At 58.3% G+C, this 57,024-nt stretch carries 54 protein-coding genes (2 of these 54 running past the window's edge); 28 read left to right on the top strand and 26 right to left on the bottom strand.

Going from position 1 to position 57,024, the window contains the following annotated elements:
- A protein-coding gene (locus P4L78_RS08500) for a GGDEF domain-containing protein (RefSeq protein WP_309327613.1) crosses the window boundary here: on the top strand, window positions 1-850 show its 3' portion. Its footprint begins 452 nt before the window's first position; only the last 850 of its 1,302 coding nucleotides appear in the window; the start codon falls outside the window, past its left edge; its stop codon occupies window positions 848-850.
- 15 nt (window positions 851-865) lie between these two features.
- Here the strand turns inward: P4L78_RS08500 and P4L78_RS08495 are convergent, their stop codons facing one another.
- Window positions 866-1,585: an HAD-IA family hydrolase gene (locus tag P4L78_RS08495; protein WP_283147895.1), complete on the bottom strand. Its 720-nt coding sequence runs from the start codon at window positions 1,583-1,585 to the stop codon at window positions 866-868.
- A 170-nt stretch (window positions 1,586-1,755) separates the two neighbouring features.
- Between P4L78_RS08495 and P4L78_RS08490 the strand changes: the two genes are divergently transcribed.
- Window positions 1,756-2,205, top strand: a complete 450-nt coding sequence (locus P4L78_RS08490; RefSeq protein WP_283147896.1) for an SRPBCC family protein — start codon at window positions 1,756-1,758, stop codon at window positions 2,203-2,205.
- A 78-nt stretch (window positions 2,206-2,283) separates the two neighbouring features.
- On the opposite strand, the gene P4L78_RS08485 is transcribed toward P4L78_RS08490, so the two are convergent.
- The 3 genes from P4L78_RS08485 to P4L78_RS08475 all read right to left on the bottom strand — a co-directional run bounded on the left by P4L78_RS08485 (window position 2,284) and on the right by P4L78_RS08475 (window position 4,465).
- A complete protein-coding gene (locus P4L78_RS08485; protein ID WP_309327610.1) occupies window positions 2,284-2,826 on the bottom strand; it encodes an isochorismatase family protein in 543 nt (180 codons plus the stop codon).
- 215 nt (window positions 2,827-3,041) lie between these two features.
- Complete coding sequence (locus P4L78_RS08480; protein ID WP_309327608.1) at window positions 3,042-3,494, bottom strand: hypothetical protein; 453 nt, start codon at window positions 3,492-3,494, stop codon at window positions 3,042-3,044.
- Window positions 3,495-3,571: 77 nt separating this feature from the next.
- Window positions 3,572-4,465, bottom strand: a complete 894-nt coding sequence (locus P4L78_RS08475; protein WP_309327606.1) for a LysR family transcriptional regulator — start codon at window positions 4,463-4,465, stop codon at window positions 3,572-3,574.
- 83 nt (window positions 4,466-4,548) lie between these two features.
- On the opposite strand from P4L78_RS08475, the gene P4L78_RS08470 reads away from it, so the two are divergent.
- Window positions 4,549-5,532, top strand: coding sequence for a quinone oxidoreductase (locus tag P4L78_RS08470; RefSeq protein ID WP_309327605.1), 984 nt, complete (start codon window positions 4,549-4,551; stop codon window positions 5,530-5,532).
- Between the two features lie 218 nt (window positions 5,533-5,750).
- Window positions 5,751-5,954, top strand: coding sequence for a cold-shock protein (locus P4L78_RS08465; protein WP_309327603.1), 204 nt, complete (start codon window positions 5,751-5,753; stop codon window positions 5,952-5,954).
- Between the two features lie 81 nt (window positions 5,955-6,035).
- Here the strand turns inward: P4L78_RS08465 and P4L78_RS08460 are convergent, their stop codons facing one another.
- Entirely contained in the window at window positions 6,036-7,781 is a 1,746-nt protein-coding gene (locus tag P4L78_RS08460; RefSeq protein WP_309327602.1) for an FAD-dependent oxidoreductase, read from the bottom strand.
- A gap of 334 nt (window positions 7,782-8,115) precedes the next feature.
- A complete protein-coding gene (locus P4L78_RS08455) occupies window positions 8,116-9,069 on the bottom strand; it encodes a hypothetical protein (RefSeq protein WP_309327601.1) in 954 nt (317 codons plus the stop codon).
- Window positions 9,070-9,355: 286 nt separating this feature from the next.
- Here P4L78_RS08455 and P4L78_RS08450 point away from each other — a divergent pair, with 286 nt between their 5' ends.
- The 3 genes from P4L78_RS08450 (at window position 9,356) to P4L78_RS08440 (ending at window position 11,733) form a co-directional block, all read left to right on the top strand.
- Window positions 9,356-9,874, top strand: coding sequence for a DUF2127 domain-containing protein (locus P4L78_RS08450; protein WP_309327600.1), 519 nt, complete (start codon window positions 9,356-9,358; stop codon window positions 9,872-9,874).
- 136 nt (window positions 9,875-10,010) lie between these two features.
- Window positions 10,011-11,276: an NRAMP family divalent metal transporter gene (locus P4L78_RS08445; RefSeq protein ID WP_283147905.1), complete on the top strand. Its 1,266-nt coding sequence runs from the start codon at window positions 10,011-10,013 to the stop codon at window positions 11,274-11,276.
- 139 nt (window positions 11,277-11,415) lie between these two features.
- Entirely contained in the window at window positions 11,416-11,733 is a 318-nt protein-coding gene (locus P4L78_RS08440) for a plasmid stabilization protein (RefSeq protein WP_309327599.1), read from the top strand.
- Window positions 11,734-11,761: 28 nt separating this feature from the next.
- On the opposite strand, the gene P4L78_RS08435 is transcribed toward P4L78_RS08440, so the two are convergent.
- Window positions 11,762-12,505, bottom strand: a complete 744-nt coding sequence (locus P4L78_RS08435) for an SDR family oxidoreductase (protein ID WP_309327598.1) — start codon at window positions 12,503-12,505, stop codon at window positions 11,762-11,764.
- 121 nt (window positions 12,506-12,626) lie between these two features.
- Between P4L78_RS08435 and P4L78_RS08430 the strand changes: the two genes are divergently transcribed.
- The 5 genes from P4L78_RS08430 to P4L78_RS08410 all read left to right on the top strand — a co-directional run bounded on the left by P4L78_RS08430 (window position 12,627) and on the right by P4L78_RS08410 (window position 17,293).
- Window positions 12,627-13,517, top strand: a complete 891-nt coding sequence (locus tag P4L78_RS08430; protein ID WP_309327597.1) for a LysR family transcriptional regulator — start codon at window positions 12,627-12,629, stop codon at window positions 13,515-13,517.
- Between the two features lie 283 nt (window positions 13,518-13,800).
- Window positions 13,801-14,688: a transporter substrate-binding domain-containing protein gene (locus tag P4L78_RS08425; RefSeq protein WP_309327596.1), complete on the top strand. Its 888-nt coding sequence runs from the start codon at window positions 13,801-13,803 to the stop codon at window positions 14,686-14,688.
- 246 nt (window positions 14,689-14,934) lie between these two features.
- Window positions 14,935-15,684, top strand: coding sequence for an SDR family oxidoreductase (locus tag P4L78_RS08420; RefSeq protein ID WP_309327595.1), 750 nt, complete (start codon window positions 14,935-14,937; stop codon window positions 15,682-15,684).
- 231 nt (window positions 15,685-15,915) lie between these two features.
- Complete coding sequence (locus tag P4L78_RS08415; protein WP_309327594.1) at window positions 15,916-16,353, top strand: carboxymuconolactone decarboxylase family protein; 438 nt, start codon at window positions 15,916-15,918, stop codon at window positions 16,351-16,353.
- Between the two features lie 91 nt (window positions 16,354-16,444).
- Window positions 16,445-17,293, top strand: a complete 849-nt coding sequence (locus P4L78_RS08410; RefSeq protein ID WP_309327593.1) for a GNAT family N-acetyltransferase — start codon at window positions 16,445-16,447, stop codon at window positions 17,291-17,293.
- 5 nt (window positions 17,294-17,298) lie between these two features.
- On the opposite strand, the gene P4L78_RS08405 is transcribed toward P4L78_RS08410, so the two are convergent.
- Window positions 17,299-18,051, bottom strand: coding sequence for a CDP-diacylglycerol diphosphatase (locus P4L78_RS08405; RefSeq protein WP_309327592.1), 753 nt, complete (start codon window positions 18,049-18,051; stop codon window positions 17,299-17,301).
- A 368-nt stretch (window positions 18,052-18,419) separates the two neighbouring features.
- Here P4L78_RS08405 and P4L78_RS08400 point away from each other — a divergent pair, with 368 nt between their 5' ends.
- The 3 genes from P4L78_RS08400 (at window position 18,420) to P4L78_RS08390 (ending at window position 21,343) form a co-directional block, all read left to right on the top strand.
- A complete protein-coding gene (locus P4L78_RS08400; protein ID WP_309327590.1) occupies window positions 18,420-20,333 on the top strand; it encodes a B12-binding domain-containing radical SAM protein in 1,914 nt (637 codons plus the stop codon).
- A gap of 92 nt (window positions 20,334-20,425) precedes the next feature.
- The gene (locus P4L78_RS08395) at window positions 20,426-21,052 is read left to right on the top strand and encodes a glutathione S-transferase family protein (protein ID WP_309327589.1); all 627 of its coding nucleotides are present in this window, start codon (window positions 20,426-20,428) and stop codon (window positions 21,050-21,052) included.
- 75 nt (window positions 21,053-21,127) lie between these two features.
- Window positions 21,128-21,343: a YdcH family protein gene (locus P4L78_RS08390; protein WP_309327588.1), complete on the top strand. Its 216-nt coding sequence runs from the start codon at window positions 21,128-21,130 to the stop codon at window positions 21,341-21,343.
- 87 nt (window positions 21,344-21,430) lie between these two features.
- Here P4L78_RS08390 and P4L78_RS08385 read toward each other — a convergent pair whose 3' ends face one another.
- From P4L78_RS08385 to P4L78_RS08375, 3 genes are all read right to left on the bottom strand, one after another.
- On the bottom strand, window positions 21,431-23,710 hold the full coding sequence (locus tag P4L78_RS08385; protein ID WP_309327586.1) for a DUF5916 domain-containing protein: 2,280 nt from the start codon (window positions 23,708-23,710) through the stop codon (window positions 21,431-21,433).
- 218 nt (window positions 23,711-23,928) lie between these two features.
- Window positions 23,929-25,197: an amino acid--tRNA ligase-related protein gene (locus P4L78_RS08380; RefSeq protein WP_309327584.1), complete on the bottom strand. Its 1,269-nt coding sequence runs from the start codon at window positions 25,195-25,197 to the stop codon at window positions 23,929-23,931.
- A 439-nt stretch (window positions 25,198-25,636) separates the two neighbouring features.
- On the bottom strand, window positions 25,637-27,676 hold the full coding sequence (locus tag P4L78_RS08375; RefSeq protein ID WP_309327583.1) for a M3 family metallopeptidase: 2,040 nt from the start codon (window positions 27,674-27,676) through the stop codon (window positions 25,637-25,639).
- Window positions 27,677-27,949: 273 nt separating this feature from the next.
- Between P4L78_RS08375 and P4L78_RS08370 the strand changes: the two genes are divergently transcribed.
- Window positions 27,950-28,855: a hypothetical protein gene (locus P4L78_RS08370; RefSeq protein WP_309327581.1), complete on the top strand. Its 906-nt coding sequence runs from the start codon at window positions 27,950-27,952 to the stop codon at window positions 28,853-28,855.
- A 317-nt stretch (window positions 28,856-29,172) separates the two neighbouring features.
- The gene (gene pta, locus P4L78_RS08365) at window positions 29,173-31,233 is read left to right on the top strand and encodes a phosphate acetyltransferase (protein WP_283147921.1); all 2,061 of its coding nucleotides are present in this window, start codon (window positions 29,173-29,175) and stop codon (window positions 31,231-31,233) included.
- A gap of 195 nt (window positions 31,234-31,428) precedes the next feature.
- On the opposite strand, the gene pncB is transcribed toward pta, so the two are convergent.
- The 3 genes from pncB to P4L78_RS08350 all read right to left on the bottom strand — a co-directional run bounded on the left by pncB (window position 31,429) and on the right by P4L78_RS08350 (window position 34,723).
- Window positions 31,429-32,658, bottom strand: a complete 1,230-nt coding sequence (pncB, locus tag P4L78_RS08360; RefSeq protein ID WP_309327580.1) for a nicotinate phosphoribosyltransferase — start codon at window positions 32,656-32,658, stop codon at window positions 31,429-31,431.
- A 68-nt stretch (window positions 32,659-32,726) separates the two neighbouring features.
- Window positions 32,727-33,533 carry a hypothetical protein gene (locus P4L78_RS08355; RefSeq protein WP_309327579.1) on the bottom strand — a complete coding sequence of 269 codons (807 nt, stop codon included), beginning with the start codon at window positions 33,531-33,533 and terminating at the stop codon, window positions 32,727-32,729.
- 101 nt (window positions 33,534-33,634) lie between these two features.
- On the bottom strand, window positions 33,635-34,723 hold the full coding sequence (locus P4L78_RS08350; protein WP_309327578.1) for a calcium:proton antiporter: 1,089 nt from the start codon (window positions 34,721-34,723) through the stop codon (window positions 33,635-33,637).
- A gap of 94 nt (window positions 34,724-34,817) precedes the next feature.
- On the opposite strand from P4L78_RS08350, the gene P4L78_RS08345 reads away from it, so the two are divergent.
- The 4 genes from P4L78_RS08345 to P4L78_RS08330 all read left to right on the top strand — a co-directional run bounded on the left by P4L78_RS08345 (window position 34,818) and on the right by P4L78_RS08330 (window position 37,638).
- Window positions 34,818-35,519, top strand: a complete 702-nt coding sequence (locus P4L78_RS08345; protein WP_309327577.1) for a pentapeptide repeat-containing protein — start codon at window positions 34,818-34,820, stop codon at window positions 35,517-35,519.
- 143 nt (window positions 35,520-35,662) lie between these two features.
- Window positions 35,663-36,208: a sigma-70 family RNA polymerase sigma factor gene (locus tag P4L78_RS08340; RefSeq protein WP_309327575.1), complete on the top strand. Its 546-nt coding sequence runs from the start codon at window positions 35,663-35,665 to the stop codon at window positions 36,206-36,208.
- Window positions 36,205-36,894, top strand: coding sequence for an anti-sigma factor domain-containing protein (locus P4L78_RS08335; RefSeq protein ID WP_283147927.1), 690 nt, complete (start codon window positions 36,205-36,207; stop codon window positions 36,892-36,894). Before P4L78_RS08340 ends, P4L78_RS08335 begins: the two co-directional genes overlap by 4 nt.
- A gap of 192 nt (window positions 36,895-37,086) precedes the next feature.
- Window positions 37,087-37,638, top strand: coding sequence for a fasciclin domain-containing protein (locus tag P4L78_RS08330; protein ID WP_283147928.1), 552 nt, complete (start codon window positions 37,087-37,089; stop codon window positions 37,636-37,638).
- Window positions 37,639-37,766: 128 nt separating this feature from the next.
- Here the strand turns inward: P4L78_RS08330 and P4L78_RS08325 are convergent, their stop codons facing one another.
- From P4L78_RS08325 to P4L78_RS08275, 11 genes are all read right to left on the bottom strand, one after another.
- A complete protein-coding gene (locus P4L78_RS08325) occupies window positions 37,767-38,180 on the bottom strand; it encodes a DUF1801 domain-containing protein (protein WP_309327573.1) in 414 nt (137 codons plus the stop codon).
- 260 nt (window positions 38,181-38,440) lie between these two features.
- Entirely contained in the window at window positions 38,441-38,647 is a 207-nt protein-coding gene (locus P4L78_RS08320; RefSeq protein ID WP_283147930.1) for a hypothetical protein, read from the bottom strand.
- A 111-nt stretch (window positions 38,648-38,758) separates the two neighbouring features.
- Window positions 38,759-40,045 (bottom strand): aspartate carbamoyltransferase, encoded by a 1,287-nt coding sequence (locus tag P4L78_RS08315; RefSeq protein WP_283147931.1) that lies wholly within the window; start codon window positions 40,043-40,045, stop codon window positions 38,759-38,761.
- Window positions 40,046-40,201: 156 nt separating this feature from the next.
- Window positions 40,202-42,574, bottom strand: coding sequence for a DNA translocase FtsK 4TM domain-containing protein (locus P4L78_RS08310; RefSeq protein ID WP_309327571.1), 2,373 nt, complete (start codon window positions 42,572-42,574; stop codon window positions 40,202-40,204).
- Between the two features lie 172 nt (window positions 42,575-42,746).
- The gene (locus P4L78_RS08305) at window positions 42,747-43,484 is read right to left on the bottom strand and encodes a flagellar motor protein (protein ID WP_283150395.1); all 738 of its coding nucleotides are present in this window, start codon (window positions 43,482-43,484) and stop codon (window positions 42,747-42,749) included.
- 50 nt (window positions 43,485-43,534) lie between these two features.
- Entirely contained in the window at window positions 43,535-44,281 is a 747-nt protein-coding gene (locus P4L78_RS08300) for an RNA polymerase sigma factor FliA (protein ID WP_283150394.1), read from the bottom strand.
- 156 nt (window positions 44,282-44,437) lie between these two features.
- Entirely contained in the window at window positions 44,438-45,316 is an 879-nt protein-coding gene (gene rsgA / locus P4L78_RS08295; protein ID WP_283151404.1) for a ribosome small subunit-dependent GTPase A, read from the bottom strand.
- 102 nt (window positions 45,317-45,418) lie between these two features.
- Complete coding sequence (locus P4L78_RS08290) at window positions 45,419-46,666, bottom strand: M48 family metallopeptidase (protein WP_309327570.1); 1,248 nt, start codon at window positions 46,664-46,666, stop codon at window positions 45,419-45,421.
- Between the two features lie 149 nt (window positions 46,667-46,815).
- A complete protein-coding gene (locus P4L78_RS08285; protein WP_309327568.1) occupies window positions 46,816-48,273 on the bottom strand; it encodes a cytochrome c in 1,458 nt (485 codons plus the stop codon).
- 13 nt (window positions 48,274-48,286) lie between these two features.
- Window positions 48,287-49,909: a GMC family oxidoreductase gene (locus P4L78_RS08280; RefSeq protein ID WP_309327566.1), complete on the bottom strand. Its 1,623-nt coding sequence runs from the start codon at window positions 49,907-49,909 to the stop codon at window positions 48,287-48,289.
- A 13-nt stretch (window positions 49,910-49,922) separates the two neighbouring features.
- Window positions 49,923-50,453 carry a sorbitol dehydrogenase family protein gene (locus P4L78_RS08275; RefSeq protein WP_309327565.1) on the bottom strand — a complete coding sequence of 177 codons (531 nt, stop codon included), beginning with the start codon at window positions 50,451-50,453 and terminating at the stop codon, window positions 49,923-49,925.
- A 472-nt stretch (window positions 50,454-50,925) separates the two neighbouring features.
- On the opposite strand from P4L78_RS08275, the gene orn reads away from it, so the two are divergent.
- The 7 genes from orn to P4L78_RS08240 all read left to right on the top strand — a co-directional run bounded on the left by orn (window position 50,926) and on the right by P4L78_RS08240 (window position 56,483).
- The gene (gene orn, locus P4L78_RS08270) at window positions 50,926-51,495 is read left to right on the top strand and encodes an oligoribonuclease (protein WP_309327563.1); all 570 of its coding nucleotides are present in this window, start codon (window positions 50,926-50,928) and stop codon (window positions 51,493-51,495) included.
- Between the two features lie 92 nt (window positions 51,496-51,587).
- Window positions 51,588-52,088, top strand: coding sequence for a CinA family protein (locus P4L78_RS08265; RefSeq protein ID WP_283150388.1), 501 nt, complete (start codon window positions 51,588-51,590; stop codon window positions 52,086-52,088).
- Window positions 52,085-52,660: an MFS transporter gene (locus tag P4L78_RS08260; RefSeq protein ID WP_283150387.1), complete on the top strand. Its 576-nt coding sequence runs from the start codon at window positions 52,085-52,087 to the stop codon at window positions 52,658-52,660. The genes P4L78_RS08265 and P4L78_RS08260 overlap by 4 nt, the downstream gene beginning before the upstream one ends.
- Window positions 52,661-52,712: 52 nt before the next feature.
- A complete protein-coding gene (gene hslO, locus P4L78_RS08255; RefSeq protein WP_283150386.1) occupies window positions 52,713-53,579 on the top strand; it encodes an Hsp33 family molecular chaperone HslO in 867 nt (288 codons plus the stop codon).
- 294 nt (window positions 53,580-53,873) lie between these two features.
- Window positions 53,874-54,842: an ABC transporter substrate-binding protein gene (locus P4L78_RS08250; RefSeq protein WP_283150385.1), complete on the top strand. Its 969-nt coding sequence runs from the start codon at window positions 53,874-53,876 to the stop codon at window positions 54,840-54,842.
- 9 nt (window positions 54,843-54,851) lie between these two features.
- Entirely contained in the window at window positions 54,852-55,682 is an 831-nt protein-coding gene (locus P4L78_RS08245) for an ABC transporter permease (protein ID WP_309327562.1), read from the top strand.
- A 3-nt stretch (window positions 55,683-55,685) separates the two neighbouring features.
- On the top strand, window positions 55,686-56,483 hold the full coding sequence (locus P4L78_RS08240) for an ABC transporter ATP-binding protein (RefSeq protein WP_309327561.1): 798 nt from the start codon (window positions 55,686-55,688) through the stop codon (window positions 56,481-56,483).
- A gap of 66 nt (window positions 56,484-56,549) precedes the next feature.
- Here the strand turns inward: P4L78_RS08240 and P4L78_RS08235 are convergent, their stop codons facing one another.
- On the bottom strand, window positions 56,550-57,024 hold the 3' portion of the coding sequence (locus P4L78_RS08235) for a DUF924 family protein (protein ID WP_309327560.1). It continues 170 nt past the right edge of the window; 475 of the gene's 645 nt are visible here — the last part of the coding sequence; its start codon lies beyond the right edge, outside the window; its stop codon occupies window positions 56,550-56,552.

Here is a 57,024-nt window from a genome sequence, read left to right as displayed (position 1 = left end):
GGCGCTGGCGGATGCCTTGTTGCGGCGGGTGCTGGAAGTACTGGTGGTCAACGCGCTGCTATTGATTGTGCTGTTGTTCAGTCTGCGCCTGGTGTTCGTGCCTTTGCGGGGTTTGCGCGACGGGTTGCGGGCGCTGGCCTCTAACGAAGCAGCGGATCTGCAAGAACTGCCCCGAACCCACCGCGTCGAGTTCGACGAAGTCATCAACAGTTTTAACTCCACGCTACGCAAAGTGAAGACCGTGATATCGCGTCATCGCTTTGCCGAAACCGCCGCCCAGGAAGCCACGCGCGCCGCCAACGAAGCGCTGGCGCAGGTGAAAGTGGCGCAAGCGGAGCTGGTCACTATCAATCAGCAACTGGAAAGGCTGACCGTGACCGACGCGCTGACCGGTGTGGGTAACCGCATGAAGCTGGACCAGGTGCTGGAAAACGAACTGAATCGTAGCCAGCGCTCTGGCAGCCAGTTCGCGCTAGTGCTGCTGGATGTGGATCACTTCAAGCAGGTCAACGACACTCGCGGGCATCAGGTCGGCGATCTGGTGTTGATTGGCGTGGCGCAACTGCTGGTCACCACTACGCGCAGCATGGATATCGTCGGGCGCTGGGGTGGCGAAGAATTTCTGGTGATCTGCCCGGACACCAATCTGGCCGGCGCGGTGAGCGTGGCCGACAAACTACGTGAAGCAATTGCCAGCCATCGTTTTGGTCAGGTGGGTCAGATCACCGCGAGCTTTGGCGTCGCCTGCGCCAGGGCGGGCGACTCCGTGCACAGCACGCTGGCCCGGGCGGATCGGGCGTTGTACCGCGCCAAAGCCAGCGGGCGTGATCGGGTCGAGAGCGAGGGTTAGCCCGCTTCTGCCTGGCTAGATTGCCGGGCTGACCATCGTATCGCGTGCCAACACTGTCAAGCCGCCGGCGGGCGTCATTTCAACAAACAAATGCGCGTAGCCGGGAATCTGCGGATGCGCAGTCGGTTGCGGATGACTATGCGTGGCAGTCACCACCACCACTTTGGCACCCGCCGCTTCGCCCGCGGCAATCCCCGCCGGAGCATCTTCGAACACCAGACAATCTGTCGCCGCTACGCCCAGGCGGCTGGCCGCGAGCAGGAAGCAATCCGGCGCGGGCTTGCCGCGTTCCACATCGTCGGCAGAAACCAGTAGCGGCGGCACCGGCAAACCAGCAGCGGCGATGCGGCGCAATGCCAGTTCGCGCGGGGCGGAGGTCACAATGGCCCAGCGATCTTGCGGCAAAGCAGCCAGGAACGCAGCGACACCGGTGATCGGGTCGATGCCCTCAACGTCGGCAATTTCGGCGATCGTAATGGCTCGCGCTTCGGCTTCGGCATCGACACCAGGCAAGCCCAGATTGCGGATGGTATCCACCGCGCGCGCACCGTGGATGGTCGGCACAAAGGTCGCGGCGTCCAGGCCATGCTGTTCTGCCCAGCGGGTCCACACCCGTTCGGCCGAGGCGATGGACGTAAGCACGGTGCCATCCATGTCAAACAGGAAAGCGGCAAAGTGGCGGCCAGGAAACAGCGGCTGCCCCGACACGGAATGACTTGCGGTTGGATCGCTCATGATTGAACCAGGAAGTGAAGAAGAAAGAATTGCGGTAATGCGGATGCGAGATTGTGCGAATGCCCCATTCTAAGGGGGATCAGCATGCGGCAGAAGCGGCAGATTGCCACGCGCCGGTCACGGGTACGCGCTGAATGCGCCCAGGCAATCAGCGACCGAGGGAGAAAATCATGTCAGGCACCAGCACTTTTGCATATGTCACGTTCATACGCACAACACCGGAGCAACTCTGGTCTGCGCTCACCAATCCGGAACTCACCCGGCAATACTGGTTTGGCATGTACCAGTTGTCGCACTGGACTGCCGGCGCGCCATGGCAACTGGTGTTTGCTGATGGCCGCATCGCGGATAGCGGTGAAGTGCTGGAAAGTGAGCCAGCCCGGCGGCTGGTGTTGAAATGGCGGAACGAGTTCAAGCCGGAAATGCAGGCAGAAGGCTACTCGCGGTGCGTGATCGAGATCGAACCAGTCGGGGACGTGGCTAAACTGAGCATCACCCATACGCTGAATCAACCTGATTCACGATTTGTTGCGGCGGTGTCTGCGGGCTGGCCACGCATTTTGTCCAACCTCAAGTCCTGGCTGGAAACCGGCACTGTGCTGTTTGCCGAGAAGTTTTAGCGGGCAAGCGCAAGACTGGATCGGCAGGATGAGGTGAATGCGCTCGCCTGATTGCATCCACCTTCGCTATCTGCCAGTTCAGAACTCAACCTCAACCGTATTTTGCAGCTTCACAAAAGCGCCTTTGAGCGTGGCGTTGTGGTGCGCCACGATTTGCCTGGCTGAAAGCTCAGGTGTGTCAGAGCAGGTTTGCGCGTCGGCCACCAGCACCGCGCTATAACCGGCATCCCGCGCCAGGCGGCAGTTGGCATCAATACAATATTGCGTTTTCATGCCAGCGATCACCAATTGGTTGACGTTCGCCTCCAGCAATTGATCTGCCAGCCGCGTACCGGCAAAGCAACTGGGGCGGGCTTTGTCGAAGATTGTGTCACGCGCCGGGTCTATGGCCAGATCCGGCAGTAATTGAGTCAGCGGACTGCCTTGCGCGATGGGTGTGCCGGGCGGCCCGAAGAAGCGTGCGGCAAAGATCGGCGCTCCGGCCAGCCGGGCTTTGTGGATGAGCTGGTTGATGTTGTCGAGCACGCGCTGGCCTTCCCACGCCCGTTCAGGGCCGTGAAACAGTCCAACCTGCATATCGATGATCAGCAGGGCGGCGCGCTGCGGTTCTGAGTGCTGCATGATGTTTCTCCTGGTTGTTGTGCCAGTACGGACGGAGAAACAACAAGGCCCCGTCCATCTCTGGCGGGGCCTGCAGTTGAATACGTTAACTCGCTCTCACGCACTCACTTCACGGCCCGCCGGTAGCTGTCGTGGTGGTGGTCGAGGTGAGGGTGATGCGGTTCATGCATTCAACATAATGGGCGACGACGGGCGCGTCAATCACCGTGTGTGGGCTAGTGCGCCGCCTGTGTACGCAGTGCCGCTACCCGGGCGCGATAAGTGGCTTCATCGGCGCGAAACAGATCGGCGCCGCCATTGCGACTGGTCAGATGCAAAACGCCGACCCGGAACGTGCTCGCGAGCGCCGCAACACCCATATCCAGATTGCGCTGGTTGAGCGTGGCGGTAAGCGTATTGCCATTGATGACGCCGCCCACCGGCGCACTTTGCACTGCAATCTGGCCGTCGTTTTGCAAGGCGGATTGCTCGATCCGGCCAGTCCAGCGCTGTCGCTGCGTTTCAACAACCTGCACCAGATAAACGCTGCGCCCGTCTTGCCCCACGTAAGTGCCAGCCACGTCGGCGGCCAGTGCGGGCGGGCTGCTCAGCAGTGCCCATGCGGCCAAAGCGGGCAGCAATAATCGGGGGATACGGATAGACAGGAATGACGCGGTGCTGATCTTCATTGATGATTGGTCCTCAAGCTCGGGTGGTGCTAACGACTGCTGCCCGTTAATGACAGCCTTGCGCTACCGAATGTTCCTTAAAGCTGGTCCTGGCCTGCAGCGAACAACTCGATCAGCGTATCGACCACCGCCCGCACGCGTGGCGAGCGGCGAACATCTGGATGCATAACCAGCCACACCGGCCGACTCACCGGGCATGCCTGATTAAGCTGCACCAGGGCCGGGTCTGGCCGCGCCAGGAAATGCGGCAGCACTGCAACACCCAAACCGGCGCGAGCGGCCTGATGCAAGGTGACTACATCATTGCTGCGCAAAACGAAGCGTCGATTGCCAGCAAAGCCATCCAGCCATTGTTGTTGCGGCGTTTCACGCAGGGCGTCGTCGTAGCCCAGCAATGGCCAGTGTGCGCTGGGCATGCTGGCGTAAGCGGGCGTGGCAAACAAACCATGCGCAATCTCGCCCACTGCGCGGGCCACCAAACCGGGCGCAGAGGGGCGGGACAAACGTAATGCCAGATCTGCTTCGCCACGCGCCAGATTGGCTTCACGCGTCTCGCTTACGATTTCCAGATCAATATCCGGCCAGGCCTCCCGCAATGGTGCCAGGCGCGGCATCAAAAAAAAGCTTGATAACGCAGGCGGCGCGGATAAGCGCACCGTGCCTTTCAGCGTTGCCACGCCCAACGCGGCGCGGGCAAAGCTTTGTGCTTCCTGATCCAGTGCCTTGGCGTGTTGCAGCAAGGTTTCGCCTTCGGCAGTCAGTTGCCAGCCGCGTGGCAAGCGGTCAAACAAGCGCACGTCAAGCGTGCGCTCCAGCGCCTCAACCCGTCTCGCCACGGTGGAATGTTCTACGCCCAGTTGCCGCGCAGCGCCGGACAAGCTGCCTTGCCGCGCCAGGGTAAGGAAGTGGCGAATGTCATCCCACTGCAGTTCACGGGCGGGATCGACGGGCTTATCTGGGTTTATTTGCACAATGAATGTGAAATTTTGTGGAATATCCGATCTATTTTGCGCGGTGTAGGCTGTGTCTGCAATCAACCAGAAAGGGGAACGACATGAACCCGACAACGCATTCAGCCGAATCACGCATCTATCTGACGGCTTATGGCGACGCCTCGGTGTTGCAGTTGCAGTCGTTTGAATTGCCGCCACCCGCTGCGGGCGAGGTGCGGGTACGGCACACCGCGATTGGTGTGAACTATGTGGATATCTACCATCGCAGCGGGCTGTATCCACTTCCCGGTTTACCGGCCACGCCGGGTGTAGAAGCGGCGGGGGTGATCGAGGCTATCGGTGCTGGGGTGAGCGGGTTGGCGATTGGCCAGCGCGTGGCCTACGCCGGATTGCCAGGTAGCTATGCCAGTGCCCGCAATCTGCCCGCTCAGCGGTTAATCAAGCTGCCGGATGAAGTCTCCGACCAGAGCATCGCCGCCGCTTTATTGCGGGGAGTTACCGCGCATATGTTGTTCGACCATATTCGTAAAGTGCAGCCCAGCGACACAGTGTTGATTCACGCTGCAGCAGGTGGTTTGGGATTACTACTGGTGCAATGGGCCAAGACGCTGGGCGCTCGCGTGATCGGTACCGTCAGCACGCCTGCCAAAGCCGCACTGGCTATATCGCACGGTCTGGATCATGCCATTTTGTATCGCGAGCAGCCGTTTGCCGCCGCGACATTGGCGCTCACCGACGGGCACGGCGTGAATTACGCCGTTGACGGCATTGGTGGCCAGACTTTGCAGGATACATTGAGCGTGGTGAGCGCCGGTGGCGTGGTGGCCAGCGTCGGGCAAGTAGCCGGGCCAAACGATGCGGCACAATTGGCGGTACCGCCCGCAGTAACACTCTGCCATCCGAGTGTGATCCAGTTTATGGCAGATGCCACGCAGTATCAGCAAGGCGCAGCGGCGACATTGCACCAACTGACGCACGGCCTGCGGGCCACGGTGGCAGAGGTACTACCGCTGGATCACGCCGCCCAGGCGCATCGTTTGCTGGAATCTGGTCAAAGTACCGGGGCGATCTTGTTGCAGCCCTGACGCTGGTTTGCGCTGCATCGTAATCCGGGTACGCCAAAATAAAAGAGAAACTGCTTGACCCTCCAGCGCTTAGGGCGGATAAGGGTCAGGCAGGATCCTCAAGCGCAGACCTATCGTTACATCGTCAGTCCCCCCAGCGGCACTCCTTGTTACTTTATTGATTCCTTGATTGTCGTGCTCCCGGAGCTTTGCTCCTCACTTGATTCAAGGAATACAAAATGGAAACCGGTACCGTTAAATGGTTTAACGATGCAAAAGGCTTTGGCTTCATCACCCCGGCTGACGGTGGTGCTGATCTGTTCGCTCACTTCTCCGAAGTGAAAGCAGAAGGCTTCAAAAGCCTGCAAGAAGGTCAAAAGGTGACTTACGCGACCGCCAATGGTCCTAAAGGCCTGCAAGCAACCAATATCCAGATCGTGTAAATCACGTTTGGCTGGTTGTGAAAAAGCCCCGCACTGCGGGGCTTTTTTTATGTCGATGCCCGTGCCACTGGGCTTGGTAAATCAGTTTTGAGCGAGGGCCAGAAAAGCGTGAATCTGGGCCACCACCGCGGCTCCTTCACCCACCGCCGCCGCCACGCGTTTAGTCGAACCGGAGCGCACGTCGCCAATCGCAAACACGCCTTTCACACTGGTTTCCAGTGGATGCGACGGGATAAACCCGGTGCCGGCGGCATCTTGCCCGGTCGGTACAAAGCCTTTGTTATCAATACGCACGCTGCAACTGCGCAGCCAGTCGGTATTCGGGTCGGCACCGATAAACAGAAATACATGGCGTAGCGGCATGCTATTGTTTTCCACTTGGTCATTGGCGCGCGTGGTGCGATAGCGCACGGTAGTCAGGCCATGTTCATCGCCTTCAAAACCCGTGATCTCGGAATGCGGATGCATGATGATGTTCGGCAGCGCGGCCAGTCGCTCAATCAGATAACGCGACATACTGGCCTGCAAATTGGGCGCGCGAATGATCACGTGCACTTTGGCGGCATGCGCGGCCAGATAAACAGCAGCCTGGCCCGCCGAATTGCCACCGCCAACCAGCATGACTTCTTCATCACGGCACAGTTTGGCCTCAACTGGTGATGCCCAGTAATACACGCCGCGTCCTTCATAGCGCTCAAGCTGGTCAATCGCCGGTCGCCGGTACACAGCGCCGCTGGCAATGACCAGGGTGCGCGTGGGAATGCGGCGACCATCTTTTAATTCCAGCGCCAGCGGCTGGCTGTCGCAATGCAGGGCTTTGACTTCCAGCGGGATCGCCAAATGCGCGCCAAATTTCTGCGCCTGCACCAGCGCCCGCCCGGCCAATGCCTGGCCCGAAATGCCGGTCGGGAAGCCCAGGTAGTTCTCAATGCGGGAACTGGCTCCGGCCTGGCCACCGGGCGCGCGGCAATCAAACACGGCCACTGACAAACCTTCCGATGCAGCGTAAACCGCTGCCGCCAACCCGGCAGGCCCCGCGCCGACCACGATGACGTCGTAAACAAAGTCGGGTGCAAACTCTGGCAATAGCCCCAGATGCGAGGCTAGTTCGCCTTCGTTCGGCGCCCGCAGAATGCTGCCGTCCGGGCAAATCACTAGCGGGAAATCGCTGGGCTTGGTAGCGGTGCGTTCGAGCAACTGCACGACATCGGCGTCTGAGTGGGCATCCATCACCGTATGCGGGTAGGCATTACGGCGCAAAAAGCTCTGCAAACCGTGCAGCTTGCCATCGGAATCACCGCCGACCAGCACCAATCCGCGACCTTTTTCCAGCAAGCCCACCCGGCGCAAGATCAAGGCGCGCATGATGCGTTCGCCCAGTTCTGCTTCGGCCACGATCAGCGCGCGCAAACGCTCTGGCGCGATCAGCAGTGTACGTACTGGCGTTAACGCAAGGCCATCAACCAATGCTGGTTTGCCCGAGAGCTGACCGACTTCTGCCATGAATTCGCTCGGGCCTTGTTCCACGATATTGGTGGAATTGCCCAAGCCGTCATGCGAGATGATTTGTACCCGGCCTTCCAGGATTACAAACATGCCGGGGCCGGTGTGGCCGGTTTCAAATAGCAAGGTCTGCGCGGCGTATTCGTGAACTGTGCCGAAGCTGCGCATGCGCTCGATCTCGGCGGCAGTCAGATGTGGAAAACGCTGATGATGGCGTGGCTCCAGCGCGGAAAACGGGGCTTCGGAGCTGTTGGCCAGCGGGTCCAGCCCGGCCAGTTCCGGCGGGATGGCGTTGGGCGCAAGCGCGGTGTCGGTGGTGATCATTACAAGCGGCCTCTGGGTAAAGATCGCCGCACGCCTGGTTTGCGTGTCTGACGCGAATCGTACCCGACCAGCATAGATCACTCATTCACGCCCGGAAGCGTACTGCTTGCCATGACTGCTGGCCGGTGCAGGGTGGCACTGAAAACAACCAGCCCCACCGTTGCGGATGGGGCCGACTATCTGGCCAGATGGCGCTGCCTGCGCCAAGGGCTGTCAGTGAAACATGATGGCGATCAGGATAATGATCGGAATTGGCACACCCAGAAAAAACAGTAGCAAGGAACGCATGACAGTCTCCTTAAAAATAGCTCGGCAAGAGCGGGCTCACGGCCAATCAGGCGCGGGCAACAATAACCGGGTGATCGCGACGTTTGCCGCCCAAGGTGGCAAACAGGCTGGCAAAGAAGGCTCCGCACAGCAAAGCCACAAACATCCACAAAGCGCTGTATGCGGTGGCTTTACGGGCTTTATCGGCGGCGGCTTTGGCAGTTTGCGTGGCTTGAGTCACGGTCTGATCCAGCCGCTCATAGGCCTGGCTGACCCGCGTTTCAGCGGTGGCCTGATCGACCCCGGTCTGGCGAGCAATCACACTGCCCAGATACTGCTTGTCCTGCGCGTCCAGATTGCCGGTGCGCAAGGCATTGGCAAATATCCGGGTGGCTTCAGCGCGGCTACTGGCGTCGGTAGCTTGGGCTTCGGCAGGTGCCTGGTTGGTGCGAAACAGCGTATCGACAAAGTACCCGGTAGAGTTGCTACCAGTTTCGCCACGCGATGTTGCCATCTGGCCGGCCCCTGCGGCAGCGACACCGGTTGCAGCCGTAGCCACACCGCGTAACGCACCGGCGCCCACTTCAGCGCCGCCGCTTAATACCGTGCCTATGGCGCTGGTCAAAAGGGTAGCAGTAACCAGCGTCGCCACGGCCCACGCCAGCAAGCCGTGCGCGGTGTCGCGGAAATAAACCTCATCTACATGAATATCGATCCAACGATTGCGCAAACGTCCGGCCAGGTAACCACCGAGTCCGGATGCGGCAATTTGCGTTAGCGCCAGCCACACCACCGTGGAAATACCGATAGTGGATGCCGTGGCACCCGTGTTGGTCCACGGCGAAATAGCCGATAAACCCAGGCCAAAGCCCAGAATCAGCAAAATGAATGACAACGCCGCTGCTGCCGCAGCGCCGGCAAAAACCGCGCTCCACGACAAGCCGCTGGTGAACGAGTGCGATGTGGCGGTGGTCAGTCCGGGGGAAATATGTTCTGCTGCCAGCGGTGCGGTGGGATGCATGATCCAGTCCTCCTGTAGTGTTGCTGAGCCTGGTCGTGAAGACCAGCGCCTGAGCGTGGATCAATCCCGAGTGGAATTGTCCAGGCTGATTGCAGCGTAGGCTTGGGCAGGTGGCAAAAATGTAGGCAGAGCCAAGGAACACGGGTAAGACGAATGCGCAAAATGCGGTTGTCATTGCCGGACAGCACAATGCCAATATCGAGTCCCCCTTGCCAAAAAGCCGCGTGGACGCATGTACTGGTGTGTTGAGCGCCCCTAACCCTTGCTTCACGAGAACTGGATACCGATGACCGACCCAGCGCACCCAGCTTCAAGCCAGCACCCTGGCCATCTGGCAAAGGGCCAGCGCGCCATGCGGGCAATTGCTGCCTTTGAGGCAGTCAAGGGTATTGCGGCGCTGGCGGCGGGAATCGGCTTGCTCAGCTTTGTGCATCACGATATCCGGCATCTGGCGCTGGAATTGATTGGCCACGTTGGCCTGAGCCCCTACGCCAAATATCCTGCCGTGTTGCTGCATTACGCCGACATGCTGCATGACGCCAACGTGCGGTTGCTGATTCTGGGCGCGCTGGCTTACGTGGCAATCCGTTTGGGCGAAGCCTGGGGCTTATGGTACGACCGGCCTTGGGCGCAATGGCTGGGCGCTATTTCTGGCGCAATCTATGTGCCGTTCGAATTGCGCCATTTGCTGGATCATCCAACCATCATCAGCGCTTTGGTCTTGTTCGGTAACGTCGCCATTGTGGTGTTTCTCGCGCTGCGGGTGTGGCGTCAGCGGCAGGCGCAACGGCACGCAAGAGATTGAAACCGGCGAAATGCCGGCGACCGGCAATATTTGCTGATGTCAGATAAATCCCGCAAATAAATAGCTTTGGCACGACTGGCCCCGTATACCGGCGCGGCATCACTCTAGGCCAACGGCTTAACCCTTGGCGGACAAGATGGCACAGAGCGAAAAGCAGCAACGCTGGTGGCAGCAATTGGGCCCGGGGGTTATTACCGGCGCTGCCGATGATGATCCCAGCGGCATTGCCACGTATTCCCAAGCCGGCGCTGCATATCGTTTTGATGCCCTGTGGACGCTGTTGCTGTCTTTTCCGCTGATGTATTCCATTCAGGCGATCTCCGCACGCATTGGCCGCACCACCGGCCACGGTCTGGCGACCAACCTGCGCCGCCATTATTCGCCCTGGTTGTTTTATGTGATCGTTTTGCCGATGTTTGTCGCCAACGTGATCAATATCGGCGCAGATCTCTCCGCCATGGGGGACAGCGCCGCGCTGCTGCTGGGCGGTCGCGGCAAACATCTGTTCATGGTCGGCTTCGGGCTGGTTTGCACCGTCGCCATCGTGATGGTGCCGTACTGGCGTTATGCCCGCATCCTGAAATGGCTGACCCTGACGCTGTTTGCCTACGTGGCCGTGATCTTCACCATTACTGTGCCGTGGGGACAGATGCTGCACGGCACGGTATTGCCGCATCTCAAATGGGACAGCAAATACATCACCACTGTGGTGGCGATTCTGGGCACCACCATCAGCCCCTATCTGTTTTTCTGGCAGGCCTCGCAAGAGGTTGAGGAAATCCGCAAGGATCCGGAGCGCGAAGCGCTGTTGCGCGCGCCCGAACAAGGCGCTGCCGCCAAGGCGCGCATTCACAGCGATACGCTGATAGGCATGGGTTTTTCCACGCTGATTGCCTATTGCATCATGGTGTCCACGGCGGTCACGCTGAACATGCATGGCGTGACCGATATCAGCACCACCGCGCAAGCGGCGCAGGCGCTCAAACCGATTGCCGGGCCGTTTGCCTTTGCGCTGTTTGCGGCGGGGATTATTGGCACCGGCTTGCTGGGCGTGCCGGTGTTGGCTGCATCGGCGGCATATGCCATTGCTGGTACGCTGCGCTGGAAAAACAGTCTGGAAGACCACGCCAGCAAAGCGCCGCGGTTTTATCTGGTGATTGCTCTGGCCATTGCCGTTGGCATTGCCATGAACCTGATCCATATCGACCCGATGAAAGCGCTGTTCTGGAGCGCCGTTATCAACGGCGTGGTGGCGGTGCCGATCATGATCATCCTGATGCTGATGTGCGCCAACGGCAAAGTCATGGGCCAGTTCGTGGTGACTGGCATTGTGCGAGTGCTGGGCTGGATTGCCACGCTGGTGATGGCGGTCGCGGTGGTGGCCATGTTTGTGCTGATGTGAGGTGTTCTGACACTGAGCTGCGACGGTGGCTGACATAGATGCGTGTCTGTGTGGCGTAAACTAGGTGGCGTCGGCGGCGGCACTCAATTGAATGCATCCGCTTGCCAATCCATCAGCGTTTTAGCCAGGAGTGACCACCATGCCACGCGGAGATAAATCAGCTTATACCGACAAACAAAAGCGCCAGGCCCAACACATCGAAGAGGGCTACGAAGCACGCGGCGTACCAGAAGAAGAGGCCGAAAGCCGGGCCTGGGCCACCGTCAACAAGGTATCGGGTGGCGGCAAGAAGTCGGGCTCTGGTCGGGGCCACGCCGAAAATCATGAACCGATGCACGAAGGCGGTCGCAAAGGCGGCGCCGCCTCGGCAGAGCGCACGCCAGAACAGCGCTCTGCATCCGCCCGTAAAGGCGCCGCCACGCGCAAACGTAACGCCGCCGCTCGTACGCATCATTGATCACCACCGTTGATCCTGGAAATTGCGCTCAGGCCAGTCCGCCATTGGCGCGCAGAATCTGCCCGTTGACCCAGCCCGCATCGGCACCGACCAGGAAAGACACCACGACCGCGATGTCGTCGGGCTGGCCCAAACGTTGCAGCGGCGGCATTTTGGCGAAAGTCTGGATCTGCTCTTCAGTCTTGCCGTCCAGAAATAGCGACGTGGCAATCGGGCCGGGCGCGACGGCATTGACGGTGATATTGCGGCCCCGCAATTCTTTGGCGAACACATGGGTGAACGCTTCGACCGCTGCTTTGGTCGCGTTGTAGATGGCGTAGCCCGGCATGTTCAGCGCCAGCGTGGTGCTGGAGAAATTCACAATGCGCCCGCCGTCATTCAACCGCGCGGCGGCTTCGCGCAGCGTATTGAAGGTGCCACGCACATTGATATCAAAAGTCTGGTCGTACAACGCGTCGCTGGTGTTCGCCAGTGGCACGGTCTTGAGCACGCCCGCGTTGTTGATCAGCACATCTACCTTGCCCAGTTGTTGTTCGGTGATCTCGAACATGGCACGCACTTCGGCCACGTTGGCGACATCCGCCTTTACCGCGATAGCCTTGGTTCCCAGCGCTTGCAATTGCGCCACCAGCGCCTCGGCTTCTTGTGAGCTGGACGCGTAGTTAACGGCGATGGCAAAACCGTCGGCAGCCAGCCGTTGGGCAATGGCCGCACCAATACCGCGAGATGCGCCGGTAACGATGGCAACTTGAGTGTTCTTGCTTGTGTTCATGATTCGTTTCCTTGCAGGAGAGTTGGTGAGACGAATCATGGATCATTCCACTCAAAAGATAATTGCTGGCGATCTGCTAACATCGTTCCATCTGTATTAACAATATCCCGGCCCGGACCCTATGGATCGCTTTCAGGAAATGCAGGTGTTTGTGCGGATTGCCGAACGTCACAGCTTTAGTGCGGCGGCGGACGATTTGCAGATTCCACGTGCCACGGTCACCAATCTGGTCAAGCGACTGGAACAACGCCTGGGCGCACGCTTGCTGGAACGCACTACCCGCACGGTACGCCTGACGCACGACGGTGAGGCCTACTATCACCGTTGTTTACGCTTGCTGGCCGATCTGGAAGAAGCCGAGGGTTCTTTTCGTGATACCGCACCCAAAGGGTTATTGCGGGTGAACTTGCAAGGCACGCTGGCGCGCAATTTCGTGGTGCCGGCATTGCCCCTTTTTTTGGCGCAATACCCGCAGATTGAATTGCAAATGGGGGAAGACGACCGCCTGGTCGATCTGGTGCGCGAAGGTGTCGATTGCGTGCTGCGTGCAGGCACTTTGCAAGATTCGCTGATGGTAGGACGCCGCGTTGGACTGATGGAGCAAGTCACCTGCGCCAGCCCGGCCTATCTGGCGCGCTTTGGTGAGCCTGCCGACCTTGCCGCGCTGGCAACCCACCAGGCAGTGAATTACATTTCCAGCGCCACCGGTAAAGCGGTGCCACTTGAATTTATGGTGAACGGGCAACTGGTGCCGGTTTATCTGCAGGGATTGGTATCGGTAACCGGGGCTGATTTGTATGCCGGGTCCGCTGTGGCAGGACTGGGCCTGGTGCAGGTGCCGCGTTACCGCATTCGCCAGGAACTGGAAGACGGGCAACTAAAAGAAATACTGCCCGCATTCGCGCCGCCACCCATGCCGGTGTCGGTGTTATATCCACAAAACCGCCAGTTATCGTCGCGCGTACGGGTATTTGTGCAATGGATGGCGCAACTGTTTGAAGATGCCTTTTGAGCTATGTCAAAGCAAGGCCACAGGCAACAAGAAGCGAGTGGGCGAGCCTGCAGAGCGACCGCCTTTGGAGCGGTTTCAGATAGGGCCGCCTGGCACCGGAACAGGGCCGTTGGGCCGAAACGCGCACCGGAAAAAGGCAATAATAATCAATTGGCTGCAATGTTTAACAGGTTGCGAAGGTTCTGGCTATTGAGGGAATTCCTGGCGCGGATTCATGACATCTACATAGCCGCTACAGGGTAGAATCGGCCATCCCCGAACATCCAGAAGGCAGAGCATCACCATGCGCCTGCAGAGCATTTTTTCCCGACTCGTTTATCCGATTGTGGTTGGTTTTTTGAGTTTTCAATCAGTCGCTGTTTTGGCAGACACGCTAGATACCATCAAGTCCACCGGTGAAGTCAAAGTCGGTTACCGCGAATCATCCCAGCCGGTGTCTTATGCCGTGAATGATGTTCCCACCGGCTTCGTTATTGATCTGTGCCGCGATATCGTTGCCAATAGCATTTCTCCGGCCATTCACAAGCAGGTGAAGATCAAGTTCGTCCCTGTTACGGCGCAAAACCGCCTGGGCATGTTGACCGACGGCAAAATCGACATGGAATGCGGCTCTACCACCATTACCGAAGACCGCCTGAAGAAAGTCGATTTCTCGGTGGTGGATTTTGTGACCTCATCGCGCCTGGTCGCTTTGAGCGGCGCACCGGTGACCTTGCAAGCGTTGTCGGGCAAGACCGTGGCGCTGAAATCGGGCTCCAGTCACGTTGAGTTGCTGTCCAAAATGATCGGCAATGTGCACGTGCTGTACGTCAACGATGCCGCCCAAGGTGTGCAAGCGGTGGCGAGCAAGCAAGCCGCTGCCTATCTGGACGATGAAATCCTGATCCAGAGCGCCATTCACAAAGCCGGGCTGGATCGCAAAAACTTCGGCTTTAGCGACCCGTTGTCGGTGGAGCCGTATGGAATCGCCTTGCGTCGCGGCGATACCGCTTTCAACGTGCTGGTCAATGCCGGGATCCGCAGCAACTTTTCTCACCCGGAAAAAGCCATTGCTTCGCTGGATAGTTATTCGTCGCAGATGGGCAGCAGCGTGAACAATCTGACGCGTGATGCCATCCGCTGGCCCGCGCATTCACGCCAGTGCAGTTTGATCGACAAGGGCGATTGCTAAGCGGTTTTGCCGCAACCATTCCAGCTGCCGCCATCTTTAAAAAGGGTTCCGTCATCATGTCGGAGCCCCTTTTTTGTTTTACGGCGGACATGCGCTGGTGCCTTGATTCCGGCGGTGCGCATTATTGGCCAATAACACGTTCGATAAAATCGCACGTATCGGTGGCGGGGACTGCACGTCTTGTCATTTGTGGGGGAGCACTATGGCTTCACGGTTTCAAACCGCCAACCCCACAGGAGAAACATCATGCAACGCTTTACAGCAAAAACAGTTCTGGTTACCGGCGGCAGCAGCGGTATTGGTCTGGCCGCAGCGCAAGCCTTCGCCGCCGAAGGTGCCCGCGTCATTATCACCGGGCGCGATGAAGCGGCGCTGGCCAAGGCAAAGGCCGCCATTGGTGACCAGGCAGAAGTCATCCGGGCCGACTCCGGCAATGCCCGTGCCGCCGCTGAACTGACCGGTGAAGTGAGTCGCCTGGGTGTGCAACTGGACGCCATCTTCATCAACGCCGGGTCGGCCTCGTTTTCGCCTTTTGACAAGGTCAGCGAAGATTTGTGGGATCGCACCTTCAACACCAACGTGAAAGGTCCGTACTTCCAGATTCAGGCACTGCTGCCGTTGCTGAAACAAGGCGCGTCCATTGTGCTCAACGGTTCGATCAACGCCCATATCGGCATGCCCGATTCCTCGGTCTACGCCGCCAGCAAAGCCGCGCTGATTTCGCTGGCCAAAACGCTGTCGGCCGAGTTGTTGCCACGTGGCGTGCGCGTGAACGTGATTAGCCCCGGCCCGATTGCTACTCCGCTATATGGCAAGCTGGGCATGGATGCCGAAACCCTGCAAGGCGTGGCTGAGCAAATTCGCAATCAGGTGCCGCTAGGCCGTTTTGGTACGCCAGAAGAACTGGCGTCGACCGTGCTGCATCTGTCGGCGCCGGAGTCCGCCTTTATTGTCGGCACCGAAATTGTGGTGGATGGCGGTATGAGCCAGTTGTGAGCGTAATCGGTCAGGAAAAATGGCGTGGCTTGCTGATGCGGGCCACGCCATTTTTTTTACCATGCCAGAGTGGTGATTTTGGGGCACCGTTTTTTCAGTTATTCAGTCCCGGTGGCTACCTGAAAATTCCGGAAATTGGATATTTGCGCAAGCCACCGGGACGCCTAATCTGGCTCCTGTCGCGTCATGGAACGCAGCCCTTTTAAAACTGAACACAACGGAGCAACCATCATGCAAGCTCGTCTGGACTTCTACAAAGCCAATCCCGCAGTGATCAAAGCCATCCTCGGGCTGGAAGAACACATCAATAAATCCAGCCTGGACAAACCCTTGGCCGAGCTGGTGCGTCTACGCGCTTCTCAAATCAATGGCTGCGCGTTTTGCGTGGACATGCACGTGACCGATGCGCGCAAAGGCGGTGAAACCGAGCGTCGTCTTGCCACAGTGGTAACCTGGCGCGAAACGCCATTTTTCACCGATCGCGAACGCGCCGCGCTGGAGTGGACCGAAGCGGTGACGCTAGTGTCGCAAGACCACGTGCCAGACTCGGTGTGGGAATTGGTCAAGCCGCATTTCAGCGACGAAGAAATCATGGATTTAACGTTGCTGATTGCCGCCATCAATACCTGGAACCGGTTTGCGATTGCGTTTCGCAAATTGCCGGCTTGAGCGAGAATCGGGGCGGGCTGTGCCTTCCATGTTTGAGTCACTGCCCGCGTTACCCCGCCAGACATCCGCTCATTCCTTACCTGATTTCACCATGATTCTAACCAGCTCCAATGTCGCCGCGATCCTCGAACAAGCCGAGGCCAGCCATTTACAGCAGCAAGTGGCCGCGTTGCGCGAGTTGTCCGGGAATGCGGCGATGCGGGCCATGCCCTTCGCGGGCGGCGTGGCGGCGCTGACGCTCCCCGAGTTTGGACGCAAGCTTAACCATGTGACAGGGCTGGCCATGAGCGCGCCGGTGGGCGTGAAAGAACTGGCGCATTTAGAAACCGCGTATGCCGATCTCGGGCTACCTGTGGAGATTGACTTGTGCCCTCATGCGGACCCAACCCTATTGCCGTTGCTGGCTGCGCGTGGATATCACGTCAATGCCTTTAGCAACACCTACGTCATGCCTTTGGTCCACGAGGCAAATCGCCCTGCCAATAACCAGGAAATAGACATCATCACCGGCTCTCAACTGAGCGATGAGTTGTTTATCGAACATTGTGTGGCGGGTTTCTCCGTGCAAGCCGTGAGCCGGCCCGCCAGTTTGCTGCAAGCGCTGGCCCGGATTGCGGTCATGCGCCAAGACACCAGATTGTTTGCCGCGCGCATCAGCGGGCTGATTGTCGGAACCGCAGGTTTAAGCCTGTTGCCGACTCCGGCCGGAACCGTAGCGTATTTGTCGATTGCCAGTACCTTGCCAGCCGCACGCAATCGCGGGGTGCAGGCGGCACTATTGCTGGCCCGTCTGCAAGCAGCTGCGGATGCCGGATGCATCCTGGCCAGTGCATCGGTGCGCCCGACTAATAGCAGCGCACGCAATGCAGAACGGGCGGGGTTTAGCCTGGCTTATACCAAATGCACCTTTAGCCGGAGCGGCCAGACCCCGGTCAATTAACCTGGTCAGGGGCTAACCGCGTTCGCGCATCCACTCAGCAAATCCTCCGCATGCCCCTGGTTCTGCACACCATACTGCCCCACCAACACCACGGTTTCAGCCCCGCTTTCAAGCCGGAAATCCACTGTGGCGGCAAACGCGGTGGCATTGCCTTCGCTGGCCGCCAGATCGGGATGGCTGGCCGCCAATTGCGCGAACAGATCGGGCGTAATCTGGTTGCCGGGCAGTCGTCTGGCCAGATAACGCTGTGGTCCGGATACGGTATCGAGCGTCAGTGGTTGCCAATCGGCGCTGATTTGTCCGCCAGCCGCGGCCAATTGCCGTGCCACATCCTGCGCTACACAACTGATGTGCACATGCAGTTGTCCCTGACTGCGCCCCGGCACGGAATTGATGGCGATGCCCACCCGCGCCAGCGGCACACCTCCGCTAACTTTTCGGGCATTGGCAAACACGCTGCGCAAACGCCAGGCCTCGCCAAACCACGGCATGCTGCCGCTTTGCCAGAACATCGGGCTTTCAATGCCACAGGTCTTCTGGTGCGGCACCAGCAGATAATGGAATGGTGCGCGATTGTTCTCAAAAATGCCGAAATCATCGTCGTGATAAGGGCAGGCTACGCGATCAACCTTGTCGCCATAGCAGGCGTTTTGCAGCACACGCGGCAAATCATCGCGGCCAGCGCATTGGATATCTGCGCCATATACGGCCACGCTGGCCAGACACACTAAAGCTGAAAGCCAGCATCGGAAATTCATGACGTGATCCTCAATGCGGCCCGGTCAGGAGCGCGCTGCAAGCTCATCTTGGCGGGGAATGGTGATATGAACCAAGCCCGAGGCCGGGCACAGGTATAATCGCGGCCCCGCGGGTTGAGCGCAAAATTACAGTGCCGACATGACAACTTCATGTGAAAATCCGGGGATTCGCAAATTGCGCTAATTCATTGTCTCCGTTGGGAAAATCCGTTTTCTGCCCCCGCGTCTGACAAGCGCCCGAGTTAAGGCGTTTTGAGTAAACCCGCTGCCGATGCGTGCATCCAGTAGGGCAAGAGAGTTTTTATGTTTATGTTCGTCGATTCAGTTGAGCCAGCCATTCAGCGTTGCACACGGCACGGAGCCTCGCGATGAGTACCCCAGCGTTGCGCGTGTTGTCGATTATCCCGCCGATGACGCAATTGAACACGCCGTATCCGTCGACGGCCTATCTCACGGGCTTTCTGCGTTCACGCAATGTAGAGGCAGTGCAGGAAGACCTCGCGCTGAAACTGGTGCTGGAACTGTTCAGCCCGGCCGGTTTGCAGGCGGTGCGCGAGCGCATCGAACCGATTCCACCGCGTAAACGCTCGCCTGCGGTGAGTTCATTTTATGAACAGTTTGATCGCTATGTGGCGACCATCAAGCCAACGATCGCCTTCTTGCAGGGCCGGGATTCCACGCTCGGGCATCGCATTTGCGGTCGCAATTTTCTGCCCGAAGGCCCACGGTTTGAATCGCTGGACGTGTATATCGATGACGAAGGTGGTGATCCGCTGGCGTGGGCGTTTGGTGCGCTGGGCCTGCAAGATCGCGCCCGCCATCTGGCCACGCTGTATCTGAACGATATTTCGGACGTACTGCGCGATGCGGTCGATCCGCGTTTTGAATTCGTGCGTTATGCCGAATCGCTGGCGCAAAGCCAGCCGACTTTCGACCCGCTGGCCAAAGCGCTGGCTGCACCGCTCAATCTGGTTGATGACACCTTGCGCACGCTCACGCTGCAAGCCATCGAGCGGCATAAACCGACGCTGGTGTTGCTGTCGGTGCCTTTCCCCGGCGCGGTGTATGCCGCGTTCCGTATCGCGCAGGCGATCAAGGCGCACGACCCGTCGATCACCATCGGGCTGGGTGGCGGTTTTGTGAATACGGAACTGCGCGAGCTGGCCGAGCCGCGCGTGTTCGACTTCTTCGATTACGTAACGCTGGATGCCGGCGAGCGCCCCTTGTTGGCGTTGCTGGAGCATCTGCAAGGCCAGCGTTCGCAGCAACGGCTGGTGCGCACTTTTGTGCGCGATGCCCAAAGCGGCAAGGTGCGCTACATCAACATGATGGAAGCCGATGTGCCGTTTGCCGAGGTCGGCACGCCGACTTGGGATGGTCTGCCGCTGGACCGATACTTGTCGCTGCTGGACATGCTCAACCCCATGCATCGGCTGTGGTCGGACGGGCGCTGGAACAAGCTCACCATCGCCCACGGTTGCTACTGGAAGAAATGCAGTTTCTGCGACGTGAGTCTGGATTACATCTCGCGTTACGAGAATGCCTCGGCGGTGGAACTGGTGGATCGCATCGAACGCATCATCGCCGAAACCGGTCAGACCGGTTTTCACTTTGTCGATGAAGCCGCGCCACCCAAGGCCCTGAAAGCGCTGGCGCAAGAGCTGTTACGGCGCAAGATTTCCATCTCCTGGTGGGGCAATATCCGCTTCGAAAAATCCTTCACGCCGGATCTTTGCCAGCTGCTGGCAGAAAGTGGCTGCATCGCTATCTCGGGCGGGCTGGAAGTGGCGTCAGACCGCTTACTGAATCTGATGAAAAAAGGCGTATCGGTCGAACAAGTCGCCCGCGTGACGCGTGGTTTTGCCGAGGCCGGGGTGCTGGTCCATGCCTATCTGATGTACGGCTTTCCGACGCAAACGGTGCAGGACACGGTTGATGCACTGGAATATGTGCGCCAGTTGTTTGAAGAGGGCTGTATCCAGTCCGGCTTCTTCCATCGCTTTGCCTGTACCGTGCATTCGCCGGTCGGCAAGAACCCGGATGAATACGGCATCACGCTGGAGCCGCTGCCGCCGATTACCTTTGCCACCAACGACGTCGGCTTTATCGACCCGACCGGTGTCGACCACGACTTGCTGGGTCAGGGGCTGAACAAGGCGCTGTACAACTTCATGCACGGTATCGGTCTGGATCAGGACGTGCGCAGCTGGTTCAACACCCGCGTGCCGCGCACTCAGGTTTCGCGCAATCGCATAGCCAAAGCGTTGTCTGCCCAGTATTGATGAATTGCACCGTTTAATGCGCTGGCGCTGAAACTGGTCTGATGCCATAACACCGAATAACCCTTATCCGGTGGCAATGGAGAAATCGATCCATGTTCATTCTTTATGGTGCTCAATCGTCTGGTGCAGCAGCAGTTGAGGCGGCGCTGGGCATGGTCAATGTGCCGTTTCGGTTGGTTGATGCGGCGTCCTGGCAACCCGGCCCCGGGCTGGATGAACTACGCCAGGTTAATCCGCTGGCGCAAATCCCTACGCTAGTTTTGCCCGATGACTCGGTGTTGTCGGAGAGCGCGGCCATTCTTATCCATTTGGGGCTGGCTTATCCGGACAGCGGCTTGCTACCGACGGATGCCAGTCAACGGGCGCAGGCCATTCGTGGCCTGGTGTATATCACCGCCAATTGTTATGCGGCCATTGGCGTGATCGATTACCCGGAACGCTGGACCGAAACGACCGACGAACAAGAGCATGCGCGGGTCAAACAAGGGGCCCGGCAGCGTTTGCATGGTTTGTGGGATATCTTCGCCGATACCTTTCCCGCCACGCCGTTTCTCAACGGTGAACAACCCGGCGCGCTGGATTTGCTGGCGGTGGTGGTTTCCAAATGGTCGGGCACGCGTGCGCACCTGGCGCAATCTCGCCCCGCATTCAGCGACTTGTTAAAACACATCGAACAGCACCCGGTGTTCGCTACGGTTAACGCACGCTACTGGCCTTGATCGGGATCAAAATTGCTCTGAAGGCATTGGGCTAACTTGCTTTGTTCAGGCCCCCAATACTTAAGGAGTTTCGAGATGTTTCCCGAATATCGCGACCTGATTTCCAGTCTGAAAAACAGCAACCCGCATTTCTCCAGGCTGTTTAATCAGCACAATGAGCTGGACCAGAAGATCAAGAATATTGAATCCCAACCCGTGGGTTTTGGCGGCGCCGAAGTCGAAACGCTCAAAAAAGAGAAACTACGACTGAAAGATGAACTGTATGTATTGCTGAAACAGGCAGCGGTTTGAAGGTTTCAGAGCGGTTGCCAGATTGACCACCAACGTTAAAAAGCCGAAGCAAATTGCTTCGGCTTTTTTTGTTGTGACGTCAAATCATCAAATATCAAACTGGAACTTGGCAAACACTTCGGTGCTGCGCGTACTGGCCGTATCGGTAAAGGCGTTGTGGCTATAGGTCGCGCCCAGATACCAGACCTTTAGCGCGGACCAGCGATGGGCGTAGGTCAATGAGATCGAATCGGTTTGCGTAATCGATGTTGGCACGTCGCCCGGCATCACGGCGGTGCGGTTGGTGATCTCGCGCTGCAAAATCGCCCGGGCGGAATCCTGGCCAGTGAAATGCAGCACCGACAACAATTGCACGGCGGTGTCTTTCAGCGACACCGTGCCATCCGGCGCATACAACATCGTTTGCTCAAAGCGCGGTTCAATCTCCAGCCGGTCCAGCGCCCGAAAGCGCGCATCCAGCAGCAAATAAACGCTGCGGCTGACTCGATCATTGCCCACATCCACCTGGTCACCCAGAACGGTTTTGGCTTCCAGCCAGTTAAACCAGGCCGCCGGATTGGCGTCGATTTCCATCGAGTACTGGTTGAAACTGTGTAACGCGCCGCCATCGCTCACGCGTTGCGCCATGGCCGGGTGGTATTCCAGCGTCAGCGCGATCTGGTGCGGGCCATAAATTGCCACGCCCGGATCAATCTCGCGGAACACCGTGCTGCCATCGGCGGTAGTCACCGAATCCTGGTAAAACAGATATTCGTCGACCTCGCTCCAGTCACCATCGAGCCGGTTCCGGTGCAGCATTTGGGCGGTGAGTTGCCGATAGCCCGACTGGCCGAAAAAGCCGGTGTCGTCACGAAAAGCGTTAGAGACCTGCTGATAGGTGAGCGAGGGCTCCCACGACGGTGTTTTGCGTAGCCAGTCCACCAGCACATCCGAACCCGATTGCGCCGGGCCTTTTTGCAGCGTGCCGCTATCGGTCGCAAGCGCCGAAGTGCTGGATAATAGCCACTGCGCGCGAACGCGGTCGCCCTCGCTGGAATGCCACACCACATCTGGACCGATAACCGCGTTGTCGCCCAGATTGCCAGCGTAATTGCGAGCGGTGAACAAACCGCCCAGCGACACGCCATCGATATAGGTGCGGGCGCGCCCCAGAACCACATCGGACTCTGGCTGCAGCACGCTGTCGGTGCTGAATGCATGTGGAATCAGAATCTGGCTGCCACCGGTGTCATCCAGTGCCAGCAATGTCGCCTCGGTGTTGTCGTCACGCCGCGTGGCACGCAAGCCCCAGTCCGGCTGGGTGATCGAGCGTGTATACAGGGCTTTGGGGCCGTTGCCGCCCTGTTCGTTCATCAGCGTGGGTGATTCCAGAATGTCACTGCTTTCCAGAAAGAACGGGCGTTTTTCCTGCAATTGCAGGGCAAACTGCGCATTGCTGGTCAGCTGCGGGACATCCAGCTCGACCTGGGAGAAATCCGGCTTGATGGTGGCATCGATCACCCACGCCGTGTTGGGCTGCCATTTCAGATCGATACCTGCGTCCAGATGCAGCGATTTGTCCACCGGCTGGCCAGAAACGCCATCGCGATTCCCTCGCAAGGTCACTTGCGGGCGCAGGCTCCAGTTGTTATCCGGTGCAGCGGCTTGCAGCGCGTCCAGCGGGTTCATCAGCGCGATCATGCTGGTGGCGGTTTGCTGCAGCGGCACGCTCATCAAGATGTAGTTCTGCTCACGCGGATAGCTGCGCATGATCTGGAATTGCCACGGCTTGGCGCCTTTGTCGGCAAAGCGCAACTCGGAAAACGGAATGCGGATGACCGCCGAATAGCCGTCTTTAAGCATGACGGCGCGAGCGTCGACTTCAAAGTCGGGCGAGAAATCGGCGTTGTCGGTATCGGCGCTGTAAATGCCGTCGGAAATCACCCCGCGCGGATTGACCCGCACAAACATGGCTGACTTACCGGCACCAATCGGGTCCAGATACACCCCGACAAAATCCTGGTTGGTTTTCACGTTGTCCCGGCGCACGAACGGCGCGCGGATATCTTCCGGGTGTGGGTCGTAAGCACGAACGCCAAAGTAGATGGCTTTATTGTCGTACAGCACGCGCACGGTGGTGCGTACCGGCGCCGTTTTGCCGTCGACGGGTTCGTATTCCCAGAATTGATCGTATTCCGGCGCGGATTGCCAGACAGGGTCATCCAGCGAGCCATCAAATTTGAGTTTGGCGTCTGCGGGAATACGGTTTGCGGTACAACTGGCGGCAAAAACTGGCTGTGCAAGCAGGGTAATGCAGGCAAGCGCTATTGCTACCAATCTGACGCGTGCAGCCAGGGATCGCTGGCCAGGCGCAGTGGAACAAAGCATTGATACTTCTTCTTTTTTATTGTGATTTCAACAGCGATGAGGGCGCATTGTAGCTAGCAACGCGCGTGTTACATATCGCGCCCGCTGGTGCTGTCACATAAAACGAACACTCGCGCTGACATGATCAAAACAGGTGCGCAAAACGGCATCGGGACAGGGTCTGATCCCCGCGCCGGTGCACGTATTTACAGAATTCTGATTAATTGATCATCGCCCTTTTACGGCAGGATGGATTTGGGCGTGCGATGCAAAAAGGTCGCCTCACGTATCGACGGCAAACCCAATCGCAACGCCACCAGCCGCGCCAGTCCCAGCCCAAAGCCACCATGCGGTGGCGCTCCCCACTGAAATGAATCCAGATAGCCTTGTGCGCCTGCGCCAGACAAGCCTTTCTCGGCCAGTTGGGCGAGCAGTACGTCTCGCCGATGTTCGCGCATGGCGCCGGTGGTGATCTCCATGCCGCGATACAGCAATTCGAAGCTTTCAGTGAGGTCTGGCCGCGAGCTTTGTCGTCGGTGATAAAAAGGCCGTTGCGACCACGGCACTTCGACTATTGCGCAAAAATCGACGCCTTGGGCTTGCAACTGTTGACCCAATTCGCGTTCATGCGCGCCCGTGAGTGCGGTATCGGTGGCAAGTTGCAGCCGACGACAGACCTGGGCGTGGGTGAGAATCTCAAGCGGCCCGCTGTCTGCCAGTGTCTGAGGAAAGTGTTGTTGCAGATGGCTGCCGTGGGCGGCTTCCAGTTCGGCAAACGCGTAACTGATCATGGCGTATTCCAGCGTGGCCAGGTCTGCCGCGCTGCGCTCGCCTTCCAGTTCGATATCCACGCTGATGAACTCAGTGGCGTGGCGCACCGAGAATGATGGCTCGGCGCGAAATACCGGGCCGATCTCGAAAACGCGCCCCATGCCGCCAATAATGGCCATCTGCTTGTAGAACTGCGGCGATTGCGCCAGATAGGCCGTCTGGCCGAAGTATCCCAGCTTGAACACCTCAGACCCGGATTCGGACGGCGCCCCCATCAGTTTTGGCGTGTGGATTTCTACAAAGTCCTGCGTGGCTAGCCAGTCTCGCAAGCCATGTTCCAGCGCGGCGCTGGCCAGTAAAGGCAGCAAGTCAGCAGCAAAGCGCAACCGGGCGCTGGGATGCTGGCCTTTCAGATGGACGTCGCTGTGCGCATCTATCGGCAGCGGGGCTGCAGCCGCCAGAACCTCCAGTTGGTCGGCGACGATTTCAATGCCGTGGATCGCTTGTGGCATCAATTGGCTGCGACCGTGGACCCGCACATAGCTCTCGCTGCTGAGGCTGGCGCAGATATCCAGCAGATCGGCTTGCAGCACCACGCATTGCAGCAGCGTCAGGCGGCTGCGTAACTGCACAAAGGCAATCTTGCCCTGATGCCGCACCGCATCGACAAAACCTTCAAGCGTGACTGGCGCGGGTGCGTGCTGTTTGAGGTCGGAAATAGTGGAAAGAGAAAACATGTCTGGCTCCTTGCTGCGTTAACAACAGAAAAAAACGGCCGCAGCGCCAGGACATGAAAAACCCGGCACTGGGCCGGGTCGGGGATTTTTGCTTGCTGGGCGGATCGTGTTTCAGTGTCTGTCTTGCGATCCTTGCGCACGCAACAATCCCTGCCCGGCATTGCGGGCATTGGCATTATTAAGGCGTGAGAGGCGGGACAAACTGACCAGCATTTCAAAAGTCCACGTGAGATACACCGTAAGTGGGTGTGTTTTGATTATTTCGATAATTGAGGAGCTTGGCAAGCGCTGTCGCCAGGGCCGAGCGATGCGACATCCGGGCTTATGTATCTGTCACCCAAAAAAAACAGGGCAGGTTACAGACCGCCGTAATGCCGGTTCGGTCCCGGTATCACGGCGGCTTGCACCGGCCTCGTGGATTGCCAACAGCCAGAAAACCTTACGCTGCAATCAACCCGCGCTTGCGCAACATCGGCGTCGCTTGGGGTTCACGGCCACGGAAGGTGCGGAAAGCCAACCCCTGTTCACGTGAATCGCCCGCACTGTAGATATAGCGATAGAGCTTTTCTGCCAGAGCCGGATCAAATGCGCTGCCTGCTTCTTCAAACGCATCAAACGCTTCGGCTTCCAGTACTTCGGCCCACATGTAAACGTAGTAACCGGCGGCGTAATACTCGTCGGAGAAGATATGTCCGAAGTGCGGCAGACGGTGATTCATGCCTGCTTCTGGCGGCACGCCCAGACGAATGCGCTCGGCGGCTTCAAATTCGGCAATATCCACGCCCTGGGCATCGGTGCGCTGATGCAGTGCCAGATCAATCAATGTGGAAGCGGTATAGCGGACGGTTTCGTAGCCCTGATTGAAGGTGCGCGAAGCACGGATGCGCGCGACCAGATCAGCCGGGATCACCGCACCGGTTTGCAGATGACGCGCATGGCGTTCCAGCACTTCTGGCACCAACGCCCAGTTTTCAAGCAGTTGCGACGGCAGCTCTACGTAGTCTTGCGGCACGTTGGTGCCAGCAAGACGATTGTAGGTGACGTTAGACAACAGCCCGTGCAAACCATGGCCAAACTCGTGGAACAGCGTGGTCACGTCGTCAAAGCTCAACAGGGTTTCGCCGCTGCTGGCTTTGGCAAAGTTGTTGTTGTTGATCACAATCGGCAACACGGTGGCGCCATTGCGCGACTGGCTGCGGAATATGTTCATCCACGCGCCGCTACGCTTGCTGGCGCGGGCAAAGTTATCGCTCAGGAACAGGCCGATGAGCTGGCCATCGCGGGATACCTCAAACAATCGCACGTCCGGGTGATACAGCGGCACATCGGTGCGCTCGGCAAAAGTCAGGCCAAACAGGCGATTGGCGCAATCAAACACGGCACGCAGCATGTTATCCAGGCTGAAATACGGTTTGACCTCGGCATCGTCCAGATCATATTTGGCGACACGAACTTTCTCTGCCAGATAACGCCAATCCCACGCCTGGATGTCCTGCGCTTCGCCCAGTTTGCGGGCAGCTTCGACCAGTTGTGCGCGCTCTTGTGCGCAACTTTGTTTGGCTGGCTCCCACACTTGCTCCAGCAACTGGTAGACCGCATCTGGCGTTCCGGCCATACGATCAGCCAGTGCGTAATCGGCAAAGGTTTTGTAACCCAGCAGATTGGCTTTTTCCAGGCGCAAGGCGAGGATTTCTTTGGCCAGCGGGGCATTTTCGCGACCGGCATGCTCGCCACGGCTCACCCAGGCGCGCCAAGCGGTTTCACGCAGGTCACGGCGGGTGGAGTAAGTGAGGAACGGCACCACCAACGAGCGCGACAGGGTGATCACATAACCGTCGACGCCGCGTTCTTTACCAGCAGACTGGGCAGCATCACGTAGAAAGTCTGGCAGGCCAGCCAGGTCGGCCTCGTCTTTCAAAGTCAGACGAAATTCCGACTCATCGGCCAGCACGTTCTGGCTGAATTGGGTGCTCAGCTCGGCAATGCGGCTGACGATAACGGCAAAACGATCACGATCAGCACCTTGCAGTTGCGCGCCGGTGCGAACGAAGTCCAGATGCAAACGGGCCAGCAGGCGGCGTTGCTCTTCGTTCAGTTCCAGCGACTGACGCTGTGCGTACAGGGCATCCAGCCGGGCAAAGAATCCTGCATGCATCGATACTTTGCTGGAGTGAGCGGCCAGCGCGGGCGCCATGTCGCGCTCTACCGCTTGCAGCTCAGAGTTGGTCTCCGACAACGTCAGGTTTTCAAACAACAGTTCGGCACGGCTCAGGCGAGCACCGGCCGCGTCGAAGGCCGCCGCGGTATTGGCAAAGGTGGGCGCGGCTGGATTGGCAGCAATGGCGTCGATTTCGGCCAGATGCTCAGCAAACAGGGCGGTAAATGCCGGGGCAAAGTGCTCGGCGCGGATCAGGTCAAAGGGCGGCAGCTGGTGTGGGGTGTCCCAGTCTTGCAGCAGCGGGTTGCTGTTGGTAGTCATATTGGTGGCCTTGTGGGCGGGTAATCGGAAAGCGCTTGCGGCTAGTCGGTCACTTTGCCAGCATTGTTTGCTGCGGGTCAAAGACGATCGGTCGTATGTCATGCTGGTGCGACACCGTTTGTCTGACTGGGCCCAAGGCATGTGGCCTTGCATTGGTGCGCTTGGGTTTACAGTGGTTTGCTGAAAAAACTTGCGTGATGCGTAATTGATTGCGGTTTTTGTTATTGTTTTATTGTTGTTCCGACAACGGTGAACCGGGGAGCGCAAAGGGTCATGAATCTGGAAGAATTGATTGATACCGGCTGGCAAAAGCACGCAACCGATCCGCACAGCGTGGCCCAACTGCTGCAGGCCCACCAACATCTGGTTGGCAACGCCGAGCAGGCCGGCAATTTCTTGCGCTTGTCCAACCATACGATAGGCGAGCACTTGCAAGACTGGCCGCAAGCCCACGCCTTGGCTCAATCGGTGCTGGCTCAGGTGCCGCAGACGACAGATGCGACCAACGCGCTGATCTCTCTGGCGGTGGCGCAATGGCTGGCGGGTGACACAACTGCTGCGCTGGTCACCCAAACGCGTGTGGTGACGCTCAACCCAACGCAGCCGACCGCCAGTCTGGCGCGGATGACGGCGCAGATTGTATCGGGGCTGATCGCCAACGACCGTGTCGAGGAAGGCTGTGAGCTGTATCGGGCGCTGCTGGACATGGCCTCGGCAGCAGGGGATGGCAGCATCGATCGGGTATTAGCCGTGACCAGCAACAATGTGGCCTCCGAAATGCTGGAAAAGGCCACACTGAATCCGCCTGAGACCGCTTTGATGCTGGACGCCGCTGCTGCAGCTCTCGCATGCTGGCGTCGCTGCGGAACCTGGATGCATGAAGAACGCGCTTTGTATTTGCTGGCGCTGGTGCACAACAAAATCGGCCAGGCAGATATTGCCCTGGGCCACGCCCACGCGGCGTTGGCGTTGATTCGCGGCAATCGCGCGCAAGCTTCAGAAGAGACGGTAGACGAGGCTTTTCTGGAGCTGGCGTTGGCGCATGCTTATCAATTGACCGGAGCAGCGCAGACAAGCGCGGCGCACCTGAATCAGGCCGACGCGCTGGCCAGTGCTTTTGTCGATGAGGGTTTGCAGCAATGGTTTGCCACCGAGCGCGCGCGCTTGCCGTCGGCATAATGGCATTGGACTGGTCAACGACATATTCACGGCGAAACCCGGGTATTCATTTGTCCTGACCCAAAGCAAGTGCAATCTGAACAAGGCATGATCTCGCTCAAGTGTCAGCCCCTGTTCTGAATCTGCCAATGAATACCCCGGCAGGCTTGGTAACAGAGGTTTTCGATTCCCCTCTTGATCGCATTAGCTCGTTACGGGGGAGTCAATCGCGCTATAACGATGACAACGGTATTGAGTGAGTTACTGCAGCTGGCGTACCCAGCCTGGCAGTAACGCCGGATTCCGCCGCGCCCGGCGGTCAGCACAGGATATTCAACATGCAGACATTCTTGATTGCACCAACCCGCCAGAACGTAGGCCTGACCTCCGTGGCATTGGGTGTGGTGCGAGCTTTGCAGCACCAGGGCCTGAAAGTGGGGTTTGTAAAACCCGTAGGGCAGGATCACGGCGATGTGGAACGCTCTACCCACTTTGCCCGTTTGATCTGTCATATCGACAGCCCGGTACCACTCTCCACCGCGCAGGTCGTTTCACGCGTGGTAGCAGGACAGAACGACGAGTTGCTGGAAGACGTGGTCAGCCTGTGTATGGCCGCAGCGATGGGCGTGGATGTGTTGGTGATCGAAGGGTTGCATATTGATCCAAGCAATCCGGTGACCGCTCGCCTGAACGAGGAAATCGCCCGCAGCATGCAGGCGGAGATCATCCTGGTTTCCAGTGCGTCGGTGCCCGGCGCCGCCGCCGAAGCCCGCGTGATTGGTCGCCAACTGAAGAATGAAGGTCGCAGTGTTGCTGGCGTCATCTTCAACAAAGCGCCAGAAAATTTTGATGCGGCCTCAGCGCAATATGAACTGGATGGCCTCGCCCTGTGGGGCGTGATCAAGTATGACGCCAGTTTGATGGCGCCGCGCACGCTGGATGTGGCGCGGCATCTGAACGCCGAGATTCTGATCGAGGGTGAACTGGCCACCCGCCGCGTGCAGGAAACCGTGATTGCGGCGCGTTCGGTGCCAGAAGTAGTGGAACGCATGAAGCCAGGTGCACTGATTGTCAGTGCCGGTGATCGTGACGACGTGATGCTGGCGACCGCGCTGGCTGCCGGTAGTGGTATTCAGTTGGCCGGTTTGTTGCTGACGCATTCCAGCGCGCCAGATCCGCGTATCCAGGCGCTGGCTGCGCTCGCGCTCAAGAGCGGGATTCCGGTGTTGCGCACTGATTCTGACAGCTACGGCACTGCCGAACGCATCAGCCGGGTGCCACCTGCTGTGGCGGCAGACGATACCGAGCGCATGAATTTGGTGCTCGACGCTGTGGCCGATCAACTGGGTACCGAGCAATTGATGAACGCGGTCAAAGTGGTGCCGTCGATTCGCATGTCGCCGCCAGCCTTCCGCTTCCAGTTGATCCAGAAAGCGCGCTCGCACAAGAAACGCATTGTGCTGCCTGAGGGCGAAGAGCCGCGCACCATTCGCGCCGCCGTCGTTTGCGAAGAAAAAGGCATTGCCCACTGCGTATTGCTGGGCAAGCGCGCCACCATCGAAGCAGTGGCCGCCGCACAAGGCGTGGTACTGCCGCCAAGCCTGCAGATTCTCGACCCGGATGAAATCCGCGCTGAATACGTCGCGCCGATGGTCGAGCTGCGCAAGAGCAAGGGTTTGACTGACATCCAGGCGCTGGAACAACTGGGTGACTCGGTAGTGCTGGGCACGATGATGCTGGCCGTAAACAAGGTCGACGGCCTGGTTTCTGGTGCCATCCACACCACTGCCAGTACCGTGCGCCCGGCATTGCAACTGATCAAGACTGCTCCGGGCTCATCCATTGTGTCGTCGGTGTTCTTTATGCTGATGCCAGATCAAGTGCTGGTGTACGGTGATTGCGCCATCAACCCCAACCCGACCGCCGAGCAACTGGCCGAGATTGCCAAGCAAAGTGCCGACAGTGCGTCTGCGTTCGGCATCGTGCCGAAAGTGGCCATGATCAGCTACAGCACCGGCAAGTCTGGCGCTGGCGCCGATGTCGACAAAGTGCGTGAAGCCGCCGAACTGGCTCGCGCCAAATACACCGATCTGGTACTGGATGGCCCGCTGCAGTACGACGCTGCATCCACCGCCGACGTTGCCGCGCAGAAAGCCCCAGGCAGCAAAGTGGCGGGCCAGGCCACCGTGTTTGTGTTCCCGGACTTGAATACCGGCAACACTACCTACAAGGCTGTGCAACGTAGCGCGCATGTGGTGAGTGTGGGCCCAATGTTGCAGGGCTTGCGTAAACCGGTGAACGACTTGTCGCGCGGGGCATTGGTGGACGACATTGTGTTCACGATTGCGCTGACGGCGATTCAGGCACAGCAGATGAGTGCACACGCTCAGCCAGCCTGATTGATTGGTCAGACTGGTTAGTACTGTGGTTCAAGCAAAAGGCCAACCTTGCGGTTGGCCTTTTGTATTTGGGGAGGGTTCGTTGCAAACCTCATGTAGGGCGGGTGCAACCCGCCGCGTCACAACACGATCAAAGCGAGGGCTTGTTCAATATTGCATGGCGGGTTGCACCCGCCCTGCACGACTATGCGTGACTCAACCCGGCAACACCGCCTCGCGATTCGGAATCTCGAACACATCACACAGATAATTGAGGAAGTTGGCATCCTCGCACATTCCCTTGCCGGGACTGTCGCTGACCTTGGCCACAAACTGGCCGTTGCAGCGGGTGAGCTTGATGACGATCTGCAATGGCTCCACGCCACAATCGTTGGTCAAATTGGTACCAATGCCAAACGATGGCCGAGTGCGGTCACCAAAGTGGCGATACAAGGCGATAGCGCTTTGTAAATCCAGCCCATCGCTGAACACCAGTTGCTTGCCCGCCGGATCGATACGCATTTTCTCGTAGTGCTTGATGGCTTTCTCACCCCAGGCGTACGGGTCGCCCGAGTCGTGGCGTAGGCCATCAAACAGCTTGCAGAAGTACAAGTCGAAGTCGCGCAAGAAGGCATCCATCCCGACCACATCGGTCAGTGCGATACCCAAGTCGCCGCGATATTCACGCACCCAGTGTTCCAGTGCGTTTTTCTGGAAATCCCGCAGCCGTGAGCCAAAGCACTGGAAGGCCTGCATGTATTCATGCGCCATGGTGCCAATCGGTGTCAGGCCATAACGCATGGCCAGCAGCAGATTGCTGGTGCCGCGCATAAAGGGTTTGGCATCGCGTGCCAGCGTGGCGATCACCTCTTCTTGCCAGTCGCGGGAGAAGCGACGGCGCGTGCCAAAGTCGAAAAAGATGAATTGCGAGCGGGCTTGCGGCTCTTTGGCAAACTGCTTGAGCAAATCGATTTTGGCGGCGAGCCGTTCGCGCCCGGCTGCCAGTGCCGCCACTTGATCGAAATGGCGGAAGTACACCTCGTTCACAATCGACAGCACGTAGATTTCGTACAGCATGCAATGCAGCATCGGACCGTGGACATGAATCGCCAGATCATCAGGCGCGGTGCCTGCGACTGATACGGTGATGAACTTGCGCTGCAGCTGGAACAGCCGCAAAAAGTCGATGAAATCGCCGTGAATAAAACGCAAAGCGCCGAGCCATTCCAGTTCTGCTTCGGAAAAACGCAGCGTGCACAGGTGATCCAGTTGCGCTTCGATCTCTGCTTTGAGCGTGGACAGCGGGTACGCGGCCCGGTTGCGGCACTTGAAGGTGTATTCGGCCTGCGTTTCGGGCTGATGGTGCAGAATCTCCTGCATCATGGTGAACTTGTAGAGATCGGTATCCAGCAATGAATTGATGACTGGATTGGCGACAGCGGTCATGCGTTTCTCCTGGCGCGGCGGGCGCCGGTGGGGTCGCGGTGTGGATGCGCAATCAGCAAGGCGAGCGCTTAGCCAAACAACTGGTTTGAGGTCACCGTGCGCATGCCGCGCGCGGTCAGTTCCCGGATAAAGTCTTCACCCTGAGTTTCAAAGCCGCTGACCGGGCTAGTGCAATCGGTCAGCAACACCAGCTTGTGTACGTTGTCCGGGCCCAGTTGGTCAGCCAGATCACGTACTGTTCCGGCCACGCAGTGCGACAACGCTTCACCGGCGATAACGATGGTGTCGGCCTGCGCCAGAGCATGAATCCAGGCCGCATCCGGCAGTGTGCGCGGGTCATTGATGTCCGGGACTTCAGCCTTGATCGCCGAATAATGTTCGGTGGCCTCGTTCATGCCTTTGAGCTGGTAATGCACCAGCCGCATTTGTTCGCGGGCCCAATGGTTCAGCGCCGCGTGCAAGCCCGCATGTACGTTATGTCCCCAGCTACCGAGCAAGCAATGCTCTGGCCAGATGATCAACTGGTAATGGCCTTGCGCGGCCAAAGCGTTTACATACGCCAGACTCTGCGCCTGCCGGGCCGGGTCACGCGCCGCCCATTTGCCCGCGCTGACGTCATCCACGCTGATCAGCGTGAACGGTGCCGGGGATTCGCCCGCTGCGTTACGCCACCAGCGTGGGTGGGCTATATCGACTGGATTGTGGCTATCCAGCGTGACGTGGATCGCGTCAAAGCGGTCGCCATGTTGCGCCAACAGATCGGCAACTCGTTGCAGATCGGCATTGGCGCCCGGCACGGGCAGCGCTGCGCCGGGGATATCGCAAAAGTCGTTCTGCGGATCAATCAATAACAGGTGAGTGGTTGCGGCGGACATGGCCTGCTCCCAATGACAATGTCGTTTCCTTGAGGCCCACACTATACGTGCTGGCTTGGCTGGCAGGGCGGCTACTGGTGTTATTCACCGCCCGCGCCGGGTTACAGACCCATCGCCGCCAGCATCAAGAAAGTGGCGAACAGGACAAAGTGCGTCAGCCCTTCGATGGCGTTGGTTTCACCGTCATGCAGATTGATGGCGGCGGCCAGCAAGGTCAGCAGCATCATTACGGTCTGCGTGGGCGAGAGCGCCATATAAATCGGCTCGCCCCGAATCAACGCCAGACCCTCTATCACGGGCACCGTCAGAATAATGGTGGAAAGCGATGCTCCCAGCGCAATGTTCACCACGCCCTGCATGCGATTGGCCAGTGCCGAGCGCAGCGCAGTGAGGATTTCCGGGCTGGCGCTGATAACAGCCACCACCAGCGCGGCGGTCATTGGCGGCACGCCCGTACCGTGCAAACCCAGAGACAGCGTTTTGGACATCACTTCCGCCAGCGCGCCAATCAGGATCAAGCCACCCACCAGCAACGCCGCAGACAAGCGCGTGTTGCCACCTTGATGCTCATCCTCTTCGCTGTCGGTGCCATGCGTGCGCGAGCCATAGGTATAGCTGAAAAAATAGCTGTGTTGCCCGGTCTGCAGACGCAGGAACATGCCATACATGGCCACCATGGTGATGATGATAAAGATCGAATACACCTGCCACTGACCTTGCGGGATGAACTCCGGCACGATCATCGAAATGCCCAGCGCGGTCAGGATCATCACGATGTAGGTGTTACCCGAATCCACATTGTATTTTTGCTCGCCATGCTTGAGCCCGCCCAGAATGGCTGCCAGCCCCAGAATGCCGTTGATATCGAGCATTACCGCCGAATACACCGTATCGCGCATCAAGGTGGGCGAGGGCGTATGGCTGGTCATGATCGCCAGAATCACCACTTCCACCAGTACGGCGGACAAGGTGAGGATCATGGTGCCGTAGGGTTCGCCCACTTTTTCGGCGAGTATTTCGGCGTGGTGGGCGACCCGCAATGCAGCCAGTAGAATGGCGGCAATAATAAGCACCGAGGCGATCAATGCGGCGGTTTGCCCGGCGGCCAGCACGCTGTGCTCGACGGCGTAGGCGATCACCATTGCCAATAGTGCAATGACCAGGAATGTCTCTTGTTTGACCAGTTTCATGATGTGCGGTTTGCTGTTGTTGTGACCGCAGTGTAGTGCAATGTCCGCTGTTCCGGCGTCGCCCGGCGTTCCCGCTTTTCATTCAGGCTAGCTCATGACCGATTCTGCTTCTTCCCCGCAACTCATTACCTGGCAAACGCTGGGCCGCGCCGCCCTGCAAGCCCTGCTGGACGAAGCCGGCGCGCCATTGCACCTGGAAGACTGTGATCTGGAAGGCGGTGATTTCTCGCGGCTGGATTTGCGTGGCTGCCACTTTACCCGCTGCGCCATCATGGAGGCCTCCTTTGCCGGGGCGGCATTGGGTGATACGCACTGGATCAGTTGTCGGGGTCGCCAGGCGGACTTCAAAGCGGCGGATGTGACTGACTCGGTGTTCGAGAAGTGCGATCTGAACAACACCAACTGGCGTCGCGCCAAGCTGGGAGCCAGCAGTTTCACGCACTGCAAACTGACCGGCGCGCATCTGGAGGACGCTGCCACGCTGGGGCTGACCTTTGCCGACACCTTGTTGATCGGCGCCTTCTTGCAGGGCATGTCGTTTCGCAAATGTCTGCTGCAAGGACTGGATTTCTCCGATGCTGATCTGGTCGGCGCAGATTTTCGCGAGGCGGTGTTTATTGGTGGCAGCTTGCGTAATGCCAATCTGCAAGACTGCCGTTTTGATGGCACCGACTTGCGCGAGGTCGATCTGGGCGGCCTCAAGCTGATCGACGCCCGGCCATTTCGTGGCGCGACCATTTCTTCTGCGCAAGCGGCCATGTTGTTGCACGAACTGGGGCTGACTGTCCTGGATTAACCCGCGCTGGCGCTGACAAATCTGCCGAACGGCGAGCGATCTGCTATACACGCTGTGATTAGCCCGTCACCTGCTCATGTTTGAGGGATTCGCTTTGCCCATGCGCCGTCTTGCCGTCTTTAAAGCACAAGGATGTTCAGCCTATGGTCACCGCTGAAACGTTGTCGCCGTTGCTGGCCCGCTGTGCCCAAGGCGATGAAAAAGCGCTGGAGCAACTCTATAAGCACACTGCACCGCAACTGTTTGCCCTCGTGCTGCGTATGTTAAGAAGACGAGACTGGGCGGAGGAAGTCATGCAGGAGTGTTATGTGCGCATCTGGCAACACGCAGGTGATTATTCGGCGGCACAAAGCCAGCCACTGACGTGGATGAGCCGCATTGTGCGTAATCATTGCATCGACTGGTTGCGCAAGCCGCAGCTGGAAGTTCCGGATGTCGACGACGTCATCGTCAATGCCTGGGCCGATGAAGCGCCGGGGCCAATGAGTTTGTTGTCGCAAAACCAGGATAGCAAACGTATCGCCGAATGCCTGAAACGGCTGGAATCCGTGCAACGGCAGGTGATCGCCATGGCGTTTTTTGACGACCTGAGCCACAGCGAAATCGCCGCCCGGCTGGCCGCGCCGCTGGGCACAGTCAAAAGCTGGTGCCGTCGCGGGCTGGAAAAGCTCAAGGGGTGCCTGGCATGAACTATCGCAACCCGCTGCTCCAGCAAAAGCTGGCCGATGAATATGTGATCGGCACCTTGCGCGGCCAGGCCCGCCGCCGCTTTGAGGCGGTGATGTTCTTTGATGCTGCCTTGCGCCGCACCGTGCGCGAAACCGAAGAAAAGCTGCTGCCGCTGATCTACGCCTTGCCGCAGGTCGTGCCACCGGCCAGTGTCTGGCGCGGTGTCACCCGGCGTATCCATGATTTGCGCCCGGCCGCGCCACCGTGGAGTTGGCAAGGCATCTATCTTTGGCGCTTGTTGGCCGGTGGTTTTGCTACCGCCGCAATTGCCTTGGCCGTGGTGTTGACCTTACCCAAGTCGACCGTGGAAGTCGCGGGCCATATGGCCTTGCTGCAAGACCCGCAGTCACACGCCGCTGCTCTGATGGCGCGCGTTTCACCAGATGGCAGCTTGAAGATTGCCACGCTGGAAAACCTGGGTAACCGGGTTGCGGCGGATAAATCGCTGGAATTGTGGGCGATTCCGGAAGGTGGCAAGCCGCGCTCACTGGGCTTGATTGCCGCCAATGGTGCAACCGAAGTTGTTCGACCCAAAGAAATGCAATCGGCTGCCGTGCTGGCGGTCTCGCTGGAACCCCACGGTGGTTCGCCAACTGGCGCACCAACTGGCCCGGTGTTGTGGGTGGGTAAACTGGTCGACCTCTAAAACGCTCGTTCTCAGGCCCACGCCCGATGCGCCATCCTCGCGGATGAGCATCGGGCTTTTTCATGTGCGTTTTTGCGCTATCTGACCCCGGTCTTGCCAGGCTTTTTCGTGATCAGGCCTTGCGGGTGCATCCGGTTCGATGGTGGCTGCGTATGTCCAGATGCAAGGCCCACATAAACCAGGAGAAACATCATGCAAAAGCTCTGCTCACTGATCGCCCTTTCCCTCGCACTGGCATTGCCGCTGGCACAGGCCGACTCCACCATCGACGTTGGCGGCCAGGCCATGTTCCCCAGCAAAGACATTGTGGATAATGCCGTGAACTCGGCTGATCACACCACGCTGGTCGCTGCCGTCAAAGCTGCTGGTTTGGTCGATACGCTCAAGAGCAAAGGCCCGTTCACCGTTTTCGCTCCCACCAATGCCGCTTTCGCCAAATTGCCCGCTGGCACGGTGGATACGCTTCTGAAGCCAGAAAACAAAGACACGCTGACCAAAGTGCTGACCTACCACGTGGTTCCTGGCAAATATGACTTCAAGGCCTTGTCTGCCGCCATCGAAAAAGGCAACGGTACTGCGACCCTCAAAACGGCCAGCGGCGGCATGCTGTGGGCCATGTGGAACGGCCCGCACAATATCGTGATCAAGGATGAAAAAGGCGATGTCGGCAACATCAGCACCTATGACGTGTACCAATCCAATGGCGTGATCAACGTGGTGGATACTGTTCTGCTGCCCAAATAACCACGCCATCCAGATCGGCCCAAGGGGAAACACTTGAGACCCTCCTTGCTGCCCTGTGCAGACATTCTTTGGCAGCAACCCCGCTCTGATCGGCGGGGTTTTTTATTTGCAGGTTTGCGTGCCAAGTCTCAGCCGCTTTTTTTGCGATGATACGACAGCGCCATTTTCAGACACAGCGCGACGGCATCGACCGGGACTTCATTATCCAGCCCGAACACAATCGCCCTGTCTCCTTCGAAGCGCAGCGCATCTGGGAACAGCGTGCGAAAAGTGGCCACCAGGCCGGTATGGCAGATGAAGTACAGCGCATATTGATCTGGCGTTTTTGCCTTGCACGCCATGCGTACCGTACTGCCGCTACCCGATACGCTGGTGAGATATGCGGGCTCGCCCCATTTAAGGGTTTCCTGCAGTGGACCGACGCCGGGCGTGGCTGCTGCTACTTCAAATATCAGTTGGCGCAGGAACAGCAGTTTGCTGCGGGCGGGTTCAGGGTAGCCGCTGAAGACGGCTTCCACCATTGGGTCGGCGAATGGGTGCATGAGAAGGTTTTCCGGAGGGCTTCTTGATAGTAGCCGTGGGGAGATCTATGCGCTTGGATGAGTGGGTGTAAGCCGCGAAGTAACTAATGGTTGCATGCCTTAAGGAGATTCGGGATATATGATTACCGCAACGCCAAAAGCTTTTGTTAGTGCCTTCTGCACGTTTTTTAAAAGCGTTTGATACCCGGCACCCTGGGTATCAAAACAACCTTGCCGAAGGCACCCAGCATTGTGCCGTCACCACGCCAGTCAACCCCACCCTAAACCCGCACCACAAACAATCCCACGCACAACACGCACCCGATCACGTACAACAACCAGGTCTGCGAAATGAAATACGGATAAACCATCAAGCCGATGCCGATCACCATTGGCGCCCACATCCCTTGTTTCTTGCCATAACGAAAAGCCACCATGCCGATCAGGCTGAAGAGCAAACCGGCAAACAGTACGGCAGGGGTAGGCATCGGGCGGACTCCGGGTTGGAACAATTCAGGGTTCAAACAAATGAAACAAGCCGCGCCGGGTATCGAACCGGCACGGCTTGAGTATTATTCCAGTTACCTCGCAGGTTTGGGTCACTCCATAGTGTAGAAGGCAGCATCGTCCGGCCCAACGTGTTGCGGCGCGCGCCAGGTCACGTCGCGCATATTGCGCTGGATCAGCCCTTCCACACCGAGGAGCGTGGCAAAGATGGCCATGCGTACCGGAATGCCGTTATCGGTCTGGCGGAAGATGGCCAGGCGCGGGTCGTGATTCAAGTCGGTGGAAAGGTCATTGGCACCCTCGCGGCTGTCGCGTGGCAGCGGGTGCATGATGATGGTGTCGGCCTTGCAATAAGCGCTGACGATGGCAGAGTTGACCTGGAAGTCCGGCGTGTAGCCTTCCAGATTTTCGTCGGCAAAGCGCTCTTTCTGGATGCGGGTGGCATAAACCACATCGGCGCCTTTCAAGCCTTCAGCCAGCGAGGCGGTTTGTTCGATCACGTGGCCATTGCGGCTGGCGTGTTCGATCAAATATTGCGGCATTTCCAGAATCGGCGGCGAGATCAGCGTGAACTTCATATTGCGGTACAGCGACAACAGCTTGATCAGCGAATGCACCGTGCGGCCGTATTTCAGATCGCCGACCATGGCGATATGCGCGCCGTCGACCAGCTTGCCCAAGCGCGAGAACTCCGTTTCGATGGTGTAAAGGTCGAGCAAGGCCTGGCTGGGATGCTCGCCGGGGCCGTCGCCGCCATTGATCACGGGGATATTGGTGGCGCGGGCAAATTCGGCCACCGAGCCTTTTTCCGGGTGGCGAATCACCACGGCGTCGGCGTAACCGGCAATCACGCGGCTGGTGTCATAAATGGACTCGCCCTTGGCCATCGAGGAAAACGAGAAGCCCGTGGTATCGCACACGCTGCCACCCAGGCGGCAAAATGCGGCGCCAAAGCTGACGCGGGTACGGGTGCTGGCTTCAAAAAACAGATTGGCCAACACGGCCCCTTCCAGTACGCGGCAAACTTTCTGGCGGCGGGCGATGGGTTGCATGATGTCGGCCACGCGCAGCAATTCGCCAACGGATTCGCGGGTGAACTGATCAACCGATAGTAGTTGCGGGCGACCATTGGCGGAAATGCGGTCGCGCAAATAGGTGGGTTCTACGCTCTGCGTATATCCGGTGGCAGGCGTATCGCGCAGCAGAATCTCGCTGACAAAACGCTCAACCATCTCCGGCATGGTGCGAAATTCGGAAGATTCATCCGGCAAGAGCCAGGTGTCGAGTGCTCTGCGGCTGGCCGCGATGCGATCGGCAAAGCTGTCTCGGGTCATGTTCAGTTTGCGCATGGCGTCGCGCAGAAAGACTTGCTGGCTCATGATGATGTCTCCGGTATGTACGCGGAGCGCATATTAAGCCTGTGGCAGGGGAGGTGTCCAGCCAGGACGATATAGGGCGGCTGGAACCCACCGCAATGTTGACCATTAGCAGCGGCGCGTTTCAGCTTCCCTACAAACCTCCTGGCGAATCAACCCTTATTCAGCGTATTCATTGCCCGGTGGAGCGAGCACATTGCGCGAGCCATTGTTCTCCATGGCAGACACCAACCCGGCGCCTTCCATCTGCTCAATCAACCGCGCCGCACGGTTGTAACCGATGCGCAGCTGGCGCTGCACGGACGAGATTGATGCCCGGCGGCTCTTGAGCACGAACGACACCGCTTCGTCATACAGCGGGTCGGTTTCTTCGCCACCAGCTTCTGCCCAGGCGCCACCAGCGCCGCTGGCTGCGGCTTCGGCATCAAAGCCGCCGTTGAGGATCGCTTCCACATAATCCGGCTCGCCGGTGGTCTTCAGATACTCGACCACGCGGTGGACTTCATCATCGGCCACAAACGCACCGTGGATGCGTTGCGGGTAACCGGTGCCCGGGGGCAGGAACAGCATGTCGCCCTGGCCCAGCAACGCTTCAGCACCCATCTGGTCCAGAATCGTGCGGCTGTCGATCTTGGACGATACCTGGAACGCCAGCCGGGTCGGGATGTTGGCCTTGATCAGGCCGGTAATCACATCCACCGAAGGGCGCTGCGTAGCCAGGATCAGATGGATGCCCGCCGCCCGCGCTTTCTGCGCAAGGCGGGCGATCAATTCTTCAATCTTCTTGCCGGCCGTCATCATCAGATCAGCAAACTCATCCACCACCACCACCACAAACGGCAGATGTTCCAGAGGCTCCGGGTTGTCCGGGGTCAGGCTGAACGGATTGGTGAGCGGCTTGCCAGCCTTTTCAGCTTCTTTCACTTTCTGGTTGAAACCGGCGAGGTTACGCACGCCCATCGCACTCATCAGACGGTAGCGCTTTTCCATCTCCGCCACACACCAGTTCAGCGCGTTGGCGGCCAGCTTCATGTCGGTCACCACCGGGGCCAGCAAGTGCGGAATGCCGTCATAAACCGACAATTCCAGCATCTTCGGGTCAACCATGATGAAGCGCACTTCGTCCGGCGTGGCCTTGTACAGCAACGACAGGATCATCGCGTTCACGCCCACCGACTTGCCCGAGCCGGTTGTCCCGGCCACCAGCATGTGCGGCGCCTTGGCCAGATCGGTCACCACCGGCTTGCCGGTGATGTCTTTGCCGAGTGCCATGGTCAGTCTGGAACTGGTGCCGTGGAAGGCTTCCGAAGAGAGTATCTCGGACAAGCGAATCATCTGCCGAGTCGGGTTCGGCAATTCCAGACCCATGCAGGTCTTGCCAGGAATCGTCTCGACCACGCGAATCGAGACCAGGCCCAGTGCCCGTGAAAGGTCTTTCATCAGGTTCACGATTTGCGAACCCTTCACGCCCACTGCCGGGTCAATCTCATAACGCGTAATTACGGGGCCGGGATAAGCGGCGATGACTTTGACTTCCACATTGAAGTCAGCCAGCTTGCGTTCAATCAGGCGACTGGTGAATTCGAGTGTTTCATGGCTGATGGTTTCTTGCGAAGCCACCGGCGGTGTCAGCAAGCTTAGCGCGGGCAGGGCGGCCTCGCCGGGCACGCGAGGGATATCATCAAACTCGAACAAAGTCGGTTGGACGGCTTTCTTTTGTTCTTGCGCAGCTTGTTTCTCAGCGGCTTTGACCACCGCCTTGGCGACAGGGATTTCCATGACCGGAGAAGAAATAACCAGCGGCGGCGATTCGTCTTTCTTCTTTTTCTCGACGCTCACGCGTTCTTCACGTGCCACCGATGCTTGCCGACCGATCCGCCGATCCTGCGTGGCGTGCCAGGTATCGACCAGCTTGAAGCCGACCCATTCAATGGCGCCGCCAACGCGCTCCATCAAATCCAGCCACGACAAGCCGGTGAAGAGAGAAACGCCCACCGCCCACATCGCAAACAACAAGACCGTTGCGCCGGTAAAGCCCAGTGTGTGGAACAGCCAGCCGCCCAATGCCAGGCCCAATACACCACCGGGGGAGAGCGGCAAGTTGAAATGAATCGAGTGCAGGCGCAGCGCTTCCATGCTGCAGCTGGACAAAATCACCGCCAGAAAGCCGATACAGGCCAGCAAAACCACCGGACGGGAAGACTCGCTCACGCTATCGAGACGTCGATAACCCCACCAGATGGCGGCAAACAGAAAAGCCACCCACCACCATGCGGAAAAGCCGAATACCGAAAGCAGGATGTCGGATAACCAGGCGCCAAATGAACCAGCGCGGTTGTGAACATCGGCACGGGTGGCGCTGTGCGACCAGCCCGGATCTTGCGGATGCCAGGTGGAGAGCGCCAATACCAGATAGAGCACGGCAGCCACCAGCAGCAACCACCACGATTCGCGCAGCAGGTTGGCCAGTTGCGGCGGCAGCGCGGAACGGGAGGAAGCGTTGGGAACGTTTTTCTTGCGAAAGAAAGCCATGGTCCTGAGTCTTGGAAACGACAGCGCGATTATAGCGGCAAGCGCTGCGGCAAACGCGAACGGGCCAGGTAAAACGCGATGAATGTGGTGAAGTAACGGGCTCGGCGCAAAGAGGTTGTCGCGCCCGCACTACAAAGGGCGGTGTTGGTGTGTTTTATGTCACCCGCGTGACTCACAAATAAGCAGCGAGTTTGTTTTCCAGCATGCGCGGGTTTTCGCCACTGGCGATGGTCACCAGGCCTTCGGTGAGCATTTCGCGGCGGCGAACTTCGGTGCCGATATGCAGTTTGAGTTTATTGGCGATAGGCAAGAAGATCAGGTTGGCTGAGCCGACACCATAAATGGTCGCGACAAACGCCACGGCGATCCCGGCGCCCAAACGTGATGGATCGGAAAGGTTTTCCATCACATGGATCAACCCCAGTACGGCGCCCAGAATACCGATGGTAGGTGCGTAGCCGCCAGCGGCTTCCCAGATTTTGGCCGCACTACGGGCGTGTAATTCCCACACATCAATATCGAGTTCCAGCGAGCGGCGGATGGTTTCGGGTTCGGCGCCGTCCACCAGCATTTGCACGCCGCGTTTCACGAATGGATCTTTCTCGCTTTGCACGTAGGGTTCCAGCCCCAGCAAACCGGTACGGCGTGCTTGCTGGCTCCAGGTGGTGAGCGTGTTCAGGATGCGGCGAAAGTCATGCACCGGCGGCACAAACACCCATTTCACCATTTTCATGCCGGCGACAAAGTCGGATACCCGGCTTTGCAGCATGACCGCACCGGCGGTACCGCCGATCACGATCAGGAATGCGGTGAACTGGAGCAGCGAGCCAATGTGGCCGCCTTCCAGCCATTGGCCCAGCGTAATGGCGACCACACCGAGAATAAGGCCGATAACACTGATTTTATCCATGCGCTGAGTGGGTTTTTGTCGTTGAAATTATTGTGGGCGATATCCGCGTGTCAGCGATGTAACCAGTCTTTGAGGTGCACGCGCAATCGGGCAACGGCCTGACTATGCAATTGTGAGACACGCGATTCGGTAACACCAAGCACTGCGCCGATTTCTTTCAGGTTCAGTTCTTCATCGTAGTACAGCGCCATCACCAATTGCTCACGTTCTGGCAATTTGCCGATGCCGTCGACCAAGGTCTGGCGAAACCCGGCGTCGGCAATCTGGGTAAACGGGTTGGCTTTATGATCGGCCGTAAACTGATCCAGATAACTGCTGTGATCGTCTTCGTCTTCAAAGTCTTCGTAGTACACCAACTGATGACCACGGGCTTCGGCCAGCATGTGCTGGTATTCGTCCAGTGGCAGCGCCATGGATTTGGCCACTTCGCCCTCGGAGGGTGCGCGGCCGAGCTTGTGTTCCAGTGCGCTCAATGCGGTTTCGATCTCGCGCATGTTGCGGCGGGTCTGGCGTGAGGCCCAGTCGGCGTTGCGCAACTCATCGATCATGGCGCCGCGTATGCGCTGCGAGGCGAAGGTTTCAAACTGCACCCCGGCGGCCGGATCAAAATTGCGGGCCGCTTCCATCAGTCCGATCAAACCCACCTGGATCAGGTCTTCAACATCCACGCTGGCGGGCAGGCGCGATACCAGATGGTAGGCGATGCGCTTCACTAGCGGCGCATGACGAGTTACCCGCTCGTCGTCACCGGCGTGCTGGGTCTGGCGATAAAGATGTAAGGCACGTTGTGCGGGCATGTCGAAGCTTGCAGGTTACGGCTATATCAATATATCAAAATCACTGCATCGCGCAGCGCGCACGATCAAGGATGACAGGTGTAACGTGCTCAGCATACTTGATTGTCATATCAATTCCCTGTGTTGAGCAACTTTGCGGACGTGCCAGGCGCACAATTACCAGGTGCTGACCTGGGCCAGTTCGTCTTGCAGGCGGTGGAGCAAGTCCATGCGGGATTGGGCAATTGCGCCACTTTTGGCTGCATTGAGTATGGCGCAATCGGGCTCGTGGCGATGCCGGCAGTTGTGGAAGCGGCATTGCCCAACGTACGGGCGTAAATCCGGCATCAGATTGGGCAGTGTCTCTTCTTTGAGATGCGCCAGCCCGAACGACTGCACGCCGGGTGAGTCAATGAGCGCCGATTGCTCATCAAGATGGTAGAGGGTGGCGTGCGTGGTGGTGTGCTTGCCGGTATCCAGTGCGGTGGAAATATCGTTCACCCGCGCACGGGCTTCCGGGATCAGCGCGTTGAGCAAGGTCGACTTGCCCATGCCCGATTGCCCGACCAGCACGGAGGTGTGCCCTTGCAACTTGGCTCGCAGCGGCGAGACATCTTCTTTGGCCGACAAGGCCAGCAGCGGATAACCCAGCGTTTCGTAATAGCGCAGTGCTTCGCGGGCTTTCACGGCCTCAGGCAGGTCGCACTTGTTCAGCACAATCAATGGTTCAATATCTTGCGATTCGGCAGCTAGCAGCGTGCGGCCAATCAGTTCATCCAGATAACTGGGAACCGGCGCCACCACGATGGCAATTTGCGTAACGTTGGCGGCGATCAGCTTGGAGCGCCATTGATCCGAGCGATACAACAGCGTTTTGCGTTCCAGCGCTTTCTCAATCACCGCCTGTTCGTCATTGAGCACCTTGATGGCAACATTGTCGCCGCAGGCAAAGTCGGTTTTCTTGCCACGGGCGCTAGCGCTCAGGCGGCGGCCATCGGGTAACTCGATGATGTAGGCGCGGCCATGGCTGGCAATGATGCGGGCGCTATCGCTCATCGCGAGGTCAGACACAAAGTACGGCTAAAGTCGGGCGTAAAGGTCATTGCTTCCTGAATCACACAAAATATCGGTTTAAAACAAGCGGCGGGCCGTCCGGTTTCAGGCCAGGCGCTTGAGTGCCGCCACGCGCAAACTGGCGGGCGGATGGCTGTCGTAATACACGCTATGCAGTGGATCGGGCGTCAGCGTTGAAGCGTTGTCACGGTAGAGCTTGACCAGGGCGTTGATCAGATCGCGGGCAGAAGATTGCTGCGCGGCATATTCATCGGCCTCGAACTCATGCTTGCGCGACAACCACGAGCCAATCGGCGCAAACAGAAAGGTAAACACCGGTAGCACCATGAAAAACAGCGTCAGCGCGGCGGCGGTGCTTTGGGTTTGTACGCCCAGACCGTTGTAAAACCACGCTTCCTGCATCAGTTGGCCGAGCACCCACAACAGGCCCAGCATCAGCACAAAGGTGCAGATGATGCGCTTGACGATATGACGACGCTTGAAGTGTCCCAGTTCATGGGCCAGCACGGCTTCGATCTCGTCGCCGTCCAGTTGTTTGAGCAGCGTGTCAAAGAACACGATGCGTTTGGTTTTGCCCAGACCGGTAAAATAAGCGTTGCCATGGCTGGATCGCTTGGAGCCATCCATCATGAAAATGCCGCTGGCGACAAAGCCACAACGATTCAACAATGCTTCGATACGCAAACGCAGGCTTTCATCCGGCAGCGGTTCAAACTTGTTGAACAGCGGCGCAATCCAGGTCGGGAACACCCACATTACAAACAGCGAGAAACCCATCCAGGTCAGCCAGACCCAGACCCACCAATGCGCGCCCATTTGTTGCATCAGCCACAGCACCAGCGTCACCAGCGGCAAACCCAGCGCTGCGGCGATCCCGGCGGTTTTGAGCAAATCGCCCCAGAACACGGCGAGCGTGCTCTGGTTAAAGCCGTAACGCGCTTCGATACCGAAAGTGCTGTGCCAGGAAAACGGCAAACTCAGCACGGTCTGGATAACTGCGAGCATGGCGATCATGCATACGCCGGCGGCCAGTCCATTGCCAAACCAGCCTTGCGCAATGTGCATCAACCACTCGATACCTCCACCGAGGGTGAAGGCGGCCAGCATGATCGCTTCGAACACGGTACTGATCATGCCAAAGCGGGTTTTCTCCACCGTGTAATCGGCGGCACGCTGGTGCGAAGTTAACGTGATGCTACCGGCGAAGGCTTCGGGCACGGCGCTACGGTTGCGGCGGACATGATTGATCTGGCGCGCGGCGAGCCACAATTGCAGCAAGACGCTGGCGGCCAGGGCAAACACAAACAAGGCGGAAAACTGGGAAGCTGTCATTCGATTCTGGCGTGGCTGGAATGCATGAGTGGGAAGCGTTTGCCGGGCAAACATGTTGTTTGAGTATGCCACATTTTGCGACCCGCCCGGCAGCACTGCGGCCCGGCAACGCGGGCTGCAGTGCTGGTATACCCCAGCGCCATTGCAATTTAACTCGCGTGCGGCGCCGGGGTGGCGCGAATCACCCGCAGCCTGCGTCGACGCATGCCACGCCAGATGGCCAGCACAACCAGCAGCGCAATCACCACCAGTACTATGGGCAAGATTTTGGGCACCTTGGCCAGTAGTGGTGGCTCACCGCCTTTTCGCGCGGTGGTGACGTCTCCTGCGGTGACTTGAACCGCTGCGTTGCCAAACTGGCGTAAGGTGTAGTTGGCCAGCGCAGCGATATCGGTATCAGAGAGCGGGTTAACCAGGCTGTTGGGGCCAAAGCCAGGCATGAACGCGTGGCGACCATCAGGCAATGGCCGGTCAACACCATACAAGATGGCGGCGATCAGATTGCTGGCATTGGCATGGCCCAGCGTGGTGTTGTTACTGAGTGAAGGATAAGCGCCGTCGCTAGTGCCGCTGCCGGTGGTTTGGTGGCAACTGGCGCAATTGGCGCTGAACAGTTCGGCGGCACTGGTGGGCTTGCTGCTTTGAGTCACGCCAGAGGTACCACGTAATGCCGCGTCATCATTGGCAGGGGAGCCCCAGGCAAAGGCCGGTTTGATATCGTTGCCGTCGCGAACCGGATTGATGGTTTTCAGGTAGGTGGCAATGGCTTGCAAGTCGGTATCGGTCAAATAACTCAGACTATTTGATACCGCCTCTGCCATTGGCCCGGCTGCCGCTGCTTTACGCGGCACATGGCCGGATTTCAGATACTGCATGAGCTCGGCATCACTCCAGCCACCAATGCCACTGGTGGCATCCGACGTAATGTTCGGCGCGTACCATGCGCCCAGCTGGCCGCCAGCAAATGCTGCGCCTTGTTTCTCCGCCATGAACACATTGCGCGGGGTATGACAGGCGCTGCAATGTTCCAGTGCGTCTACCAGATAGCGCCCACGATTCCATTCCGCGCTTTTGGCGGAGTCGGTTTCCAGCGGTTTCGGGTCCAGAAACAACCCGTTCCACACCGCCATCGACAAGCGGATATTGAACGGGAACGGCAATCTGGTTTTGCGGGCAGCGCCATCGACCGGCGCTACACCATGCATCAGATAGGCATACAGCGCGGCGACATCGTCAGACGTCATCTTGGCATAAGAGGTATACGGCATCGCCGGGTACAGATGCGCACCGTCTTTGCGTATGCCTTTGCGCAGTGCGTTATCAAAGTCGGCCAGCGTGTAATCGCCAATCCCGCCATTAACGGACGGCGTGATATTGGATGAATAGATCGTGCCCAGCGGTGAAGCAATGCCATAGCCACCGGCAAACGGTTTATTGCTGTGGGGCACGGAATGGCAGGCGATGCAGTCGGCGGCACGCGCCAGATACTCGCCGTGTTTTATTTGTTCCGGGCTGGGCAAAGCGTCGGCCAATGCCAGGGAAGACGTCGCCAGCAAAACAGCCAGGCCAGCCGCACGCCAGGCGGGAAAAACAGCACAGATCAACATGGTGTCGGATTCCTCAGGTGCTGGATTTGCCCAAAGCGTGCTTGAGCGTATCGGCAATGCGCAGCGAGAGCGCGGCAATGGTCAGCGTGCAATTCACACTGCCGGCTGAGGCCATTACCCCACTGGTGGCCAGATACAGGTTCGGGTGGTCGTGCGCCCGGCAGTCGCCATCCACCACCGAGTCCTTGGGATTCTTGCCCATGATCACCGAGCCCATCAGGTGATTGTTGGGGGCGAACTCATCGTGGAACTCGATTTCCTCGCCGCCAAACAGGGCGGCGATTTTGGCGTAGGACTCGTGCGTATGTTCGGCGCTGCGCTTGGTGTAATCGCCAATTTTGTAGGTGATCTCCATACGTGGCAGACCCAGCGGATCTTTCTGGTCAGACAGCACCAGCCGGTTTTCCGGCTCCGGCAAAATGTCGTGAAAGCTGTTGATGTTCACCATATGCGCAGCGCGGCGGCGGATTTCATCATCCAGCGCTTTACCCACCAGACCCATAGACAACGCTTTGGCTGTCGCAGCACGGGTTTGCGACTGGTTGTTCAGATGCAGCTTTTTGCTGGCCCACTCGCGGCGAAAATCTCCGTCACGATGATCCACAATCGAGGTTAACTCCATCGGCCCGCGCCCCGGCCACAGTGGCTCGTTGGCGATAAAACTCACGCCGGTGCCCGGGTGATCCATCAAATTGCGACCGACTTGATCTGAACTGTTGGCCAGCCCGTTGGCAAACTTCTCGGTCTTGGACATCAACAGAATCTTGGCGGATTCGAGCGCGTTGGCGGCCAGCACAAAATACTTGCCAGTGACCCGATGGCTATTGCCGTCCGGGTCTTTGTAATTGGCGGCAATGATATTGTCGTGAGCGTCCACTTCCAGCTTGTACACCACGGCATTGGTCAGCAGTCGCGTGCCAGCGCGCTCGGCTTTGGCCACATGGACGATGCCGCTATACATGGCGGCAATGGGGCAGATCGGCATGCAGTTGTTATTGCCACAACAGGTCGGGCGCTGATCGTAGGGCTGGCTGTTACGGGCGACCGGTTCGGATACCAGCTTGAAACCGTTGGCGTTCAACACATCGTGAAAGCGCTGATCGTTGTATGACAGCGGCAGGTGATCCATCGGATACGGTTGCTTGCGTGGCGAGCCCAGATCGGTGCCATCGTTGGGGCCGGATACGCCCAGTTCCAGTTCTGCCCGGTAATACCACGGCTCCAGATCGTCATAACTGATGCCCCAGTCCCGCCCCACGCCGTAGACCTCTTTCATGTGAAAGTCACTAGGCAAAAAACGCCAGGCCGAAGCTGCCCAATGCCAGGTGGTGCCGCCGACCACGCGCAGATATTGCGAGGCGTAGGATTTGGCGTCTGGCCCTTTCAGAATCAGATAATTATTGTCCGGGCCGTATTCCGGATGTGGCGCGTGTTTTGAGGCGGGGTAGGGGCGCTGGTTGTCATCTTTATTGGCGCCGTTGCGATAGTTCTCGACAATGCGCCAGCGCTCAAGCCGTGGGCCAGCTTCCAGCATGATCACCGACGCACCAGCGCTGGATAATTGATGAGCCACCAGCGCGCCAGCTACACCGGAGCCGACCACGATCACATCGGCAGACAGGTTTTCTTCACTCATGTTGATCCTCGGGTCAGACCAATGGCGGTTTGGCCGACCAGTACAACGGCGCGGCGTGACAATAAGATGGCGGGGCAGTGGCGTCTTTGACCGGGTCGAACATCAAGGCGTCGGCATAAGTGATGACCACCGCATTGGCGCCTTCACCCACCACGCCGGTATACCAGGCACCAATAATGGAATGCAGCGTCTTGGCCAGTTCGGGCTTGTTCTGGTCCAGCGCGGTGGCTAATTCATCCACGCTGTGCAGGCTGTTGGTCTGGGCTTCGCCCGCAATCTGCATGACCTTGTCGGCAAAGTTATTGTCCTGGGCGCCCAGCGCAGAGAAGAAGCGCTGCGCGATGCCGGCATCCAGCTGTTTGCGACCAGTCAGTAGCTGCGAGAGATTCAGAAACGCCGCGCTTTGCGGTGTGGTGTCGGCAAACACGCGCCGCACCAGGCTACCGGAAAAAGTCAGCGCGCCCAGCGTAATCCCGGCGGCGAGCAGCAGGCGCCGCCGTTCGGGTTGGGGCGGACAGGACTGCGCATCAGCAAACAGCTTCATGCAACCTCCATGAACGCGATGATCGGGCTGACATTGCTATCAGACATCGCGCCAAACGATCACTGCGTTGGCCAAACCGGACAAGGCGCAGTGGTGTGTTGATCAGGACTGCGGGTATTTCGGCGTTGCAGGTAATGCGTGCTGATTGCCAATGGGCTGATGGTTTATTTGCAGTCAGCCAGCGTGGCGGGGTGGTGACTGCAAAGTGTCTTGGGGTCGAGGTGTTCTCACAAGCATCGGTGCGCCGCAAATCACGTAGGATTTTGCTGACGCAGCATGCTTGCCATGCACCTTCTTTCTTGTTGATGGTCCTGTCATTGTCAAGTAAGCCAGGCTGCGGCAAGCAAATAAGCCGGTCGTTCGGCAAAGTTGGGCATATCGCGTGGGGAGTTCGGCGGCGCGCTGCGGGGCGGCTGAAGGTGGATGCGCTATAATGCCGATCAACTATTTAATTGGCAGACAGGAACACACAATGGCACAAGATCCGAACCATCTGCTCTGGCTGGACATGGAAATGACCGGGCTGGATCCAGATAACGACCGCATTATCGAACTGGCCATCGTGGTGACTGACAGTCAGCTCAATATCGTTGAAGAAAGCCCGTCCTGGGCGGTGCATCAGCCCGATTCCGTGCTCGACGCCATGGATGACTGGAACAAGGGCACGCATGGCCGCTCCGGTCTGATCGACCGCATCAAGGCATCCACCCTGACCGTGGCCGACGTGGAGCGCGAGGCGCTGGCGTTTGTGGCGCAATACGTGCCGAAAAGTGCTTCGCCGATGTGCGGCAACTCCATCTGCCAGGATCGCCGTTTTATGGCGCGCGGCATGCCCGAGCTGGAAACCTGGTTCCACTATCGCAATCTGGATGTCTCCACCCTTAAAGAACTGTGCAAGCGCTGGCAGCCCGAGATTCATCGCCAGTTCAAAAAGCAGGGCAAGCACACTGCTTTGGCCGACATCCATGAGTCGATCGAAGAACTGAAGTTCTACCGTGAACACTTCTTGCGAGTGCCGAGCGCACCGCTGGTAGTGGATTAAGCCCATACGAGATTGAGTGATTGGCCCGCACCACGCGGGCCAATGTTTAACAACTCGTTCCAGTCTGCATTTTCAGTCGCATTGAAAAAACCATGTCCAGCGCCATTTATCCCACTTACGAATTAGCCGAAGAACTGGGCCGCCTATTGCTGGCTCGCGGTCAAAGCGTCACCGCAGCCGAATCCTGCACCGGCGGTTTGATCTCCGGGGCGATTACCGATGTACCCGGTTCCAGCTCCTGGTTTGAGCGCGGGTTTGTCACCTACGCCAACAGCGCCAAGATCGACATGCTGGGTGTGCCGCCAATGTTCCTCGAACAAGTGGGCGCGGTGAGCGAGCCAGTGGTCGCAGCCATGGCGCAAGGTGCCGTTGAAGCGGCGCAGGCGCAGTGGGCGGTGGCGGTTTCTGGCGTGGCCGGGCCGTCCGGCGGTTCGCCAGAAAAACCCGTTGGCACGGTCTGGTTTGCCTGGGCGACGCCGTTTGGTATTGAAACCGAACGCAAGTTGTTCAGTGGCGACCGGCAAGACGTGCGCGGTAAAACAGTGGTGTACGCACTCAAGACGTTGATCGAATTTATCAAGGAAACCGCATGACCACGGTCGTGGTAGTCCGTAAAGGAAACGAGGTGGCCATTGCCGCCGACAGCCAATCCACTTTTGGTGAAACCCGTCTGGGTGCCGGACTGGATGCGCATTGGAATAAGATTTTTGAATCGCATGGCGGGCATTTCGCCATTTCGGGCAGCGCCGCCCATGATCTGGTGCTGCAAGCCGTGCTCAAAAAACCGAAGACGCTGGATTTTTCCAGTCGCCCGGCCATTTTTGAGAGCTTTCGCAAGCTGCATTCTAAATTGAAAGATGATTACTTCCTCAAAACCGATGAGGAAGAGAACGACCCGTATGAATCCAGCCAGATGACCGTATTGATGGCCAATCCGCATGGTATTTACGGGATTTTCAGTTTGCGCGAGGTCTATGAGTACGAGCGCTTCTGGGCCATTGGCAGCGGTGCCGATTACGCCCTGGGCGCGATGCACTCACATTACGACAACCCGGAACTGGGTGCGGCAGACCTTGCCCGAATCGGGGTGGAAGCCGGTTGTGCTTTTGATGTGAATTCGTCATTACCCATGACCAATTACACCGTCAAGCTAGCCAAACGCTGATCAAGTCTGACTGGACGGACATCGGCAGAACGCAGGAACTCAGGAACACACCATGCAAGACATTCTGGAACGCTTTGTATTTGAAGAAGCCCCGGTGCGCGGCGAAATCGTTCAGTTGCACGACACCGTGAACGAGGTCATGAGCCGCCATAACTACCCGCCGGTATTGCAAAAACTGATTGGCGAATTGATGGCAGCCGCATCGCTGCTGTCAGCCACACTCAAGTTTGAAGGCACCATGATCATGCAGCTACACGGCTCCGGCCCGGTAAAGCTGATCGTGGTGGAGTGCACCAGCGAAATGACGCTGCGCGCCACTGCCCGCTGGGATGGCGACGTGCCGGACGTGGCGCTGGGCGACTTGCTGGGTAAAGGCAAGTTTGTGATCACGCTGGACCCGGACGAAGGCGAAACCTATCAAGGCATCGTGGCCTATGAACCGGGTCAATCCGTGGCGCAGATCATCGAGCATTACATGCAGCACTCCGAGCAACTGGAAACGCGCATGTGGCTGACCAGCCAGCATGGTGGCGCTGCCGGTTTGCTGGTACAGAAAATGCCCGCCGGTAAAGGCGATGCTGATGCGTGGGAACGCGTGCAAAAGCTGGCCGAAACCATTACCGACGAAGAACTGCTGGGCCTGACTCCGCGCGACGTGCTTTATCGGCTGTTTAACCAGGAAATCGTGCGCGTGTTCGATCCGCAAACCCCGCGCTTTGCCTGCACCTGCTCGCGTGAACGCGTTGGTGGCATGCTCAAGATGGTAGGGCGGGAAGAAGTGGAAAGCGTGATCGAAGAACGCGCCAAGGTCGATGTCACTTGCGAATTCTGTGGCAAGGAATACGAGTTCGACGCCGTAGACGTGGCGCAGCTGTTTGCTGGCCCCGCCGCCGTGCCCGCCGGGCCGCAAGTGCACTAAATAATTATTGATTTGAATGACAGAAACGGGCGCCCCATAGCGCCCGTTTTTTATTGCCTGAGCCGGTGAGCGTTGTGCAAATTGCGACGGGCTGGCCATCACATTCTGCGAAATTGGCGTAGTTCAGCCACAATGGTTACATGCATTTGTTGTGCTCGCGCCCTGCATCTCCAAGCCAGGCTGCGGCACAAGTCCATGAAGTAGCAAGTTTTTAGCCTGGAAAGCAAGGAGCCTGGCAGTCAACATCGCCAGCCCGGTTTTCCGTTGTTGATGAACCTGGTTACGGAGTGACGCATGAAAGCATGCTGGATTCTGGCTGGCGCCTGCAGTTTGTTGATCAGTGCTCTGGGACACGCAGACGGTGACGTGATCCGCTTGGGCAATCTCAAGTTTGCCCACTACGGCGCCATCTCCTACATGAAAGAAATCGCACCCAAATGCGGGATCAAGATTGAAGAGCGCATGTTTGCCAAGGGGCTCGATATCATCCCGGCGATCATGGCGGGGGAGATTGACGTCGCTGCCAGCGCTGCGGATGCCGCCATTGCCGGGCGTGCCAGCGGCGCGCCGATTTATGCTGTAGCCGGTTTTGCCAAAGGCGGCGCACGCATCGTGGTGGCGAAAGATTCACCCATCAAAAAAATGGCGGATTTCAAAGGCAAAAAAGTCGGCGTGGCCCGTGGCGGCGCGCAGGAATTGCTATTGCTGGCTGAACTGGCCAAAGTCGGTTTGAGCTGGTCTGACCAGCCGGGCAAAGACGTGCAGATTGTTTATCTGCCCTTTGCCGATCTGAACCAGGCGCTCATGCAAAAGCAGATCGACGCCATGGCGCAATCCGAGCCGCAAGCGTCCCAAGCCATCAACAAAGGCTTTGGCACTGAACTGCTCAAGCCTTATGACACGCCAATGGGTGAGCCCATCCGCACGCTGGTGATGACCGAGAAGTTCTACAACAACCGCGCGCTGGCGCAAAAATTCATGCAATGCTTTGTGCAGTCCACCAAGGTCTTTATGGACGATCCCAAGCTGGCCGAGAACTATGTGCGCACCAATATGTTCAAGGGGCAGATTACGGCGGACGATTACCAGGATGCCATTGCCAATTCGCCGTTCGCCTACGAACTGACTACCGAGCATATCCAGACCACCACCGACTTCATGGTGAAGTATGGCGTAGGGCGCATGGCCAAGCCGCCGGTGGCCAAAGACTGGGTCAAGCTTGATCTGCTGGACCAGGCCAAAAAATCCCTCAATGTGAAATAAGGCGTGCCCGTGGCTGAATCGAAACTGCGGATCGGGTTGCGTGGTTTGTGGGTCCCGCTGGCGCTGCTGGTGGCATGGCAAAGTGCCGCAATGCTGGGCTGGGTGAATGCGCAGGTGTTGCCGTCGCCGTGGCAGGTGCTGGTGCGCTGGTCGGCTTATCTGGCGCCAGCCGCGCCCTTTGATCCGGCGCAAGGCGGCAAGCTGGCCTGGATTTTTTCTGGCGAGTTGATTCACGACGCCATGGGTAGCCTGGGCCGGGTGATCAGCGGCTTTGCCATTGGCGCGGTGCTGGCGTTGCCGCTGGGTTTAGCCATGGGCGCCAGCCAGCGCGTAAATGACTGGTTTAATCCGCTGATCCAGTTGTTGCGGCCCATCCCACCTATCGCGTATATCCCGCTCTCTATCTTGTGGTTTGGTCTGGGCAACCCGCCCGCCATCTTTCTGATTGCCATTGGTGCGTTCTTCCCGATTCTGATGAACACGGTAGCGGGCGTGCAGCATGTGGACGAAATCTACTTACGGGCGGCGCGCAACTTGGGCGCAGACCGTTACACGCTGTTTACCCGGGTGATCATGCCTGCCGCTACGCCGTACATCCTTTCTGGCGCTCGCATCGGCATGGGTACGGCGTTTATTGTGGTGATCGTGGCGGAGATGATCGCGGTGAACAACGGACTGGGCTTTCGCATTCTGGAAGCACGCGAGTATTTCTGGTCGGACAAGATTATCGCTGGCATGTTCAGCATTGGCCTGATCGGGTTGGCGATTGATACGGTGATGAGCCGCCTCAACCAGCATCTTTTGCGCTGGCATCGCGGGCTGGAACGGGACAGGGGATAACTGATGGCCGCTGAGACGCAAATCCGCATCCAGCAAGTCAGCAAGGTATTTAGCTCGGCTGGCGGTGACGTGCTGGCACTGCAGGATATCAATCTGGATATCCCGGCCGGGCAGTTTGTCTGCTTGCTGGGGCCATCCGGGTGTGGCAAATCTACGCTTTTGAACGCGGTAGCCGGGTTCTCGCTGGCGACTTCCGGCGCAGTATTGGTGGATGACGTTGCGGTCACAGACACCGGGCCGGATCGCGGCATGGTGCTTCAGGAGTACGCGCTGTTTCCGTGGATGACGGTGGCGCAGAACATCGGTTTTGGTTTGCAGATACGCAAAACACCCGCCGCCGAGATCACTGCCACCGTGGATCGGTTACTGGATACGCTCAAGCTGACCGAGTTTAGGGAGCGCTTCCCTAAAGATTTATCGGGTGGCATGCGCCAGCGTGTGGCCATCGCCCGCATTCTGGCGCTGGATTCGCCCATCATGCTGATGGATGAACCCTTCGGCGCGCTCGATGCACTCACGCGCCGCAGCTTGCAGGACGAACTTCTGAAGATTCACGCCACATGGCGCAAGACCGTGCTGTTTGTGACGCACAGCATCGAAGAGGCAATTTATCTGGCCGACCGGATTGTGGTGTTGTCATACCGGCCCGGCACAGTGAAGCTGGATGTGGCAGTGGATCTTCCGCGCCCGCGTGATCCCAGCGCGGAAGGCTTCAATGCGCTCAAACGACAGTTGTCGGAGGTGGTCATGCACGAACAGGCCCGACATCAGGATGATGAGCTGCGCGGGATTACATCGTAGGGTGGATTCGGCGCAGCCAATCCACCTTGGGGCCAATATCCAGCATCAAATGGGTCGCTGGCCGCGTTAAAACCCGCTACCCGGTTTGGCCAGGTGCGCCAATTCCGCAGGCGTATTCTCGCGCTTCAATATCGCGTTTCGATGTGGAAAGCGCCCAAACTCCTCAATCACCGCATGATGGCGCACGGCATAGTCGTAATAGCCTTGCATGACTGGGTCATCTTTCCAGTGCTGCATCAGCGCCACGCAGCGTTGCTGGTCCGGCAAATGTTCGGAGTGTTCCAGCGGCAAATAACAGAAAACGCGCTGGATCGGGGCAAGTTGTTGATCCCAGCCGCGTTCAATAACCAGCTGTGCCCAGTGGCGGGCACGCTCATCAAAAGCAAAGGCCTTCGTGGTACCGCGATATAAATTGCGCGGAAATTGATCCAGCAAAATGATCAGTGCCAACGCACCACTGGCATCTTGCGCCCAGCCATCCAGCTTGCCCTTGCCAGCATCCACCAATGCGGACTGAAAATGTCGGCGAATGGCGTGGTCG

It is taken from the genome of Silvimonas sp. (assembly GCF_031291215.1).
GTDB classification, from domain to species: domain Bacteria; phylum Pseudomonadota; class Gammaproteobacteria; order Burkholderiales; family Chitinibacteraceae; genus Silvimonas; species Silvimonas soli.
The sequence above is the reverse complement of the archived record's forward strand: the minus strand, read 5'-3'. Positions and strand labels throughout refer to the sequence as shown.

Coding starts and splice junctions, on each gene's coding strand:
- P4L78_RS08300 (WP_283150394.1), bottom strand. CDS start 44,281: ATGCCCGCACAACGTGCCTTACATCTTTATCGCCAGACCCAGCACGCC.
- P4L78_RS08280 (WP_309327566.1), bottom strand. CDS start 49,909: ATGAGTGAAGAAAACCTGTCTGCCGATGTGATCGTGGTCGGCTCCGGT.
- P4L78_RS08325 (WP_309327573.1), bottom strand. CDS start 38,180: ATGCACCCATTCGCCGACCCAATGGTGGAAGCCGTCTTCAGCGGCTAC.
- P4L78_RS08425 (WP_309327596.1), top strand. CDS start 13,801: ATGCGCCTGCAGAGCATTTTTTCCCGACTCGTTTATCCGATTGTGGTT.
- pta (WP_283147921.1), top strand. CDS start 29,173: ATGCAGACATTCTTGATTGCACCAACCCGCCAGAACGTAGGCCTGACC.
- P4L78_RS08330 (WP_283147928.1), top strand. CDS start 37,087: ATGCAAAAGCTCTGCTCACTGATCGCCCTTTCCCTCGCACTGGCATTG.
- P4L78_RS08405 (WP_309327592.1), bottom strand. CDS start 18,051: ATGAATTTCCGATGCTGGCTTTCAGCTTTAGTGTGTCTGGCCAGCGTG.
- P4L78_RS08345 (WP_309327577.1), top strand. CDS start 34,818: ATGACCGATTCTGCTTCTTCCCCGCAACTCATTACCTGGCAAACGCTG.
- pncB (WP_309327580.1), bottom strand. CDS start 32,658: ATGACCGCTGTCGCCAATCCAGTCATCAATTCATTGCTGGATACCGAT.
- orn (WP_309327563.1), top strand. CDS start 50,926: ATGGCACAAGATCCGAACCATCTGCTCTGGCTGGACATGGAAATGACC.
- P4L78_RS08445 (WP_283147905.1), top strand. CDS start 10,011: ATGGCACAGAGCGAAAAGCAGCAACGCTGGTGGCAGCAATTGGGCCCG.
- P4L78_RS08380 (WP_309327584.1), bottom strand. CDS start 25,197: ATGTTTTCTCTTTCCACTATTTCCGACCTCAAACAGCACGCACCCGCG.
- P4L78_RS08390 (WP_309327588.1), top strand. CDS start 21,128: ATGTTTCCCGAATATCGCGACCTGATTTCCAGTCTGAAAAACAGCAAC.
- P4L78_RS08240 (WP_309327561.1), top strand. CDS start 55,686: ATGGCCGCTGAGACGCAAATCCGCATCCAGCAAGTCAGCAAGGTATTT.
- P4L78_RS08430 (WP_309327597.1), top strand. CDS start 12,627: ATGGATCGCTTTCAGGAAATGCAGGTGTTTGTGCGGATTGCCGAACGT.
- P4L78_RS08335 (WP_283147927.1), top strand. CDS start 36,205: ATGAACTATCGCAACCCGCTGCTCCAGCAAAAGCTGGCCGATGAATAT.
- hslO (WP_283150386.1), top strand. CDS start 52,713: ATGCAAGACATTCTGGAACGCTTTGTATTTGAAGAAGCCCCGGTGCGC.
- P4L78_RS08465 (WP_309327603.1), top strand. CDS start 5,751: ATGGAAACCGGTACCGTTAAATGGTTTAACGATGCAAAAGGCTTTGGC.
- P4L78_RS08370 (WP_309327581.1), top strand. CDS start 27,950: ATGAATCTGGAAGAATTGATTGATACCGGCTGGCAAAAGCACGCAACC.
- P4L78_RS08290 (WP_309327570.1), bottom strand. CDS start 46,666: ATGACAGCTTCCCAGTTTTCCGCCTTGTTTGTGTTTGCCCTGGCCGCC.
- P4L78_RS08485 (WP_309327610.1), bottom strand. CDS start 2,826: ATGCAGCACTCAGAACCGCAGCGCGCCGCCCTGCTGATCATCGATATG.
- P4L78_RS08275 (WP_309327565.1), bottom strand. CDS start 50,453: ATGAAGCTGTTTGCTGATGCGCAGTCCTGTCCGCCCCAACCCGAACGG.
- P4L78_RS08355 (WP_309327579.1), bottom strand. CDS start 33,533: ATGTCCGCCGCAACCACTCACCTGTTATTGATTGATCCGCAGAACGAC.
- P4L78_RS08420 (WP_309327595.1), top strand. CDS start 14,935: ATGCAACGCTTTACAGCAAAAACAGTTCTGGTTACCGGCGGCAGCAGC.
- P4L78_RS08260 (WP_283150387.1), top strand. CDS start 52,085: ATGACCACGGTCGTGGTAGTCCGTAAAGGAAACGAGGTGGCCATTGCC.
- rsgA (WP_283151404.1), bottom strand. CDS start 45,316: ATGAGCGATAGCGCCCGCATCATTGCCAGCCATGGCCGCGCCTACATC.
- P4L78_RS08490 (WP_283147896.1), top strand. CDS start 1,756: ATGTCAGGCACCAGCACTTTTGCATATGTCACGTTCATACGCACAACA.
- P4L78_RS08315 (WP_283147931.1), bottom strand. CDS start 40,045: ATGAGCCAGCAAGTCTTTCTGCGCGACGCCATGCGCAAACTGAACATG.
- P4L78_RS08480 (WP_309327608.1), bottom strand. CDS start 3,494: ATGAAGATCAGCACCGCGTCATTCCTGTCTATCCGTATCCCCCGATTA.
- P4L78_RS08250 (WP_283150385.1), top strand. CDS start 53,874: ATGAAAGCATGCTGGATTCTGGCTGGCGCCTGCAGTTTGTTGATCAGT.
- P4L78_RS08340 (WP_309327575.1), top strand. CDS start 35,663: ATGGTCACCGCTGAAACGTTGTCGCCGTTGCTGGCCCGCTGTGCCCAA.
- P4L78_RS08455 (WP_309327601.1), bottom strand. CDS start 9,069: ATGCATCCCACCGCACCGCTGGCAGCAGAACATATTTCCCCCGGACTG.
- P4L78_RS08265 (WP_283150388.1), top strand. CDS start 51,588: ATGTCCAGCGCCATTTATCCCACTTACGAATTAGCCGAAGAACTGGGC.
- P4L78_RS08470 (WP_309327605.1), top strand. CDS start 4,549: ATGAACCCGACAACGCATTCAGCCGAATCACGCATCTATCTGACGGCT.
- P4L78_RS08395 (WP_309327589.1), top strand. CDS start 20,426: ATGTTCATTCTTTATGGTGCTCAATCGTCTGGTGCAGCAGCAGTTGAG.
- P4L78_RS08375 (WP_309327583.1), bottom strand. CDS start 27,676: ATGACTACCAACAGCAACCCGCTGCTGCAAGACTGGGACACCCCACAC.
- P4L78_RS08495 (WP_283147895.1), bottom strand. CDS start 1,585: ATGAGCGATCCAACCGCAAGTCATTCCGTGTCGGGGCAGCCGCTGTTT.
- P4L78_RS08435 (WP_309327598.1), bottom strand. CDS start 12,505: ATGAACACAAGCAAGAACACTCAAGTTGCCATCGTTACCGGCGCATCT.
- P4L78_RS08440 (WP_309327599.1), top strand. CDS start 11,416: ATGCCACGCGGAGATAAATCAGCTTATACCGACAAACAAAAGCGCCAG.
- P4L78_RS08450 (WP_309327600.1), top strand. CDS start 9,356: ATGACCGACCCAGCGCACCCAGCTTCAAGCCAGCACCCTGGCCATCTG.
- P4L78_RS08310 (WP_309327571.1), bottom strand. CDS start 42,574: ATGGCTTTCTTTCGCAAGAAAAACGTTCCCAACGCTTCCTCCCGTTCC.
- P4L78_RS08460 (WP_309327602.1), bottom strand. CDS start 7,781: ATGATCACCACCGACACCGCGCTTGCGCCCAACGCCATCCCGCCGGAA.
- P4L78_RS08415 (WP_309327594.1), top strand. CDS start 15,916: ATGCAAGCTCGTCTGGACTTCTACAAAGCCAATCCCGCAGTGATCAAA.
- P4L78_RS08285 (WP_309327568.1), bottom strand. CDS start 48,273: ATGTTGATCTGTGCTGTTTTTCCCGCCTGGCGTGCGGCTGGCCTGGCT.
- P4L78_RS08400 (WP_309327590.1), top strand. CDS start 18,420: ATGAGTACCCCAGCGTTGCGCGTGTTGTCGATTATCCCGCCGATGACG.
- P4L78_RS08320 (WP_283147930.1), bottom strand. CDS start 38,647: ATGCCTACCCCTGCCGTACTGTTTGCCGGTTTGCTCTTCAGCCTGATC.
- P4L78_RS08385 (WP_309327586.1), bottom strand. CDS start 23,710: ATGCTTTGTTCCACTGCGCCTGGCCAGCGATCCCTGGCTGCACGCGTC.
- P4L78_RS08305 (WP_283150395.1), bottom strand. CDS start 43,484: ATGGATAAAATCAGTGTTATCGGCCTTATTCTCGGTGTGGTCGCCATT.
- P4L78_RS08410 (WP_309327593.1), top strand. CDS start 16,445: ATGATTCTAACCAGCTCCAATGTCGCCGCGATCCTCGAACAAGCCGAG.
- P4L78_RS08350 (WP_309327578.1), bottom strand. CDS start 34,723: ATGAAACTGGTCAAACAAGAGACATTCCTGGTCATTGCACTATTGGCA.